This is a genomic window from Ruegeria sp. HKCCA4812, assembly GCF_013034245.1.
GTDB lineage: Bacteria > Pseudomonadota > Alphaproteobacteria > Rhodobacterales > Rhodobacteraceae > Ruegeria.
Genome location: NZ_WQFQ01000012.1, coordinates 1 through 56,853, shown reverse-complemented (window position 1 = coordinate 56,853; position 56,853 = coordinate 1). Strand labels below are relative to the sequence as shown.

Here is a 56,853-nt window from a genome sequence, read left to right as displayed (position 1 = left end):
TGCCCGAGGTGGTGACATTTGCAGCCAAGGCTCTGGCGCATACAGGGCAATATATTCTGTTTGCAGTGCTTCTGCTGTCTTACCTCAAGGCGACCGGCGCAGAGGTGATGGTGGCGCGTGCCTTTGAGGGGCGCGAAACCCGGATGATCTTTCTGGCTGCCTTGTTCGGTGGTCTTGCGCCGTTCTGTTCTTGCGAGGTTATCCCCTTTATTGCGGGTCTTCTGGCCCTTGGTGCGCCGTTGTCCGCAGTCATGGCGTTCTGGCTCAGCTCACCTTTGATCGATCCGCCGACGCTTTTGATTACCGCCGGTGCGCTGGGATGGCCCTTTGCCATCGGCAAGGCTGTTGCGGCGGTTGCGCTTGGCCTGTTCGGCGGGTTCGCGGTTCGGTTGCTGATGCGCAACGGCGCGTTTGCCCAGCCCTTGCGCGAATACAAGCCCGCCGGGTGCTGCGGATGTGGTCCGAAAACGGATGAAAAACCGGTCTGGAAATTCTGGCAGGAGCCCGAGCGCCGCGCCCGGTTCCGTTCGGAATTCGTGCACAACGGTCTGTTCCTGTTGAAATGGCTTGCGCTGGCCTATGTGCTTGAGGCGCTATTGGTCAACTATGTCCCCGCCGACCTGATCGCTGGCTTGGTTGGCGGAGAAGGCGTGCTGCCAATCGTCGTTGCTGCGCTGGTGGGTATGCCGGCATACCTGAACTCCTACGTGGCGCCGCCTTTGCTGGCAGGGTTGATGGAGCAAGGTATGACAGCGGGTGCGGCCATGTCGTTCATGGTTGCCGGTGCCGTCAGTTCCATCCCGGCGATGGCTGCAGTCTGGTCATTGGTCAAACCACGTGTCTTTGCAACCTATCTGACCTTGGGGGTCGGTGGCGCAATCGTGGCTGGTATCATCTTTCAATTGGTTTGAACGCAAAAGCCGCCCGGTGTCACATCGGGCGGCTTTTATCCGTTCGGTTCCGTCGATCAACTACCGTCGCACAGACGTGGCAGTTTGAACCGGTATCGTGCTTCTCCGCTTTCGACGTAAACGCGTTTTTCAATACAGGCCGTCGTGCCCACTGTCTGCGAAATCTGCGCATCTGTGGACGTAATCGATGTGGCGGACCCATCAGGCAAGCGGACCGACGCCACGACGCCGTTCTTCAGATCTCCGTTCACCGGAGTTGCAGACAGAACCGGGACGATCAGAAACGCCTCATGCTCGTGTTCGCCTTCATCCCCCAGTAGAAACAATGTCGTGACGATGGCAATCATGACAACGCCGCCGGCCAGACCAAGCCCCCACGTTTTCAGAAAGGCATAAATCGTGACGGCGCGGTGCGGGCCAAATACCGCAGATAGAACGTTCAGCATGGCAAGTCCGTGAAAAAAGCCCCAGCCGTCATGGCCGAGGCTGTTTGCGCGTTACGGACGAAGATCGTCTTCGTCTTCGTCATCCGCCCCACCCTTGGGCAGGTTGAAAAAGCTGTCTGCGTCGATGATCGGCTCGTCTTCTTTCTCTTCCGACGGCTCGTCGGACAGCGAGAAGGTTTCCAGACCTTCAATTGCGGTCGGGATTTTCGGCGCAGCGTCCATTTCCAGCGACTGCTCGGTCGAGACCAGCTTGCGACGTTCGTCATCGCTCATCACGCCGCCTTCAGCCGCTTTCTTGGCCGCCGCTTTCTGCACGGCCGTGTCCAGTTCGGACTGTTTGCACAGACCCAGAGCAACAGGATCAATCGGCTGCATGTTGGCGATGTTCCAGTGCGTGCGTTCGCGGATCGACTGGATGGTGGGTTTGGTGGTTCCGACCAGCTTGGCAATCTGGCCGTCGCTGAGTTCCGGGTGGAACTTGACCAGCCACAGGATCGAGTTGGGACGGTCCTGACGTTTCGAAAGCGGCGTATAACGCGGGCCACGGCGCTTTTCCTCGCCGGCGGCCGATGGGTTGAACTTGAGCTTCAGCTTGTGAAGCGGGTTGTTCTGTGCCGCGTCGATTTCTTCCTGGGTCAACTGGTTGTTGGCGATCGGGTCAAAGCCCTTGACGCCGGCGGCGACGTCGCCATCAGCGATACCCTGCACTTCCAACTCGTGCATTCCTACGAAATCCGCGATCTGCTTGAAGCTGATCGTGGTGTTGTCCACCAGCCATACGGCGGTTGCCTTGGCCATAAGCGGTTTTGCCATCAGCCCGTCTCCTATACATACATCTGTCCCGTCGCCGGAATTCGGCGGCCCCTTGGTTTTGGGGCAGGTTTCCGTTGTCGGGGAACTTGGCCCGTATATAGTCGCGCAAAGGCAAGAAGGGAAGAGGCGAATGCGCCAAGGGATTACGGGGCTGGTTTTGTGGGTCTTGAGCGCAGTCGCTGCGCTGGCCGAGGGTGAAAAGGCGGGCGAGTTCGATTACTACGTGCTGTCGCTCAGCTGGTCGCCCAACTGGTGCGCCCGCGAAGGTGACGCGCGCGGCTCGGATCAATGTGACGATCGGCATGATCACGGCTGGATACTGCACGGGTTATGGCCACAGTTCCATCAGGGCTGGCCGTCCTACTGCCGCACCCCCGAAAGCCCACCTTCGCGACGCATGACGCGGGAAATGGAGGATATACAGGGCAGTTCCGGCCTTGCTTGGCATCAATGGAAGAAACACGGCACATGCTCGGGATTGTCGGCATCCGACTACTTTGCCTTGTCCCGGCGGGCTTATGAAGCGGTCAAGCGCCCTGAGGTGTTCCGCAAGCTGGATTCATCCGTCAAACTGCCGGCTTCGGTGGTCGAGGAGGCATTCCTGAAGGCCAACCCTGAGTTGAAGCGCGACATGATCACGATCACCTGCAAACAGGGCTATATCGAAGAAGTCCGCCTGTGCCTGTCCCGCGATCTTGATCCCGTACCCTGTGGCCGCGACGTGATCCGTGACTGCACGGCAAAGGACGCCCTGTTCGATCCGATTCGTTAAAGCTTTTTGTTCTGGCAGTCCCGCGCATAGTCCAGCGCCTTGGCGGTGCCTTTCAGATCGATGGCCATCACCACTTCACCTGCCGGATTGTAGACTGTCATCGTTTTATTCTGGGCGATGGCGTTCACAAAGCTCCGGTCGGTGAAAAACACGGTTGCGCCCGGCACGTCGCGTTCGTTGAACCCGATGGCCGTCGCATCATAGCTTTTGCCGTCCAGATCAAAGCGGATCGGATAACTCTCACCCTGTTTAATGTCGCCCCATGCCTTGTTGTACACGGCGAAATACCCACGATTGCCCAGCGCGTCATAGCCCAGCCGCACCACCGAGAGATCCTGATACACCGTCTGGATCAGGCACCCGTTGCCAAGCGCTGGGTCCATCATGATGTTCCAACCTTCGACAAAGCCCTTGTCGATGAGGTCTTGGGCTAGGGCGGAGGTGGCTGTCAAAGCGGCGAAAGTGAGGGCGAGAAGGCGGGTCATAGCACATCCACAAATCAGACAATCTATTCATGTCATTGTAAAGTGTTGTAGAAGTTAGACAATCCATTAATTTCCCGCGGGCCGTGTCAGGTCTCCTCGCCGTTGGAACAAATCTCAAGTCTCAGGTTAACAATTGCCTGGTTTGGAACGTCTTCTGAATTCAGCGATCCTCCGACAGCTAACCATTCGGAGTATTCAGGGTTAATGCAATCAACGTATAGAACGCCAAAAAAATCGCCATACTTACTTTCACCGCGAACATAGACGTGCCTGTGTGTTTGTTCATCATACTTTTTGTCTTCTGGAATTGCGCTCCACCATTGTTTGTATGGCGGCGGTAAATCGTGCGTGTCTTCGTATAAGTAGAGAGTTTCAGCGGCCAAGGGCGAGGCGAAAGCACCAACAATTGCATAAAACGCTAAGTGTTTCATCGTGTTTGATAATCCGTGGAATTAACAGAAAGAAACTCATCCAATAACAGTACAGCTGTCAAGCTAGTTACCGCGATATTTGAGCGTGCATCGCGCGCTGCGCTGGCGCCGCCTAGCGCAAAGGCCTCGCGAAAAATGAACCGGGAATTAGAGCTACAGTTCCTTCCGCGCCCGCAGCGCGGCCGTGATCGTCCCGTCGTCCAGATAATCTAGTTCTCCGCCAATAGGCACACCCTGCGCCAGCGAAGTCAGGCGGACCTGCCCCTCAAGCTGATCGGCGATGTAGTGGGCGGTGGTCTGGCCATCGACGGTGGCGTTCAGCGCCAGGATGACCTCGGTAATCCCTTCGGCCACAATCCGGTCCTTGAGGCGGGGAATGCGCAACTCGTCGGGGCCGATCCCGTCCAGCGCCGACAGCGTGCCGCCCAGAACGTGATAACGGCCTTTGAACACTCCGGCACGCTCCATCGCCCACAGATCGGCGACGTCTTCGACCACGCAGAGCTCGCCGGTTGCGCGGGCTTCATCGTTGCAGATGTCGCAGATGTCAGTGGTGCCCACGTTGCCGCAATTCAGGCACTCGCGGGCAGTCACGGCGACCTGCTGCATGGCATCAGACAGGGGCGTCAGCAGCAGGGTGCGTTTTCGGATCAGGTGCAGAACCGCGCGGCGGGCCGAGCGCGGGCCCAGGCCCGGCAGTTTGGCCATCAGGTCGATCAGGTTGTCGATGTCGCTGTTCGAACTCATGGCCAGTCCTGTCTTGCGCCGGAGGGAGCCTCCGGCGGGAGTATTTTAGAAAAGATGAAGCTCAGAACGGCAGCTTGATGTCTGCGGGCAAGCCCATGCTTTCGGTCAGCTTGGCCATTTCTTCCTGTGAACGTTCAGCGGCTTTGGTCTGCGCATCCTTAATGGCGGCCAAGATCAGGTCTTCGACCACTTCCTTGTCATCGCCGTTGAAGATCGACGGGTCGATATCCAGACCTTTGAGTTCACCCTTGGCTGTCGCCGTTGCCTTAACCAGGCCTGCACCGGATTCGCCGACAACCATCATGTTGTTCAGCTCTTCCTGCATTTCGGTCATCTTGGTTTGCAGGTCCTGCGCGGATTTCATCATCTTGGCCATGTCGCCCAGACCGCCAAGCCCGCCGAGTCCTTTCAGCATAGTATTCTCCTGTGTCTCCGTTTGCGCTCTAGATACGGGCAGCAGCCACATGGCACAAGGGTTCTCCCGCCGGTCGGAGGCTCTATCGTTCCGCCCGGCATGTTGATCGGCGCAGGCGTCAGCAGGATCGTGCCGCCCATCTGCGACGCCATATTCGCCTGCAGGCCCGACACGCGCGGATTGCCCTTGGCGCGCATATGGTCTTCTGCCGAGACTGATCACACAGGGCAAAGAAAATCTGGGCGTGGTTCGAATGGCTACGCGGCATCCGGATCAGAATTGTCACGGGCCGCCTACCGCTGGCCGGTGTCGCAACAAACGATCTGAGACATGCAGGCGGATGTGTTCGATTGAAACTTCGTTCAGCTTCGTTTGAAACAGGGGGTGACGGGCGGCGGGGTTAGTCTTCCTCGAACGGGTCCCACTCGTCTTCCACCTCGGGAAGCGCTTCGGTCTCGACCTTGGCGGCGCGTTGCTCCGGCGTTTCGATCCTGGTGATTTTCGCCTTTGGAAATTGCGCCAGTACCGCCTGCACCAACGGGTGTTTTTCGGCCTCGGATTTCAGTGCCAGCTCGGCCTCGTCCCGAATTTCTGCAATTGTTGGGGCTTCTCCGTCCGAGACGATCGAGACAGCCCACCGATTTCCTGTCCAGCGTTGCAGGGCAGAGCCCAACCGTGGCGCCAGATCGGCCGGTGCCTGGGCGGCGGGCGTAAATTCGATTCGCCCGGGTTGATAGGAGACGAGGCGCACGCCGTTTTCCACCTCGACCAGCAATTTCACGTCGCGATTTGTCCGGATCAGTTCCACCACGTGGTCGAAGGTCGGGTACCGGGCAAGAGCCGTCTGGGCATCCTGCGCCAGGGCTGCAACCGGTGCGCCACCGGCACCGCGAGGGGACGGCGCATAGGTAGGTGGATGGGCTGCGCCAGCCGGCGCCGGACCGGTGCCCGGTCGGGATATCGAAACGCCGCCATTGGGCCCGCCCGGCGGCGGTGGCGGGGCATCTTGCAATCGTTTGATCAGCTCTTCGGGGCTGGGCAAATCCGCCACATGGGTCAGGCGAATAACGGCCATTTCGGCGGCCATCATGGCGTTGGGGGCTGCCGAGACTTCCTCGAGCGCCTTCAGCAGCATTTGCCACATCCGGGTCAGAACCCGCATCGGCAGAGCCTCGGCCATGTGTTGGCCCCGGGTCCGTTCGTCCGGAGAAACCGTCGGGTCCTGCGCCGCGTCAGGCGTGATCTTGACGACGGACACCCAATGCGTGATCTCGGCCAGATCGCGCAGCACCGCCAGCGGGTCCGCGCCTTCGGCGTATTGGCCGCTCAACTCGGTAAGTGCTTCGGCGGCATCGCCGCGCAGGATCATATCCATAAGGTCCAGAACCCGGCCACGGTCTGCCAGTCCAAGCATTGCACGTACCTGATCGGCGGTCGTCTCACCAGCCCCATGCGAAATCGCCTGATCCAGCAACGAGGTCGCATCCCGCGCCGATCCTTCCGCTGCTCGGGTGATCAGCGCCAGCGCGTCTTCGGCGATCTGGGCGTTTTCCGCTTCGGCGATCTTGCGCAGCAGGCCAATCATGTCTTCGGGTTCGATCCGGCGCAGGTCGAAACGCTGGCAGCGGGACAGCACGGTGACAGGGACTTTGCGGATTTCAGTGGTTGCGAAGATGAACTTCACATGCGCGGGCGGTTCTTCCAACGTCTTGAGCAGCGCGTTGAACGCGCTGGTCGAGAGCATATGAACCTCGTCGATGATATAAATCTTGTAACGCGCGCTGGCGGCGCGATAGCGGACACTGTCAATGATCTCGCGGATATCGTTGACGCCCGTACGGCTGGCGGCGTCCATCTCCATCACGTCGACATGGCGGCCTTCCATGATGGCGACACAATGTTCACACTGACCGCAGGGCTCGGTCGTGGGGCCACCGGTTCCGTCGGGTCCGATGCAGTTCATCCCTTTGGCGATGATCCTTGCGGTCGTGGTTTTGCCGGTGCCGCGAATGCCGGTCATGATGAAGGCCTGCGCGATCCGGTCGGCCGCAAACGCGTTTTTCAGGGTGCGCACCATGGCATCCTGACCCACTAGATCGGCAAAGGTTTCCGGGCGATATTTGCGGGCGAGAACCTGATAGGCGGGGCTGGAGCTGTCTGTCATGTCTTCTCGTTGGGATTCGGTGCTTGGGCACAGCGTAGTGGCCACCGTTGCCCGCGTCCACAGCGGGGCGCGATGATTTTTGATTTAGAAACGAGTCGCTTTCGCACTAAACTGCATCAGCGGATTTAATGGCTCATTTTTGTAAAGAGTTCTTTGGGGAGGACAGGATTCATGTCGCAGTTGGTGATCTACGCCCTGCAAGTCGGTGGCGGAACGCTGGCACTGACCTCGATGCCCGGACGCGGCGGAGATTACTCCAGCGATCTGGATATGATCGCAGCCTGGCAGCCGGGGCTTGTTGTTTCGATGACGACGGATGTCGAAATGCTTCAGGACGGGGCGCAGGAATTTGGCAGCGATATTCAAAGCCGCGCCAGCCGATGGGTTCACCTGCCGATCGAAGATTTCGGAGCGCCGACAAAAGCGATTGATGACGCGTGGCCGTCCGTCAGCGCCGCGGCCCGGCACGCGCTTTCCGGCGGAGGTCGCGTATTGGTACACTGCCGCGGGGGATGTGGCAGGTCAGGTATGGTTGTCCTTCGGCTTATGGTCGAATGCGGCGAACGCACGGACATGGCGCTGCAACGATTGCGGGCGGTGCGCCCTTGCGCCGTCGAAACGGATGCGCAACTGGCCTGGGCCTCTCAGCGTGCGCAGGCACAGGTCAGTCTGGATTCAGATTGAAATCTGCGCGGGCGCGCAAACAGGTTTTCTCGGCTGGATCGTGGAAACTTCGATCATCGCGCAGGGTGGGGGATTCACGACGCCGGATGGCATCGCACTGAACGTGTTTCCGAAGATCAGGTCGGCATAGCCGTTCAGCGGCTCAATCGCGGTTTCGGGCTGCGTCCCGCAAAAGACACGAATACTGTCTGATCGCGCGCGGAAAATTGCATGACATCCTTCGGTGCAATGTGACAGCTCACTGCTGCCCTCAATTTCGAAATCGTCACTGGTGGCCGAGGTCGCCTGGGCCATAGCTTCGGAAATCGAGCGCGCCAGCCGCGCCAAAGCGGGGCAGGTTTTGCCCGTCCGCTGACATACCGTTGCACTGAATTCATGTGTTTTTGTCTTCCAGATCATCCTGCGCCCTCCGCGCTTGGTGGACAGGATATTTTGGACAGGTGGAACAGCGTGATGCCGTCAGGACCTGCCCGGACACCCCGCCCGAGTTTCGGTTTCGTTTCCGATGGCAGGTCTCCTGACTTGCGGGTCATCGCTTTGCCGACCTTCCCAGCCTTCGGGGCCAGTGGTGTTTCGGCATCGCTTACCGCTTACAGTTGCGGGGGCAGTCGCGGATTTGGTTGTTGCCTGCATGACCAGACATCACCGCACCGTGTTCCCTTTTCATCCCGACCCCTTGTGGAGGCCGGAAACCATCACACAACCGCTAGCGTTTGAGCACGCATCGAGTCAAGCCGATCTTTTGACCGGACGCTTGGTCATGCTGGATACGGTGTCGGTTCATGCATAGTGTCGAGGGCGTTGAGGTTCGGAAACCGGATTTACCAAGCGCAAAGCCAGAGATCATGTTGGACACAGAGCAAACGGTATTGACCGAAGAGTTTCGCTTTCCGTCCGGGCAGAAAACACTGTCTGCCCGGTTGTACAGCCCGCTGACCTCGCCCGAAATCGTCGTCGTGCTGAACAGTGCAACGGGTGTGCCGCGCGATTATTACCGTCATTTCGCACGATGGCTTGCTGCCGAGCAGGGTATGGCCTGCCTGACCTATGACTATCGCGACTACGGGCATTCCTTGACCGGCCGCCTGAAAGACTCGCGTGCGACCATGGCGGATTGGGCCTTGATCGACATGCCCGCGGCAAGGGCGGAAATGCGCAGACGGTTTCCCGATTCGCAGCATTGGACCATCGGCCATTCGATCGGCGCGATGTTGGGGCCTGTGCAGCCGGATGTCGATCTGATTGACCGGATGATCTGTGTGTGTTCGGGGCTGGTAACCGTAAGCGACCATCCATGGCCCTATCGTGGTTTGGCAGGATTGTTCTGGTATGGTCATGCCCCGCTTTTGGCCCGAGCCCTTGGCTACCTTCCCGGAAAGGCGATCGGGTTCGGCTCGGATCTGCCGGCATCGGTCTATTGGCAGTGGCGCAAATGGTGTACCGCGCCTTTGAATTATGTGCCTGAAATCGGGCATGAGTTACCTGCGGCGCAGTGGAAGGATTCTGGAACGCCCGTGGATTTGTTCACCTTCGAGGACGACCAGATGGTGCCGCCGGAAGCGGTTTGGCGGCTTGCGGATCTTTACGGCCCCGATGCCAACCGCCACCTGCTGAACCCCGCCGATTTCGGGTTGCCCGAGGTTGGTCATATCGGAGCATTTGCCCGGCGCAATGCAGCGGTTTGGCCGCGACTGATCGCTTGATCAGACGCGGCGTAGGACGGGCCGGGCACCGTCCAACAATCACCGGTTGCGAAGTTTCTTTTCCTTCATGACGCCACGGACCATCTTGCCGAACGCTTTGTCCCGCGCCCGGGACTGCGCGACGGTTTCAGAATTGCGCTGATCTTCGCGCCGAAGCTTGCGCCACCGGTCCAATCGAGCCGGATCAAGCATGCCGTGGCTTATTGCCTTTTGCACGGCACATCCGGGCTCGGAGCTGTGCTGGCAATCCGAAAAACGGCAGTCCCGGCTCAACTCGGCAAGGTCCGAGAAAACGTCGTCGATCCCATCCTGAGCGTCCACCAGGCGCAATGCGCGCATTCCGGGTGTATCGATCAACCAGCCGCCGTTGCGCATCCGGTGCAATGCGCGTGCGGTCGTCGTGTGTCGGCCCCGCGCGTCATCCTCGCGAATGTCCGAGGTGGCAAGATCCTGATCGGTCATGGTATTGGCAAGTGTCGTCTTGCCAACGCCCGACGAACCAACCAGCGCTCCGGTCTGGCTTTTTGGGCACCAGGACAGCACCTTTTCAACCTCTGCCGGGTCCAGCGCGTTGATCGCCAGAACCGTCAGGAACGGGTCCAGTGATTGCACCTGTCCCGAGAAACTGTCAGGGTCCGCCGATTTGTCGGCCTTTGTCAGAACAACGACCGGGTAACACCCGGCCTGATACGCAAGCGCCAAATACCGTTCCAGCCGGGGCAGGTTGAAATCGGCATTGCACGAGCTGACGATGAACAGCACATCGACATTGGCTGCGATCAGTTGCGTCGCGGCGCCTGTACCGGCGGCGCGTCGGTGCAGCAGGCTGCGCCGGTCGAGCAAATGGCGCACGCGTTTGTCGTCATCGGTGAGAACCCAATCGCCAACGGCATAGCTGCCGGTCGTTTGATCGGGGGTCAGCAACGGGACTTCGCCGTTAGGGTTCAGCCCGATCAGGCGGTCCCGATGAACGGAAGTGATGCGAAAAGGTGTGCAGGTAGGATAAGCCGCGTGTTGCGCAGCAAAGTGAGAGGACCATCCCAGGTCCGAAAGTGCAAGAAACATTGGTTTGCCTGTCGTCAGAAACAGCACTCCCGACGGATGGCGATCGCTCATCCCCGGGTCATGTGTTCAGGCAGTCAGTCGATACCGTGAGGTCAGAACCGTGCTGCCCGAAGGGTCTTTGCTACAATCATAAAGCCCTCCTGCGGCTAAGGTTCGTAAAGTGAGAGGTTGGACATCGACCCAAGCGGGGCTCGTTGTGGCTGCTTCCTTCCGGACCTGACCAGGTTGGCGAGGCGCTCGCCCGCGCCAACCTCTCGACTCTGGATATAGGGAAGGCTTCGGCAAAAGACAACCCGTCAGAGCGTCAGCCGAATGCGTGCAAAACCGTTTTCGTCAGGTTCCAGAATCTTGGGGGCAAACCTGTTCAATTCGTCGACATACTTCAAAGCACCGGGGCCGGTCCGAAGAATGGTCGTCCCCCCCGATTTCGGCATCAGAGAGAAGGGGTAAGGTTGCCGGGCCAATGGGTCGGGTGGCAGGCGGTGCGTCATGTAGTCCCGCAAAATGTCCCGGATATCCAGCGGGGACAGATCGATGGCCGGGGCCGATGACACATGCGGGAAATGTCCGCCCCCGCTTGCGCGATAATTATCGAGCGCAACGACAAATGCCTGATCGGGTTGCACGGCCTGGCCTGCGCAAGTCAGATGATGCACCCGCCTGTGGCCGGGATGGATCATTTGCCCCCCGACATCGTAACGCGCCGGTTGCGACGGGTCGATCTGATAGGACAGGCCAAAGATGACATCGAAATTGTATCCCGCCCGATCCCGGTCGAACAGCTCTGCCTCGGCGTCGGGGAATTGTTGGTTGAAGGCGCTGGCTGACATCTCCAACCACTCCAGCAGCTGCGCGCCCGTGATCTGAACCGCGCGCAACTCGTTGGGAAAGACATGCAGGTCCGCCACGTGACGCAGACAGATTTCACCGGGCGGCACGTCCGTATAGTGCCTGGGGCCAGAGCGTCCGCCGCATTTGGCCGGCGACGCGGCTGACAACAGCGGCAGCTCTGCAAGCGTGGTGCCGTGTAAAAAAGGGCGCAACGCGGCTGCCTGTGCGGCTGCCACAAGCGTCAATCCACGATCCGGCGCACAGAAACTGAAATAGCTGTGCAATGTGTCCGAGACGCGCGCAACGGGCGCGGCCATGTCCTGACGGGTCTGCTGATGTGCGGGTTCAACCAGATGCGCGATTTCCAAATCTTCGCCAATCGCGGTGCCGCCCACCGAAACCGGGCGCAATTCGGCGTGGCTGTCGGCAACACGCAGCCCCGACTGGGGCTGTAGGGTAACGGCCAGATCGATTACTCCAAGATATGCGCCTGCCGAGCCGGGCATGACAACCGGCGTTCCATGCACCAGCCCTTTCACGTAATCCACATTCGGGGTTTGCGCGCCGATGCGTGCGGGAAGGGTCAGGTGAGTGTGCCCGGCGACAACAGCGTCGATGCCCTCGATCGCGGCCAGGGGAATAACGGCATTTTCAGTGTCGGTCGCTGCGTCCGGGTGTCCAAGCCCGGAATGAGCGAGCGCCACGATCAGATCGCACCCCTTTTCGCGCAAGATACGCGTCAGGGACCGTGCCGCGACAACGATGTCGTCCGCCGCTACGGTTTCGTTCAGATTGTGTTCTTCCCAACGCGTCGTCTGCGGCGGCAGAACCGAAAACACGCCGACGCGAATGGGCACATCCTTGTTTCCCACTCTCACGACACGGTCAAGGATCGTAAAACGCTGCCATGATTGTTGTTCTCCGGACCGATGAAGATTGCCGCACAGAACCGGGCACGGGGCTTGTGCAAGGGTCTTGTCCAATGTCGGCAGCCCGAACCCGAAATCATGGTTGCCCAGACCAATCGCATCATAGTCCAGCGCCTTGAATGCCTGCATCATCGGGTGGGGATTGTCGTTCCGAACGGCCCATTCGCCCATCGGCGTTCCCTGAAGCGAATCCCCGTTGTCGAACATCAGCACCAGCGCGTCTGTGGCCTCGTGTCGGGCCTTGCGGATCAGGCTGGCGGTGCGTGTCAGCCCAAGCGTCGGGTCCGGTGTGTCCGCGTAATAGTCAAAACCGGTCAGATGCATGTGCAGGTCGGAGGTGGCAAGAATACGAATACGCCCACGGTCTTTTGTGGGTTGAACCTGCGTCGATGGGTTTTGCTTCACTTTTTTTGTTCTGCTTTTGAATGTGGTATTGGGCTAAAATCATCAAAGCGCAGTCTAGATGATTTTTCCGAGGCCGCCATGCGGCTTTTCGGCGGCGCGTCTCTGCGTTTTGCGTCTTGAATTGCCATTGCAACAGGGCCTGAGACATGGCAGCCCTGTGCGCAAGACCAGAAGGAATTCCAATGAAAAACGCAGAGCAGGTGACTTTCGGTGGCTCGGGCCTGAATCGGGCAGCGCATCTTCGTGGGGATTCAGAGAAGCTGGCCGAGATGGCGCGCGACCCTGCTGCGCGATGCATATTGCTGTGGCGAGGCAAGCTTTTGGTCGTGGGCGCGGCGCTGGATCAGCTTGCCCTGACGCAGATGACTCACCCGCTGGTATGCGATGGCCCCGGCGGCGTGATCGAAGCACCGGTTTTTCTGGGCCTGAACGCAGAGGGCGCACCCCTGTTTGCCGCGGATATCTCGGCCTGGGGGGCAGAGGGATTGGATCTGACCGGCCTGGGAGAGTTCGTGGACAGATCCGAACAGCAGCACCCGGATTTGCCTGAAGGGCATGTTTTCGCCGAGCTTCGCCGGATCATGGCGCGATTGTCGCCTCGTGATGCCGAACTGGCCGCATCGGCCAAGGCGGTTGTCGGTTGGCACGAAACACATCGCTTCTGCGCCCGCTGCGGCGCTGCCAGCGATATGTCGCAAGGGGGGTGGCAGCGCAGTTGCCCGTCATGCGGCGGGCAACATTTTCCGCGCACGGATCCGGTTGTGATCATGCTGATTACGCGTGGGGACAATGTGCTTATGGGGCGGTCTCCGGGTTGGCCCGAGGGAATGTTTTCCTTGCTGGCGGGATTTGTCGAACCCGGCGAAACGCTCGAAGCGGCGGTGCGCCGCGAGGTGATGGAAGAGGCAGGCGTACCTGTTGGCGCGGTGTCTTACCTGTCCAGCCAGCCCTGGCCGTTCCCGGCATCCCTGATGTTCGGATGCGCCGGCGAGGCCCTGTCGCGTGACATCGTTATCGATCCGGTCGAGATCGAGGAGGCGATGTGGGTCAGCAAATCCGAAATGATGCAGGCATTTGCCGGCGAACATCCCCGGTTGTTGCCGGCTCGCAAGGGAGCTATCGCTCATTTTCTGCTTCAGAACTGGCTTGCGGATACGCTGGACTGAGGAAAAACTGGTGAAGCCATAAACAGCAAAGGTCATTATGCAGTTTTCAGCGCGCGAAGATATCGAAGCCCCGATCAATTCGGTGTTCGACATGGTGTCGGATTTCGAAAGGTTCGAACGTATGGCGATGCGTCGTGGTATCGACGTGCGGCGTCTGGAGGCTGATGCAACGGTGGTTGCCGGCACTGAATGGAAAACCGAATTCAAGTTGCGTGGAAAGCCGCGCCAGATGTCGGTGGTGATGACGGATTACGACAAGCCGTCGCAAATGCGGTTCGAGGCGGCCAGCAAAGGGATGACCGGCCTGACGACAGTTGATTTTCTGGCCCTGTCTCCGCGCCGGACACGCCTGAGCATCGAGATGTCCTTGGCCGCAAAATCCTTGCCCGCGCGGTTGCTGTTGCAGTCCATGAAGCTTGGACAGTCAAAGTTCCGCAAGCAATTCCAGCTGCGGTTCAGCGAGTTTGCGCGTGAACTGGAGCAGCGTCACCTGCACGGGACGTAAACGGCGTCTGCTGGGCTGATCGGGGCAAGGATTGGAAAAAACCTCGGATGTCGCACATTATTTTTCTGCATGGTGCATCAAGCAGCGGAAAATCGACGATCGCGCAGGCTTTGCAACAGAAGATAGCGAAGCCATTCTGGCATATCTCGATCGACCACCTGCGCGATTGTGGTGTTCTGCCGCTGGATCGCTATCGCCGTGGCGAGTTCGATTGGTCCGACGACCGATCGGCTGTCTTTGATGGGTTTCATCAGTCGGTGGCTGCCTACGCGGCCTCGGGCAACAATCTGATTTTGGAACATATTCTGGATACGCCGGGGTGGGACAAAGATTTGCGCGACCTTTTCCGCCCGTTTGATGTTCTGTTCGTAGCTGTCCATTGCCCGGTTCCCGAGTTGAACGCGCGCGAACGATTGCGCGGCGACCGTCCGGTGGGAAGCGCCCAACGGGACCAAACCATGATCCACGCTGGCAGAGTTTACGATATCGAAATTGATTCCATGGACGGCATTGAAGCCAACGTACAGACAATTCTTCAGGCATGGCGCAGTGACCTGCGCAAATCGGAATTCAGCCAGTCTTTCGCGTGACCTGTCAGCTGCGAGGATGGGCCGCAGGGTAGACGCCAAGAACCTCGACATTGGTCGTGAAATGTTCCAGCTCGTCCATTGCCAGCTGCACGTTGCGGTCTTCGGGATGTCCAACGATATCCGCATAAAACTGCGTTGCCGTAAAGGATCCGTCGACCATATAGCTTTCCAGCTTGGTCATGTTGACCCCGTTGGTGGCAAAGCCACCCATGGCCTTGTACAGCGCGGCCGGGATGTTGCGGACCTGAAACACGAAGCTGGTGATCATGTCATACTCACCCCGACGCGACAGATCCGCCTCTCGTGACATGACAAGAAAACGGGTCGTGTTGTCGTCATTGTCCTCGATATGGCGGGCCAGCACGTTCAGGTCGTAGATTTCAGCCGCAAGCTCGCTGGCCAGAGCGGCGGAATGCAAATCCCCGATTTCGGCCACTTCGCGCGCGGCGCGGGCATTGTCGGGACTGACACGGCCGCGAATACCGTGTTCTTTCAGAAAGCCGGAACATTGCGGCAGCAGCACCAGATGCGAATGCGCTTCGGTGATGTCTTCCAGTTTTGCGCCGGGTACACCAAGTAGGTTGATGTGAACACGCACGAACGCTTCATCGATGATGTGAAGCCCGCTATGGGGCAACAGCCGGTGAATATCGGCAACCCGACCATAGGTCGTATTTTCGACCGGCAGCATCGCCAGATCGGCCGCGCCCGAGCGAACTGATTCGATCACATCCTCGAATGTGCGGCAGGGCAGGGCCTCCATTTCGGGTCGTGCGTTGCGGCAGGCCTCGTGACTGTAGGCGCCGGGTTCGCCCTGAAAAGCAATGCGATTGGTCATTTGGTCGATTCCATGCAACAAGTTCGCGATTTGGTCGTTTCGTCGCGGTGTCTATACCTTGCCTCTCGCAAGTGGAAGCCTTAGACACCTGCGCAGACAGCTGAAATGGACACGCGATCAATGTTCGACACGATGACAGTTACGAAGGCCGCCGCAGGCCTGTTCGGCACTTTCCTGGTGCTGCTTCTGGCCAAATGGGGGGCTGACATCCTCTATTCTTCCGGTGGCCATGGCTCGGCTGAGGCCGCCTACATTATCGAAACCGAAAGCTCGGGCGAAAGCGCCGACGGCGAAGAAGTGGTCTTTGAAGATCTGCTGGCCGCCGCTGACGTTGAGAAGGGCGCGAAAGTATTCCGCAAGTGCACCGCGTGCCACAAGCTGGAAGACGGGGCGAATGGAACCGGCCCTTACCTATATGGCGTAGTTGATCGCCCGGTTGCCTCGGCAAAAGGTTTCACCGGTTACTCAGCCAGCATGCAGGCCCATGGCGGCAACTGGACGCCCGAAGCGCTGGATGCCTTCCTGGAACGCCCAAGCGCCTATATCTCGGGAACATCGATGAGTTTTGCTGGCTTGAAAAAACCTCAGGACCGCGCGGACTTGATTGCTTATCTGCAGACAATTGGCAACTGATTGCCTGAGAGACCATTGAAGTTCAGAGCCGCTGCCCCGCGCAGCGGCTTTTTTTGTCTGAAGGGAACTTCACAAAGCGCTCACGCATTCTAAACTTGAAACTGTCAGCGTTGGCACTTTAGCTAGCGTATGCGACATAAAAGATTACAATAACCCAGAGGATGAGCCCCATGATATCCCTAATGCCTGCTGCACGTGATCTTAAGGTCAGGCCATTGGCTGGCATATTCGGGCTTTGTGCTGTTCTGCTTTCACCGCAAGCTGCTTTGGCATTGGATGAGGGGGTTACCCACAGTCATGGATACTCGTATTTCGGCAATCTGGATTACCCTGCTGACTATCCGCATCTGAATTACGTGAATCCAGATGCGCCCAAAGGTGGTGAGTTGTCCTTGGCGGCTTCGGGGACGTTCGATTCCCTGAATCCCTATTCCCGCAAGGGGCGCGCAGGCGCCTTGACGACGCTGCAATATGACCGCCTGTTCGAAAGCTCTGATGACGGTGTCGGACAGTATTACGGCGTGCTGGCGGAAAGTCTGGAATATGATGAAGGGCGCAACTACGTCATTTTCCATTTGCGACCCGAAGCAACCTTTTGGGATGGCACGCCGGTGACGGCCGAGGATGTTGTCTACAGCCACCGCTTGTTCATCGAACAGGGCCTGCCTTCGTACGCCCAGGCCGTGGGCCGCATGGTGACGGGGGCCGAAGCGTTGGATGATCACACGGTCAAGTTCACGTTCAATCCGGAAGTCACACGCCGCAGTTTGATCGAGACCGTTGGGTCGACCCCCGTCTTTTCGAAAGCATGGTTCGAGGCGGATGAATCCAGACGTCTGGATGAGCCGCGTCTGGAAGTTGCGGTCGGCTCGGGCCCCTACAAACTCGACAGCTATGACATTAATCGCCGTATCGTTTACAAGCGACGCGACGACTATTGGGGTAAAGATCTGCCATTCAATGTCGGTCGCAACAATTTCGATACCATTCGCGTCGAGTATTTCGCCGATCAGACAGCGGCGTTCGAGGGGTTCAAGGCCGGTGAATACACGCTGCGGATTGAAAGCGATCCCAAGCTTTGGGCGACGGCGTATGATTTTCCGAAGCTGAACGAAGGTGTGATCGTACGGGACGAGATACCGGATGGCAGCCCGCCAACACCGTCAGGCTTCGTCTTCAACCTCGGAAAACCGCAGTTTTCCGACAAGAACGTACGCAAGGCCCTTGCACTGGCCTTCAATTTCGAATGGGCAAATGAATCCCTGCTGTTTGGTCTGAATTCACCGCGCAACTCCTTTACACAAGGCACCCCGCTGGAAGCGCAAGGCCTGCCCGAGGGCGATGAACTGGCGTTTCTTCAAGCGCTGGGTGAGGTTGTGCCCGAGGACCTTCTTTCAGAACCTGCCGTGACGGTTCACGAGTCAAACCCCGCGCGCCTGAATGATCGCAGAAATCTGCGAAAAGCCGCGAAATTGCTGGACGAGGCCGGGTGGCCTGTCGGCGATGGCAACGTGCGGCGCAACGCGGAAGGACAGACGCTCAAGGTGGATTTCCCCTATCCTTCAAATCTGCCGACTTCGACGGCCACGATGATTGAAACCTATGTCCAGAACCTGCAAGCCATTGGCGTGGATGCGTCGGCGGAAAAGGTTGACCCGGCGCAATACACGCTGCGCAGCCGCGAGCGGGACTATGACATGGTCTATTCCACACGTTACGGGTCTTTTTTGTCGACCGGTGGCGGGTTGAGTCAGATGTACGGCTCGGAAGAGGCCGCATTCAGTCTTTTCAACCCGGCCGGATTGGCCAGCCCATTGGTTGACGCAATCATCGAAGCATCCTTTGATACCGACAATCAGGCGGATCAGGACATGGCGTTGAAGGCGTTGGATCGCGCTTTGCGGTACGAGTTCTTCGTGATCCCCGTAGGATACATCGCTGACCACTGGGTGGCATATTACGATATGTATGAATACCCGGAAAACCTGCCGCCTTATTCGCTGGGCTATCTGGATCTGTGGTGGATCAATCCGGAAAAAGAGGCCGCACTGAAAGCGAAAGGCGCGCTGCGATAACATGGGCGCCTATATTCTAAGACGTTTGTTGCTGATCATTCCGACCCTTCTGGGCATCATGATCGTCAACTTCACGCTGGTACAATTCGTGCCTGGCGGACCGGTTGAGCAGATCATTGCCCAGATCGAAGGTCAGGGGGATGTTTTCGCCGGTTTTGCGGGTGCGGGAGATGCCGGCGCGGGGTCAGAGCCGGCGGGCGGCGTTTTCGACGACAAATATGTCGGTGCGCGGGGCCTGCCGCCCGAGTTCATTGCTGAACTTGAAAAGGAATTCGGCTTCGACAAACCGCCCCTGGAACGTTTTCTGATCATGATGGGCAACTATCTGACGCTGGACTTCGGCGAGAGCTATTTCCGCTCGATCAGCGTGATTGATCTGGTGCTCGAGAAAATGCCGGTCTCGATCTCGCTGGGCCTGTGGTCAACGCTTATCGCCTATCTGGTTTCGATCCCTCTAGGCATTCGCAAGGCGATCAGGGACGGTTCGCAGTTCGATACGTGGACCAGCGCAGCGATCATCGTGGCCTATGCGATCCCTGGTTTCCTGTTTGCCATTTTGCTGCTGGTGCTTTTCGCCGGTGGATCTTATTGGCAGATCTTCCCGTTGCGGGGGCTGACATCCGACAACTGGGACAGCCTGAGTCTTTTTGGCAAGATCGCAGATTATTTCTGGCATATCGCGTTGCCGACCATTGCGCTGACGATCTCGGCCTTTGCGACATTGACGCTGCTGACCAAGAACTCTTTTCTTGATGAAATCAAAAAGCAATATGTCATGACCGCCCGCGCCAAAGGCCTGAGCGAACGCAAGGTGCTGTATGGCCATGTGTTCCGCAACGCGATGCTGATCGTCATAGCCGGATTTCCGGCTGTGTTCATCGGCGTGTTCTTCGGAGGTTCGATCATCATCGAAACGATCTTCTCACTTGATGGTCTGGGACGTCTGGGTTTTGAAGCCGCCGTGGCACGGGATTACCCGGTGATTTTCGGCACGTTGTTCATCTTTGGCCTGATGGGTCTGGTGGTCGGTATCATCAGCGATCTGATGTATGTGCTGGTCGACCCGCGCATCGATTTTGAAAAGCGGGAGGGGTAAATGGCATTGTCCCCCCTGAACCAGCGCCGCTGGAGCAATTTTCGCCGAAACAAGCGCGCTTTCTGGTCGTTGATCATCTTCGCCGTGTTGTTCGGCCTGTCGCTGTTTGCCGAGTTCATCGCCAATGACAAACCGATTCTGGTGAAATACCGGGGCGAGTTTTACATGCCGGTCTTCAACTTCTACGCGGAAACCGAATTTGGCGGAGACTTCCAGACAGAGGCGATCTATCGCGACCCCGAGGTTCAGTGCCTGATAGACAGCGGCGGCCTAGAAGAATGTTTTGACGATCCCGAAGGCATTATCGAACAGATCGACGCCGGCAGGTTCCAGGCGGAGGGGTTCGAGCGTGGCTGGTCGCTTTGGCCGCTGATCCCTTATTCCTACAACACGTCTGTGGATCGCCCCGGGGCTGCACCTTTGCCGCCCAACGGCCAGAACCTGCTGGGCACCGATGACACCAAGCGCGATGTGCTGGCGCGGGTGATTTACGGCTTCCGCCTGTCGATCCTGTTCACACTGCTGGTGACGGGCGCTGCCAGCCTGATCGGTGTTTTTGCCGGTGCCATACAGGGTTTCTTCGGCGGTTGGCTGGATCTGATCTTTCAGCGGATCATCGAGATCTGGTCAGCGACACCATCGCTTTACGTCATCATCATCATGTTCGCGGTATTGGGGCGAAGTTTCTGGCTGCTGGTAGCGTTGATGATCCTGTTCAGCTGGACCGGGCTGGTTGGCGTGGTGCGCGCAGAATTCCTGCGGGCGCGAAACCTTGAATATGTGCGCGCTGCACGGGCATTGGGGGTGGGCAACATGACCATTATGTTCCGCCACATGCTGCCCAACGCAATGGTGGCCACGCTGACCTTCATGCCCTTCATCGTTACGGGCACCATAGGCGGGCTGGCTTCGCTGGATTATCTGGGTTTTGGTCTTCCGTCTTCGGCCCCCTCGCTGGGGGAGCTCACCTTGCAGGCAAAACAGAACCTTCAGGCCCCATGGCTGGCTTTCACGGCCTTTTTCACCTTTGCCATCATGCTGTCCCTGCTGGTCTTCATCTTTGAAGGCGTGCGGGATGCGTTCGATCCCAGAAAGACTTTCTCATGAGCCTGCTGGATGTAAACAACCTGAAGGTCTCGTTCCGGCAGGACGGTCAGATCAGTGCTGCGGTTCGGGGTGTGTCGTTCCATGTCGATCGCGGGGAAACCGTGGCGCTGGTGGGCGAATCCGGATCCGGCAAATCTGTCACCGCGCTCAGCACCGTATCTTTGCTGGGCGACAGCGCGATCGTCGAAGGGTCCGTCACCTATGACGGGCAGGAGATGATCGGCGCCTCGGAGCAACGCCTGATGGAGGTGCGCGGCAATGACATCAGCTTTATTTTCCAGGAGCCGATGACATCGTTGAACCCGCTGCACACGATCCAGAAGCAGATGGCGGAATCGCTGGCCCTGCATCAGGGGGTCACGGGTGATGTCGCGCGCGAACGGATTCTTGAACTGTTGAACAAGGTCGGTATCCGCGACCCCGAAGACCGGCTGGACAGTTATCCGCACCAGTTGTCGGGCGGACAGCGGCAGCGCGTGATGATCGCCATGGCGCTGGCGAACAAGCCGGACATCCTGATCGCCGATGAACCGACGACGGCGTTGGATGTAACCATTCAGGCACAGATCCTCGAGTTGCTGGCCAGTTTGCAGAAATCCGAAAACATGGGGATGCTGTTCATCACCCATGATCTGGGCATCGTGCGGCGCATCGCCGACCGGGTCTGTGTGATGAAGGATGGTGAGATCGTCGAGACCGGTGCGACCGCCGAGATCTTCGACAACCCGCAGCACCCCTATACCCGCAAGCTCTTGGCCGCGGAACCTTCGGGTCAGCCAGACGCCGTTGCGACAGATGCCGAGGAAGTCGCGCGCACCGATCACCTGAAAGTCTGGTTCCCGATCCAGCGCGGGTTTCTGAAACGCACGGTCGGCTATGTGAAGGCGGTGAATGACGCCACGCTGAGCGTGCGCGCGGGTGAGACCTTGGGAATCGTGGGCGAAAGCGGGTCGGGAAAGACCACGCTGGCGCTGGCGATCATGCGTCTGATCGCGTCCGAAGGCGGCATCACCTTCCGCGATCAGGATGTTCGAAAATGGTCCACGCGAGAGCTGCGCCGGCTGCGCAAGGATATGCAGATCGTGTTTCAGGACCCGTTCGGCAGCCTCAGCCCACGCATGACCTGTCAGCAGATCATTGCGGAAGGTCTGGCCATTCACAACATTGATCCTCATCGCGCGCCGCGTGAACTGGTCGCTGAAGTGATGACCGAGGTGGGCTTGGATCCTGCGGCGATGGACCGGTATCCGCACGAGTTTTCGGGCGGTCAGCGTCAGCGCATCGCGATTGCGCGCGCGATGGTCTTGCGCCCCAAGCTGCTGGTTCTGGACGAACCGACCAGCGCGCTGGACATGACGGTTCAGGTTCAGATCGTCGATCTGCTGCGCGATCTGCAAAAGAAATACGGGCTGGCTTATCTGTTCATCAGCCATGACCTGAAAGTTGTGCGGGCGATGTCGCACAAGGTGATCGTCATGCGAAACGGAGATGTGGTCGAAATGGGCACGGCCGAGGATTTGTTCGAAAATGCCCAGACCGACTATACCCGCGAATTGATTGCTGCGGCGGGCTGAGATCAGCCCGCCACCGTCAGGCTATCAGGCGCTGGCTTTTTCTTTGTCTGCCGCTTTCGGCACCGGGCCGCGCAGTTCTTCATAGTGATCAAAGCTCAGCTTGACCCACCCGGTTCCGCGCGTGGCACTGGCAAGAGTGCGATGCAGTTCATCCTCGGCCACGGCGGGAATCAGGGCGTTGAAAATCTCCCAGCCTGATGCGTTTGGGTTGCCCTCAAATCCCAGAACCTGCCCTTGCAGAGAGCTGATCGTCGGCACGAGGTCGCCGACAAAATCAGAAGGCAGGTGGATTTCGGCGTTCAGGATTGGCTGCAAAACAACGGGCTTGGCCTGTGGCAGCGCTTCGCGCACGGCGTTCTTGCCCGCGGTGCGGAAGGCATAATCCGAACTGTCCACGTTGTGATGTTTGCCGTCATGCAGCGTGACCTTCACATCCACCACCGGAAAGCCCTCGGGGCCTTGCTCCAGCGCGTCTCTGGCGCCCTGTTCCACGGATGGGATGTAATTCTTGGGCACCGCGCCGCCCTTGACCACCTCTTCGAACTGGAACCCAGATCCGCGCGGCAGCGGCGCGACCGAGATCACGACATCCGCGAACTGCCCGGCCCCGCCGGATTGTTTGCGGTGTCTGTGGCGGTGTTCGACAGGTGTTCGGATGGTTTCGCGATAGGCGGTTTCGACCGGGTCGGCTTCAATCTCGATACCGAAATCCTCGGCCAGCTTGGCGGTCACGCGCCGCATGTGCTGCGGACCTTGAGACCCAAGAACGGCGTGGCCGGTCAGCTCATCCTGTTGCAGGTGAAGGCCGGGGTCGATTTCGGCCAGACGGCTCAGGGCGTTTGACAGGCGCACATCGTCCCGCTCATGCGCGGGCGAGACGATCTGACGATGCGCCACCGGATGCGAGGCCGCCCATTCCGGCAGTTCCGTCGCCGAATTGCTGTCGTAGATATAGCCGGGGTTGAGGTGATCGGATTTCACCGCCAGACCAATCTGCCCGGCCTCCAGCGTGGCGATCTGGGTTTTGGCATCCAGCGTTGTCAGATTGCCGACGGTCTCACCCCCCAAGGCTTCATGGGCTTGCACGCCGTCCCCCAGGCCGCGCAGAACGACGATTTTTCCGATGTGCTTTTTGACATCCGCAAAACCGGCAATGGCGCGGGCGCTGTCTGCGGCCTCGTCGCGCCCGGCGGCGATGTCAAATTCGGGGGCTTCGTGCCGCAGCGCCTTCATCAGGCGCGTCAGCCCGTTGCCGTGACTTGCGGCACCCAGGCAGGCGGGAATCAACTGATGGTTCTGCAAAACCTGTGCTGCCAGATCATAGACCTCGTCACTTGGCGGCTGTTTGTCTTCGATCAGCTGTTCCAGCAGGTTGTCATCGAAATCGGACAGGGTTTCGAGCAGCTCGGTTCGCGCTTCCTGCTCGCGGTCTTCGACGGATTGAGGCAGTTCGATCAGCGCCGAGGGCTGGCCCTCCTGATATTTCCAGGCCCGTTCCGAGATCAGATCAACCGCCCCGATGATCGTATCCCCTTCGCGGATCGGCACCTGACGCAGGGCAATGTGGTGGGTGCAGTATGTTTGCAGAGCGGCGATGATATCGCGGACGCGGCCATTGGGGTTGTCCATCCGGTTGATGAACAGAAAACAGGGGATGCCGGCCTCTTCGACCAATCGCAGGTAGGGCGCGCACAGAACGGCGGCATTCGGGTCGGGGGGCACCACGACCACGGCGGCGTCCGAAATCGCCATTGCAGGGCCGACATAGGCCAGTGCATCGCCGCCCCCATCGACGTCGATTGCGCACCAGGGCTCGTCCAGGTAAGAAAAACCGTGCAAATGCACGGTTCCGGAAACATCGAATGTGGTGGGGCGCCCGTCGAGGCGGCTGATGGCCTCGACAAGCGTAGATTTGCCCGATTGGCTGGGCCCGAGGACGGTGAAAACGCGCATGAGTGTTGTCCCTCTTTCAGGTTGCAGATTGGCTACACGAAAGGGACCGACCGACGCGTTGGCGCCGACAAGGATTGTCTGTATTTTGCCCGCCTCAGACCGCAGAGCGAGATGCCGCCCTACAACATGAGTGTGGGAAAAACCGCAGGCGTGCGTCAAGCCCCTGATGTGTTTTGCGCGTCACGGGCCGAATGTTGCCCGCCGAAAAAGGGTCAGATGGCCGAGCTGTGCCCGGCTTTGCTGAGGTCATAGGCGTCAAAGCTGCGGGCGATCATCCGGGTCAGCGCCCGCGCTTCGGGCGGTATGAAAAGCCCGGCTTCGGTGATTTGCAGCATTCCGTCGAAAGATGCGTTGGCTGCGCGGTACATCTCGTCCAAGTCAGAGGCCGAAATATCGTGATCCCGCAGGATTTCCGCCGAGTCGATCTTGAAATCGCACATCAATGCCTCGATCAGACGGGCACGCAGAATGTCCTGACCTTTGAAGAGGTGCCCTCGGGAAGTCGAAAACTGCCCATCGCGAATGGCTTTGGTATGGGCAGAGGTGGCCGGAGCGTTCTGCGCGTAACCTTGCGGGAAACGAGAGATCGAGCTGGCCCCGACACCAATCAGAACATCGGCCTGATCGTCGGTGTAACCCTGGAAGTTCCGCTTGAGGCGGCCCGCGCGCAAAGCGTGGGTCAGACCGTCATCCTGAGTGGCGAAATGGTCGATACCGATCTCGGCATAATTGTCCCAAAGGAACAAACGCCGGGCCGTGTCGAACAGTTCAAGGCGCTGTTCCGGTGTGGGCAGGGCGTCCGACGGAATCAGCTGCTGCCGCTTGGCCATCCAAGGCACGTGGGCATAACCGTAAAGTGCCACGCGATCCGGGTTGAGCGACAGGAGTTTCTGCACGCTTTCCGTCATGCGCGCCTTGGTCTGATGTGGCAGACCGTAAAGGATATCCGCATTCAGGCTGGTGATGCCACGTTCACGGATCATGTCGATTGCGTCGCGTGTTGTGTCATAGCTTTGAATACGGCCTATGGTTTTCTGGATTTCGTCATCGAAATCCTGCACCCCAATCGAGGCGCGGTTCATGCCCGCGTCTGCCAGCGCGTCCAAACGCGCCTCGTCAATCTCGTTCGGATCGATCTCGACCGAGAATTCGGCATTCGGCCCCATGGGCACGATACCCAGGATGTGTTGTGCCAATTCGCGCATCAATTGGGCGTTCAGCAATGTTGGTGTGCCGCCGCCCCAGTGCAGGCGCGACAGAACCACACCTTCAGGCAGACGGGCCGCCAGAAGGTCCAGTTCGGCCTTCAGAACATCGACATAGGCGATTACCGGATTGTCGGTTTGTGTCCCTTGTGTCCTGCAGGCGCAGAACCAGCATAGCCTGCGGCAGAATGGGACATGAATGTACAGCGAAATTGCACTGCCGGGTTTGATCCCGGAAATCCAGTCGCCGAACATATCTGATCCCACGTCGTTGCTGAAGTGGGGGGCGGTGGGGTAGCTTGTGTAACGCGGTACTTTCGCGTCAAAAAGTCCAAGCTTTGCCAATTGTGGTTTCACTATCATGGCGATACCCTTATGCGACAGGCGACACAGGTGCTTTGATGGAGATCAAGTGGGAACGCGCATGACAGTAAAAGCACAATTTGACCATTCAAATTGCGGAGATTGCCCGATTCGTCATCGCGCCGTCTGTGCCCGTTGTGATGCCGATGAGCTGGAAGAGCTTGAAAGCATTAAATATTACCGCAGTTTTGAGGCGGGTCAGACGATCATCTGGTCTGGGGATCAGATGAGTTTTGTCGGCTCGGTTGTGGCTGGTATCGCGTCGTTGACTCAGACAATGGAAGATGGCCGCACCCAAATGGTTGGTCTGCTGCTGCCAAGCGACTTCGTTGGCCGCCCGGGTCGCGATACTGCGCCCTATGATGTTCAGGCCACGACGGATGTCGTGATGTGCTGTTTCCGCAAGAAACCGTTCGAAGAGTTGATGGACCACACCCCGCATATCGCCCATCGTCTTTTGCAGATGACTTTGGACGAGCTTGATGCCGCCCGCGAGTGGATGCTGGTTCTGGGGCGCAAGACGGCGCGTGAGAAGATTGCCAGCCTGCTGTCGATCATTGCGCGCCGGGACGCTTCGGTCAGCCAAAAGGGTCTGACTGGATCTATCGTGTTCGACCTGCCCCTGACCCGAGAAGCAATGGCGGATTACCTGGGTTTGACATTGGAAACGGTCAGTCGCCAGATATCAGCTTTGAAAAAAGACGGGGTGATCACACTTGAGGGAAAGCGACACGTGACCATCCCCGATCTGGGCCGCCTGATGGAAGAGGCAGGTGACGATTCGGATGGCGGCTTTCCGGTCTGACGTAATCGGCTTTTGACCACGAACAGCCGCCGCAGTCTTTTTCGCGGGATATCTAATTCAGGAGCTCGGCATGGAATTTACCAGTTTGTTGGCAATGCTTTTGGTCGGCGCAATCGCCGGTTGGCTTTCCGGAAAGATCATGGAGGGCCGGGGTTTTGGTCTTTTCGGAAACATAGTTGTCGGAGTATTAGGTGCGTTTCTGGCGGGGTTGATTTTTCCGGCGCTTGGATTCGCCGTTGGCGGCGGCTTGCTGTCATCTATCCTCTTCGCAACAGCAGGTGCCGTAATCTTGTTGTTCCTGATAGGCCTGATCCGCAGAGGATGACAAAAGAGAGGATGACAAAAGCCGCCACGTCGGGCGGCTTTTGAAGGGCGAATCAATGAGCCAGGAATACCGGTACGGTAGACTGCTCCAGCATGTTGCGTGTTGCGCCGCCCAGAATGGCCTCGCGAAAACGGGAATGACCGTAAGCGCCCATGACGATCAGATCCGATTCTGTATCGGATGCGTGACGGTTGAGAATATCCGACACGCGCGTCATGCTTTTGCTCAGCACATCAATCTCACATTTGACCCCGTGTCGGGCCAGCATCTGTGACAGCATTCCGCCCGGATCAGACCGGTCCGGCCCATGGCGGGGCGGATCGATGACCACGATTCGGACCAGCTCGGCCTGTTTCAGGAAGGGCAGGGCGTGACGAATGGCGCACATGGCCTCTACGCTTTCGTTCCAACCTATCATGATATTGCGCGGCACCGACAGCGGCTCGACGTCGTCCGGTACGACCAGAACCGGGCAATGCCCTTCGAACATGGCGGCTTCGATGATGGGTTCGGCCTCGGCACCGCGGTCTTTGCCATAAGGGTGCGGCAGGACCACCAGATCGGAAAACCGTGCCCTATGCGCAACATGGCGTCCGATATCGGCGATCTGCGCGACGCCGTGCTCGGCGGACCAGCGAACGCCGGACTTGCCAAGGTAGTCATTGGCAAAGTTCAACAGCTCCTGGGCCTCGGCATTGGCCCGGCTCAGTGTTTCCTGAACGATAAGCGCGTTGGCACCCGCATAGTAATAACCTGTCTGACTGCGATCGACGCCAAGGCACAGGGCTTCGGCATGTGCATCCTGCGATTCTGCCAGGGCCACCATCTGCGCCAGAGCGGCGGGTGCCGTCTGTGTTTCGGTCATGACAGTGAGTAGTGATTTGTAAGTCATTGCGACCTCATGATTCGGGCATTTGGTCTCATGTGACCAGTCGGCCTATTTCCTCTACAATGCGTGTCACAGAAAACGCTGAACTGTCTTGATACAGATCAAAGCAGTAACAGCTGCCGTGCTTCAGAACGGCAGCCAGTCAAATGGGTTTCGCGCGTACAAGAATCAAAAACGCGCGGGGCATGGCAAAGGGACGCAATATGTCGAATTACATCAAGCTGATCGTGCTTGGTCTGATCGCGCTGTTTGCAGCGATCGGAACCAATTATGCACGCGATTTGGCGTATCAGGTACATGCACTGCTGGTGATGCTTATCGCCGGTGGCCTGTTTATCTGGACGCTTCGAAACACTGACGAGCCAGATATTCTAGTCGATCGCTCGGGCGAATACATGGATGACGTGATCCGCTATGGCGTGATCGCTACCGCCTTCTGGGGCGTGGTCGGGTTTCTGGCCGGGACCTTCATCGCGTTTCAGCTCGCCTTTCCGGTGCTGAACTTTGAATGGGCACAGGGGTATCTGAATTTCGGTCGTTTGCGTCCGCTGCACACGTCGGCAGTGATTTTTGCCTTTGGTGGCAACGCGCTGATCGCAACGTCGTTCTACGTCGTTCAACGTACCAGCGCCGCGCGTCTTTGGGGCGGCAATCTGGCCTGGTTCGTTTTCTGGGGCTATCAGCTCTTCATCGTGCTGGCGGCGACGGGCTATGTTCTGGGCGGAACGCAGTCCAAGGAATATGCCGAGCCTGAATGGTATGTCGATCTGTGGCTGACCATTGTCTGGGTCGCCTACCTGGCCGTGTTCCTGGGCACGATCGTCAAGCGGAAAGAGCCGCATATCTATGTGGCCAACTGGTTCTACCTGGCCTTTATCGTCACCGTTGCGATGCTGCACCTGGTCAACAACATGACCGTTCCCGTCAGCATCTGGGGTTCGAAATCGGTCATCGTCTGGTCGGGCGTACAAGACGCCATGATCCAGTGGTGGTACGGCCACAACGCGGTGGGATTCTTCCTGACTGCCGGCTTCCTGGGCATGATGTACTATTTCATCCCGAAACAGGCCGAACGCCCTGTATTCTCGTACAAGCTGTCGATCATCCACTTCTGGGCACTGATCTTCCTGTATATCTGGGCTGGTCCGCACCACCTGCACTATACCGCGCTGCCTGACTGGGCTTCGACGCTGGGCATGGTGTTCTCGGTGGTCCTGTGGATGCCGTCCTGGGGTGGTATGATCAACGGTCTGATGACCCTGTCGGGCGCATGGGACAAGCTGCGCACTGACCCGGTGATCCGGATGATGGTGATCTCGGTCGGCTTCTACGGCATGTCCACCTTCGAAGGCCCGATGATGTCGATCCGCGCGGTGAACTCGCTGTCGCACTACACAGACTGGACCATTGGTCACGTGCACTCGGGCGCGCTGGGCTGGAACGGCATGATCACCTTCGGTGCGCTGTACTTCCTGGTGCCCGTCCTGTGGAAGCGTGAGCGTCTGTATTCGCTGCAAATGGTCAGCTGGCACTTCTGGCTCGCCACCATCGGTATCGTGCTTTACGCCGCCTCGATGTGGGTCACCGGTATCATGGAAGGCCTGATGTGGCGCGAAGTGGATGCCAACGGCTTCCTGGTGAACTCGTTCGCCGACACCGTGGCTGCCAAGTTCCCGATGTATGTGGTGCGTGCTCTGGGTGGCGTGATGTTCGTCGCCGGTTCGCTGATCATGTGCTACAACCTGTGGATGACTGTGCGGAAAGCGCCGGCCAAAGAGGCCAGCCTGACCGTCGCGGTCCCGGCTGAATAAGGAGGGCCGGAGCAATGGCAATTCTCGACAAACACAAGATCCTCGAGACCAACGCGACCCTCCTGCTGATCTTCAGCTTTCTGGTCGTGACCATCGGCGGCATCGTTCAGATCACCCCGCTGTTCTATCTTGAGAACACAATCGAAAAGGTGGAGGGCATGCGGCCCTACACCCCCTTGGAAATGGCGGGGCGCGAGATCTACATCCGCGAAGGCTGCTATGTCTGCCACAGCCAGATGATCCGCCCGATGCGGGATGAGGTCGAACGCTATGGCCACTACTCGCTGGCGGCGGAATCGATGTACGATCACCCGTTCCAGTGGGGGTCCAAACGTACCGGACCCGATCTGGCGCGTGTCGGTGGCCGCTATTCTGACCAATGGCATGTCGACCACCTGCGGGATCCGCAATCCGTTGTGCCGGAATCGGTGATGCCGAAATACGGCTTCCTCGAACATCGCAAAATTGACGGAAAGTACATCGGTGATGTGATGGCCGCCAATGCTCTGGTCGGTACGCCCTATTCCGAAGAGATGCTGGAAAACGCACAAGCCGACTTCCTCGCTCAGGCTGACCCGGACAGCGACTATGACGGGCTGCTGGAGCGCTACGGCGACAAGGTCAACGTGCGCAACTTCGACGGCCAGCCCGAGTTGACCGAAGCTGATGCGTTGGTTGCCTATCTTCAGATGCTGGGCACGTTGGTCGATTTCTCGACCTTCACCCCGGACGCAAGCCGCTAAAGGAGGATCGTGATGGAAGAATACACAATTCTCAGGCAGTTCGCGGATAGCTGGATGCTGCTGCTGTTGTTCGCCTTCTTCGTTGGTATCGTCATCTGGGTTTTCCGCCCCGGTGCCAGCAAGGAATACAAGGACACCGCCAACATCCCCTTCCGGCATCAAGACAAACCCGCCACATCCAAGGAGGCGCGGCAATGAGCAAGACACCTGAAAAACAGCCGGGTGATCCGAACACAACCGGGCACAGCTGGGACGGGATCGAAGAGTTCGACAACCCGATGCCGCGCTGGTGGCTATGGACCTTCTACGCCACTATCTTCTGGGGCGTGATCTACACGATCATGTATCCAGCATGGCCCCTGGTGCAGTCGGCAACCGCCGGCGTCATGGGCTGGTCTTCACGGGCTTTGGTCCAGCAGGAGATGGTCGCATTCGAAGAGGCAAACGCACCCTGGAACGCCAAACTGGTGGAAACACCGTTGGAAGACATCGCGAAGGACGCTGAGCTTCAGCAATATGCCGTGAACTCTGGCGGTGCCGTGTTCCGTACCTGGTGTGCACAGTGCCACGGTTCCGGTGCGCAGGGCGCGCCGGGTTTCCCGAACCTGCTGGATGACGCCTGGCTGTGGGGTGGTACGATGGAAGATATCGTCTACACCGTCAGCTATGGTATCCGGAACGAAGAAAGCGACGATGCGCGCTATTCCGAGATGCCTGCCTTCGGTGAAATCCTGGAGCATGACGAAATCACGCAGGTGGTTCAGTATGTCATGTCGCTGAGCAACGCTCAGACCGATGACGCGGCGGCACAGGCGGGCAAGGTTGTCTTCGAAGACAACTGCGCGGCCTGCCATGGTGAAGATGGCAAAGGTGACATCTTCCAGGGGGCGCCGAACCTGACCGACGCGATCTGGCTTTATGGCGGTAGCGAAGAAGCTCTGACCGAAACAGTGACTTACAGCCGCTTTGGTGTCATGCCGCCCTGGGATACCCGACTGACCGAGGCGCAGATCCGTGCGGTATCCGCCTATGTCCACCAGTTGGGTGGTGGCCAGTAAGACCTAGAGGGCACCTTCGGGCGGCTGGCCGCCCGAAGGCTGTAGCACCGGCTGTTCCATCTGTTCGCGCGTTTCCTGAACAGCCGGTGCTTTTTTACACTGAATTCCTGTTGTTTTGCCATTCCGTTCTTTGCAACGACGGCTGATCACCCGCGTTCGGGCAGGGCTGACCCGGGGCTGCGACAATTGGTCGGCACTTGGAAAACTGCATGTACCACGTGCAGCTGGTATCGCGCCACAAGTAGATTTTCCGCCAAAATAGGCTGAAAATCGGCTAAAATACCTGATCTCCGGTGCCGGCAAGATGGGCTGATCTTCAAAAGATGTTTGCTCGATGCGCTTTTTGACCCATGTCAAAGTTCGCCTAGGCATGATCTGGAACAAGACGTCCTCAGAAGACCCATTTGTGGAGCCAGCCAGTGAGCGATTCCGATCCCGCCCCCAGCCTTTACGCCGCGCGTGAGCCGATTTTTCCAAGACGTGTTTCGGGGCCGTTTCGAAACCTGAAATGGATCATCCTCATCGTGACACTGGGCATCTACTATGTGACACCGTGGATCAGATGGGATCGCGGCCCCAGCCTGCCTGATCAGGCTGTCCTGCTGGATCTTGCAAATCGACGTTTTTATTTCTTCTGGATCGAGATCTGGCCGCACGAATTCTACTTTGTCGCTGGTCTGCTGATCATGGCAGGTTTGGGTCTGTTCCTGTTTACGTCCGCTCTGGGTCGCGTTTGGTGCGGATACGCATGCCCGCAAACCGTCTGGACGGACCTGTTCATTCTGGTCGAGCGGTGGATAGAAGGCGACAGAAACGCCCGCCTGCGCCTGCACCGTCAGGAAAAGCTTGATTTCCGAAAGGCTCGCTTGCGGATCACCAAATGGGCGGTCTGGTTTCTGATCGGTTTGGCGACAGGTGGTGCCTGGGTGTTCTATTTCGCGGATGCACCTACGCTGGCCCGTGATCTTGTGACGGGCAACGCGCATCCCATTGCCTACACGACGATGTTGATCCTGACGGGTACAACCTTCTTCTTCGGCGGGTTCGCCCGCGAGCAGATCTGTATCTATGCCTGCCCATGGCCGCGCATTCAGGCGGCGATGATGGATGAGGACACGCTGGTTGTCGGCTATCGCGAATGGCGGGGTGAACCGCGCGGCAAAGGCAAGCGGACGGCCGATTCTGAATTGGGGGATTGCATCGACTGTATGGCCTGCGTGAATGTCTGCCCTGTCGGAATCGATATTCGGGATGGCCAGCAGCTGGAATGCATCACCTGTGCCCTTTGCATCGACGCGTGTGATGACATGATGGCCAAGATCGGAAAGCCACGAGGGCTGATCGACTACATGGCGCTGAGCGATGAAGAGCATGAGCGATCCGGCGAGCCCGCCAAGAATGTCTGGAAGCACATTCTGAGGCCGCGTACGATCATGTACACCGCATTGTGGGCGCTGGTCGGGTTCGGGCTGTTGTTTGCACTCTTCATCCGTTCTGACATCGATCTGACTGTTGCACCGGTCCGCAACCCCACTTTCGTCACCCTGTCGGACGGTACAATCCGCAACACCTATGACGTTCGACTGCGCAATAAGCACGGTGAGGACCGTCTGTTCAAACTGTCTTTGGCGGGCGATCCGGCGATGCGACTGGAAATCGAGGGAACCAAAATCGATACTGTGAATGTCACGGCGGATACGGCACAATTGACCCGTGTATATATCGTGGCCTCCCGCGATAGCGATCCGGCCGCAGCAGAGGCGACGCCAGTACGGATCTGGGTCGAAGACCTCAGCAGCGGCGAACGCGCCTACAAGGACACCACGTTTAACGGACGAGGGAACTGATCATGGCCGAACGTAAATTCACCGGAAAGCACGCTTTGGCCGTGTTTGTCGGCGCTTTTGGCGTGATCATCGCGGTGAACCTCGTGCTGGCGTATAATGCGGTGAAAACCTTTCCCGGGCTGGAGGTCAAGAACTCCTACGTCGCCAGTCAGGAGTTCAACGAGCGCCTGAAAGAGCAGAAGGCGCTGGGCTGGACAGTTCGGGCGGAAACCAAAGGCGGCCTTCTGATCCTGCACATCACCGACGAAAGCGGTGCGCCGGTTGAGGTGAGCGAATTGCAGGCCGTGGTCGGCCGGGCAACCCATGTGCGCGACGACTTCGTGCCGGATTTTACGTTCGACGGGACAGCCTATGCCACGCCTGCTACACTGGGCAAGGGAAACTGGAACATCCGATTGGTGGCGCGTGACGGAAACGGTGCCGAATTCTCGCAGCGCGTCCCGCTTTACGTGAAGGGGTAAGCATGACGGCTCAGCTTTCATCCGGCACAGCAGCCTGCCCGGGCTGCCTTGCGGCCCCGGCAGAACCGGCCCGGCCCATACCGGAAGATGTGCAGATCGCCTTGTCGCTGCCGGGCATTCATTGCTCGGCCTGTATCGCGACGGTCGAGCGTGAACTGAACGCGCATCCCTGCGTCGAAGACGCCCGGGTGAACCTGACGCTCAAACGCGCGATGATCAAAGCCACGCCGGAGACGCGTGCAAGCGATCTGATCCCTGTGCTTGAACAGGCAGGATTCGAAGCACATGAGCTTGATCCGGGGGCTTTGTCCGCAACGCAGACAGACAAGGCCGGGCGTGATCTTCTGATGCGGCTGGCCGTGGCCGGGTTTGCATCCATGAACGTGATGTTGCTGTCGGTGTCGGTATGGTCCGGTGCGACGGATGCAACGCGGGACATGTTCCACTGGATTTCAGCGGCCATTGCGCTGCCGGCCATTGCGTTCTCGGCCCAGCCGTTCTTTGCCAATGCCTGGAGCGCCCTGCGCGTGCGACGGCTGAATATGGATGTGCCGATTGTGCTGGCGATCCTGTTGGCGCTGGTCACGTCGCTGTGGGAAACCGCGTTGAGCGGCGAGCATGCCTATTTCGACGCAGCCCTGACATTGACCTTCTTTCTGCTGGCCGGACGGTATCTTGATTACCGCACCCGTGCCGCGGCGCGATCTGCGGCCGAGGAATTGACCGCGTTGGAAGTTCCCCGCGCCATTCGTGTCGCCGATGGGGTTGAAGATGAAGTTCCCGTTGCCGAGTTGCGCGTCGGAGACCTGATCCTTGTGCGACCGGGTGGGCGCATGCCCGTGGACGGCCAGATCGTGTCGGGTCAGTCAGAACTGGATCGATCCCTTCTGACGGGTGAGACGGTGCCAGTCTTTGCCGAAGCCGGGCAGACTGTGAGCGCGGGTGAAGTCAACCTGACGGGTCCGTTGACAATCCGGGCAACGGCGGTGGGTGAAGACACGTCGCTCCATCGTATGGCTGATCTGGTCGCCATCGCCGAGTCTGGCCGGTCCCGTTATACCTCGTTGGCCGACAAGGCCGCCAAGCTGTATGCGCCGGGTGTTCACATTCTGTCGGCGCTCAGCTTTGTTGGGTGGTACATCTATTCCGGTGACTTGCGCACGGCGCTGAATATCGCGGCGGCTGTTCTGATTATTACCTGCCCCTGTGCGTTGGGTCTGGCCGTGCCAGCGGTAACCACGGCCGCGTCGGGCCGGTTGTTCCGCAAGGGAATGCTGATCAAGCACGCCACAGCACTGGAGCGGCTGTCCGAAGCCGACACGGTTGTATTCGACAAGACGGGCACGCTGACATCCGGCGCACCCGAACTGGTCAATCTGGCAGACCATGCACGCGCCAAGGTCGAGGTCGCTCTGGCGCTGGCCGAGGCTTCTGCACATCCTTTGTCCGTATCACTGGCAAAAGCGGCACGTGCAGCAGGGATCAAACCAGCAAATGTGCGGGGAATAGCCGAGGTTCCCGGCTATGGCACCGAGGGCGAATTCCGTGGTCAACGTGTTCGTCTGGGGCGGGCGGCCTGGGTCAGCGCGGATCAGGGCACCGATACTTCGGCCTGGCTTGCAATCGGCGAGGACGCACCCGTGGCCTTCCGATTCTCGGACGCGTTGCGCCCGGGCGCCGCTGAGGCGGTGGATGCCCTGCGTGCTTCGGGCAAACGTGTACTTTTGATTTCAGGGGATTCGCAGGGGGCGGTGCGCGCCTTGGCCGAAAAACTGGGAATCACGGATTGGATCGCCGAGGCTTTGCCGCAGGACAAGGCAAGACGCATTCAGGATCTCAGCGATGAAGGCCACAAAGTTCTGATGGTTGGCGACGGGCTGAACGATACCGCCGCTTTGGCCGCGGCGCATGTGTCGATCTCTCCGGCCTCTGCGCTGGATGCGGCGCGGGTCGCGTCGGATATCGTGCTGTTGGGCAATGATCTTTCGCCCATTGCGGATGCGTGTGACACGGCCGTCAAAGCCACCAGACGCATTCGCGAAAACTTCCAGATCGCAACCGTTTACAACGTGATCGCCGTTCCTCTGGCCGTGATCGGATTGGCGACACCGCTGATCGCGGCCTTGGCGATGTCGACCTCGTCCATTACCGTGTCCCTGAACGCCCTGCGGCTGAGGTAACCTGAATGGAAGTGCTTGCTTATCTGATCCCGATTTCCCTGTTCCTGGGGGGCGTTGGTCTGGCTGCCTTCGTATATACCGTTCGTACGAACCAGTACGAAGACCCCGAAGGTGATGCGCGCCGGATCCTGAGCGACGAATGGGATGACAAACCCAAACCCTGAACGAATGCCCTATAGAGGCAGAGTTGAACCAACTGCCCTTGAAATTGCCGCAATGCCCGGCTATGTCCGGCCCATCCGCTAGCAGAGAGAACACGCCAAATGGCCACCACCAATCCGATCCAGTTCATTCAGCAAGTCCGTGCCGAAGTCTCCAAGGTCGTCTGGCCGACCCGGCGCGAGGTGCTGTTGACCACGGTAATGGTCTTCATCATGGCGGCGCTGACGGCTGTATTTTTCGCTTTGGTCGATTTGGGTATTCGGGGTGGTCTTCAACTGATCCTGGGTGCTTTCAGCTAGACGGGATCAGCGCGCTGAAACGTCTCTGCCCCCTTGCGCTGCGGGCAATGTCAGAGTAGGTGACGCGGTACTATTCGGAATGGGCGTGTGGCGATTCGGGCTGCGCGCCGCTTTTTTTCCGGATGGCGTGACAAGATTTTAATGACGGGTGTGTCCGGTACGCTTGATGCCCCGAAGACAAACAAGGACGACAGGTTCATGGCGAAACGGTGGTACTCGGTCAGCGTTCTTTCGAATTTCGAAAAGAAGATCGCAGAACAGATCCGCACGTCGGTGGCTGAACAGGGCCTTGAGGACGATATCGACGAAGTTCTGGTGCCCACCGAAGAGGTGATCGAAGTGCGCCGGGGCAAGAAGGTCACGACCGAACGCCGCTTTATGCCTGGTTACGTTCTGGTGCATATGGAAATGTCGGATCAGGGGTATCACCTGATCAACTCGATCAACCGCGTCACCGGTTTCCTGGGCCCGCAAGGCCGCCCGATGCCGATGCGCGACGCCGAAGTGAACCAGATCCTGAACCGTGTTCAGGAAGGTGAAGAAGCACCCAAGCTGATGATCAGCTTCGAGGTCGGTGAGAAGGTCAAAGTCAACGACGGCCCGTTCGAAGATTTCGACGGCATGGTCGAAGGTGTGGACGACGAGAACCAGAAGCTGAAGGTTTCGGTTTCGATCTTCGGCCGGGAAACTCCGGTCGAGCTGGATTTCACGCAGGTCACCAAGCAGAGCTGAGGAAACATTCCTCGAGAATTGAAACGCCGCGATGCCAAGGGCAACGCGGCGTTTTTTGTTTGGGTATTCGCTGAAAACGGATCGACCTATTGCGCCTGAACCATGGCCGCGCGCAAGAGTTGCGGGCGGTCGGTCTGCGAGGGCAGGAACACAGCCTGCGATCCGGCATCCAGTGCCGACAGGCTCGCGTCATACCACTGCATCGCAAGATCGCGACGTTTCTGTACACCGAAGCCTTCGCGCAGATGGTGGCCAATCAGCTCGCCATAGGCGGGCTCACCCATTGCGACCAGCATCAGGGCAGACCCAAGTGCGGCATCCATGTTGTCCTGACGATAGCCAATCGCCAGGCAGACCTTGCTTGTCGCGGCAAGATCTTGGGGGCTGAGGCCCGAGTCCAGCGCCAGCTTGCGCATCTGGGTTTCAGCCTCGGTTTTCGAGTTGATAGACAGAGCATCAACCTGAGGCGCCACCATTTCACCATACGAGTCGCATTGGGCACTCACCTGATCCGGCGTCAGCCCCTGGATATCCTGAATCAAATCTTCACCGCGCGCCATCGCGTAGCTGCGGGCAAGACAGAACTGTTCGCTGAGCGCAAAGTCGGGATCCGACATGTTCGCCAGGGTCGTATAGCCGCCATTGGTAGATGTTTGCAGCATGACCCCGCTACAGCGATTGGCCAGCGACGGGCCTCCGGTGCCGCCGGAAAACAGGCTCGGCAGGCTGGCAGACGTTGTTTCGGTTGTCTCCGGCTCAGGTTCTTGCGGTGTCGCAACCGGAACAGGTTGTGCCGGGGCGGCTTGTGCCGGAGCTTGCGGGGCAGTAGCCAAAGCAGATCCCGTCTGCACCTGACGGCGATACGCCATCAGAAGCGGTTGGCCCGCAAGTTGAGTCGTCGCCTGTCCACCGCTTGTGGCCCAATAGTAGGCTTGCATCAGAAAGTCATACTGATATGGCTGAAAATCATAGCCGTTTACAGGATAACCCATCGAGGCCTGATAGCGTTCGATTGCGGACCGGGTGCCGCGACCCACCTGACCATCGACCCGTCCTGCATTGTACCCGAAGTAATTGAGCGCGGTCTGAGTTTGCGCGCCTTGCGTGGTCGATGGAATACCTGACCGATAGGTGCGGTTCGATGTAGTTGTTCTCTGAGATTTTTTCTTTTGTTGGTCCTTGCCGATTGCGTAACCAACGATCCCGCCGACGACCGCACCACCAAGAAACTCTCCAGCGTCGGCCCGCGCCGTTTGAGGGATGGCAGCAGCAAGAGAAAAGGCGATGCCAAGAGTTAAAGCTAAACGAAGTATCATAATTAACCTCCACCAATAATCACAATTTTTTAGGAGTATAGCACGGTCATCTGCGTTGTGGCGAAGCAAGCGCCAATGTCGCGTTCAATTGCCGGCAAACTGGCGGTTTTACATGTCTTTGCAGATTGTTAGAGGAATTCGAAACTGTACGGACATTCGCGTGTAATCACGCAGACAGCAAGAATCCTCTCAGGGTTTGATTCGGTACAACCAGAATGGTGCGCCAACCACTTGTCATCTCTCCTGATCCCATGTAAACGCCGCCTCTATCGTCTTCGGGCGAGATTCTCTCGTGGGAGGTTGCCGGGGTCGCGATCCCGGACCGGACCACGCAACATAATCTGGGTGGGACGCGTTTCACCCAAGTTGAAAGGAAAACCAAATGGCCAAGAAGCTTGCTGGTACAATGAAACTGCAGGTTCCTGCAGGTCAGGCGAACCCGTCGCCGCCAGTTGGTCCGGCGCTGGGTCAGCGCGGTATCAACATCATGGAATTCTGCAAGGCGTTCAACGCCAAGACCGCAGACATGGAGCCCGGCGCTCCGTGCCCGACCGTGATCACCTATTATCAGGACAAGTCCTTCACCATGGACATCAAGACGCCGCCCGCGTCTTATTACCTGAAAAAAGCAGCTGGTCTGAAGCCGGTCGGCAAGCGTAACCGTCCCCGCGGCGCGGAAAACCCAGGTCGTGAGACCGTGGCAACCGTGACCTCGAAGCAGGTTCGCGAAATCGCCGAAGCCAAAATGAAAGATCTTAACGCCAACGACGTCGAAGGCGCAATGCAGATCATCCTGGGCTCGGCCCGCTCCATGGGCATCGAGGTGAAGTAAGATGGCAAAACTCGGTAAACGTACCCGCGCTGCGCGCGAAGCTGTCGCTGGCAAGGAAAACCTGTCGGTCGAAGAAGCAGTTGCCCTGGTCAAAGCCAACGCAACCTCGAAATTCGACGAGACCATCGAAATCGCGATGAACCTGGGCGTTGACACTCGTCACGCAGACCAGATGGTTCGTGGCGTTGTCGGTCTGCCGAACGGCACCGGTAAAGCGATGCGCGTTGCTGTATTCGCTCGTGGCCCCAAGGCAGACGAAGCAAAAGAAGCAGGCGCCGATATCGTTGGTGCAGAAGACCTGATGGAAACCATTCAGGGCGGCACCATCGAATTTGATCGCTGCATCGCAACCCCGGACATGATGCCGATCGTCGGTCGGCTGGGTAAGGTTCTGGGCCCCCGCAACCTGATGCCGAACCCCAAGGTTGGCACCGTGACCATGGACGTGAAAGCGGCCGTGGAAGCAGCCAAGGGTGGTGAAGTTCAGTTCAAGGCGGAAAAAGGCGGCGTTGTGCATGCGGGTGTTGGCAAAGCGTCGTTCGACGAAGCCAAACTGGCTGAAAACGTCCGCGCGTTTGTCTCAGCTGTTGCCAAGGCGAAACCGTCGGGCGCCAAAGGCACCTACATGAAGAAAATCGCGCTGAGCTCGACCATGGGCCCCGGTGTGACCGTTGATGTAGCAGAGGCCTCGGGCGAGTAAGTCAGACAAATCTGATGAAAAGAATTGATCCCGGGTGGTGCAAACTGCCCGGGATTTTCATTTTTCCGGGTTCGGTGCGAAGATAAATCGCATGCATTTCAGTTCTGGCAATCGAACGGACCATGGCTATGGAAACTAAGCGCGAACTCCTCCAAAGATTTCTTAAGGGATTGGAAACCGGTGACGCCATGGCGGCAGCGGTTGTGAATGAAGAGAAGTACATCCAGCACAACCCTCAAACTCACGAAGGCAGCGAAGGTATTGCCGACCTGTTCGCAAGGCTGTCCAAAACCTCACCCAAGGTTACATTCAAAAGGGTTTTCGAGGATGGCGACTTTGCCTTTGCGCATATTGAGTACGATTTCAGTAGCCTGCGCGCCGCGTTTGAGGTGTTTCGGTTCGAAGATGGCAAAGCCGTAGAGCATTGGGACAACATTCAGCCCTTGCGCGGTCCAAACCTTTCTGGGCGTGGAATGCTGGATGGTCACACCGAAGTAACGGACCTGGAGAAGACGGAAGAAAACCGGGCCGCTAGCAGCATGTTTGTCACAGACGTTCTGATAAAGCGCAGGTTTGACAGATTGGCGGACTTTGTTGCAGAGGATCTAAAACAGCACAATCCGGACATGGCCGACGGAATCGTAGCGCTCAAGAACGTGTTGGAAGGAACGAGCGAAAGCGGGACAAAATTTGTCTACAAGCATTTGCATCGGGTTTTGGCAGAGGGAAATTTCGTCCTTTGCGTGTGTGAAGGGGAAAGAAATGGGGTGCATTCCAGCTTTTATGATTTGTATCGCTGGGACGCTGATCAGATCGTCGAAAATTGGAGCACCATCGAAGCGGTTCCGCCGCGCGAGGAATGGAAAAACGACAACGGGAAGTTCTGAAAACATGCCCTTGGAATTTGGGTGCTGTATGATCTGAATTGGGTGCAATTTACCCCTTGGAAACCCCCTCCATCTGCCCTAAGAAGACCTGCGGAACAAAGCGTGCGATTCGTCGTGCGCTTTGTTTCGTTTCGTCCAAGACGGTGGGTGGGCCCATTCGGTCCCTTAATTCCCTGCCTGAGACGGGTAAGACCAAAGAATTCTGGGGGTCCCACCCTCGGGCGCATTTTGGCCAATCCCGTAACAAGGACCTGAACGCCGGAGCGAAAGCTGCGGCAAATATGAGCCGGGGTGAGATTTCGCCCCTAACTTGGAGAGAACTGTGGATAGAGCCCAGAAAGAGAAAGTGGTCGAGGAACTCGGCCAAATCTTCGAAAGCTCTGGCGTCGTAGTGGTTGCCCACTACGCCGGTCTGACAGTTGCCGAGATGCAGGACCTGCGCGCGCGTGCACGCGAAGCGGGCGGTTCCGTGCGTGTTGCCAAAAACAGGCTCGCCAAAATCGCCCTTGAGGGTAAGCCGTGTGCAAACATGGCCGACCTGCTGACAGGGATGACCGTTCTGACCTATTCCGAGGACCCCGTGGCAGCAGCCAAGGTGGCCGAGGACTTCGCCAAGGAGAACAAAAAGTTCGAAATCCTTGGCGGTGCAATGGGCGAGAACGCTCTGGACCGCAAAGGCGTCGAAGCTGTTTCGAAAATGCCGTCTCGCGAGGAGCTTATTGCTTCGATCGTGGGCTGCATTGGCGCACCTGCTTCGAACATCGCCGGCGCGATTGGCGCACCTGCAAGCAATATCGCAAGCATCCTTTCCACCATCGAAGAGAAGGCGGAAGCTGCGTAAGCGGTTGGCACTGAATGATCTGCGTGGGGCATGTGCCCTGACGTTGGAACACACACTGTAAACGGAAAGAGCTGATAAAATGGCTGATCTGAAAGCACTCGCAGAAAGCATCGTGGGTCTGACCCTGCTGGAAGCACAAGAACTGAAAACCATCCTCAAAGACGAATACGGCATCGAGCCCGCAGCTGGCGGCGCCGTAATGGTCGCAGGTGCAGCTGGCGACGCCGGCGGCGCGGCTGAGGAAGAAAAAACCGAATTCGACGTCGTTCTGAAGAACGCCGGCGCATCGAAAATCAACGTCATCAAAGAAGTTCGCGGCATCACCGGCCTGGGCCTGAAAGAAGCCAAGGAACTGGTCGAAGCCGGCGGCAAGATCAAAGAAGGCGTGGACAAAGCAGAAGCAGAAGACGTCAAAGCCAAGCTGGAAGCAGCTGGCGCCGAAGTCGAACTGGCCTAAGCTTGGTCTCAGGTGCATCGCTGATGTGCCGAAAAATTTGGCTGGGTCCGGAGGAATCCGGGTCCAGCCGAACCTGTCTTAGAAAGGGCCTCAAGACGCGAGGCGTTTTCTAAGACACGGTTTTCGGATCGGGAGGCCGCCTTCGGGACGGTGGCCATGAATTGATCCGGACGTGTTGTCTCGATTGCGCAAGATGCCGGGGCCCGACGGTGTCTTTGCCCGCTGAGAACATCGAAAGGTGACATCTGACATGGCTCAAACGTTCCTTGGCCAGAAACGTCTTCGTAAATATTACGGCAAAATCCGCGAAGTGCTGGAGATGCCGAACCTTATTGAGGTCCAGAAATCTTCTTATGATCTTTTCCTGCGCTCCGGCGATGCAGAGCAGCCCACCGACGGCGAAGGCATCAAGGGCGTGTTCCAATCGGTTTTCCCGATCAAGGATTTCAACGAAACCTCCGTTCTGGAATTCGTGAAATACGATCTGGAAAAACCCAAATACGACGTTGAAGAATGTATGCAACGCGACATGACCTACAGCGCGCCGCTGAAGGTAACACTGCGTTTGATCGTTTTTGATGTCGATGAGGACACCGGCGCAAAATCGGTAAAGGACATCAAGGAACAGGATGTCTTCATGGGCGATATGCCTTTGATGACACCGAACGGCACCTTTGTCGTGAACGGGACCGAGCGTGTGATCGTATCCCAGATGCACCGTTCGCCCGGCGTGTTCTTTGACCACGACAAAGGCAAGACTCATTCCTCGGGCAAGCTGCTGTTTGCCTGCCGCATCATCCCGTATCGCGGCAGCTGGCTGGACTTCGAGTTTGACGCCAAGGACATCGTGTTCGCCCGGATCGACCGTCGCCGCAAACTGCCGGTGACAACCCTGCTCTATGCGCTGGGTCTGGATCAGGAAGCTATCATGGACGCGTATTACAATACCGTGTCCTACAAGCTGGACAAGAACAAGGGTTGGGTCACACCGTTCTTCCCCGAGCGCGTGCGCGGCACCCGCCCGACCTATGATCTGGTTGACGCCAAGTCCGGTGAAGTGATTGCCGAAGCGGGCAAGAAAGTTACCCCGCGCGCGGTCAAGAAGCTGATCGACGAAGGAACCGTCACCGATCTGCTGGTTCCTTTTGATCACATCGTCGGCAAATTTGTCGCAAAGGACATCATCAACGAAGAAAACGGCGCGATCTATGTCGAAGCCGGTGATGAACTGACCCTGGAATATGACAAAGACGGCGACCTGATTGGCGGCACCGTGAAAGAGCTGATCGATGCGGGTATCACCGACATCCCGGTTCTGGACATCGACAACGTCAATGTCGGCCCATACATGCGCAACACCATGGCTCAGGACAAGAACCTGAACCGTGAAAGCGCGCTGATGGACATCTACCGCGTCATGCGTCCGGGTGAGCCGCCCACCGTCGAGGCTGCGTCGGCTCTGTTTGACACGTTGTTCTTCGACAGCGAGCGGTATGACCTGTCCGCTGTTGGCCGCGTGAAGATGAACATGCGCCTGGCTCTGGATGCGCCAGACACCCTGCGCACTCTGCGCCGCGAAGACATCGTGGCCTGTATCAAGGCGCTGGTGGAACTGCGTGACGGCAAAGGCGATGTGGACGATATCGACCACCTCGGCAACCGTCGTGTGCGTTCGGTCGGCGAACTGATGGAAAACCAGTACCGCGTCGGTCTGCTGCGCATGGAGCGCGCGATCAAAGAGCGTATGTCGTCGGTTGAAATCGACACCGTCATGCCTCAGGACCTGATCAACGCGAAACCGGCGGCGGCCGCTGTTCGTGAATTCTTCGGCAGCTCGCAGCTGTCGCAGTTCATGGACCAAACCAACCCGCTGTCCGAGGTTACCCACAAACGCCGTCTTTCGGCGCTTGGCCCCGGTGGTCTGACTCGTGAACGTGCGGGCTTTGAGGTGCGCGACGTGCACCCGACCCACTATGGCCGGATGTGCCCGATCGAAACGCCCGAAGGTCCGAACATCGGTCTGATCAACTCGCTGGCCACCTTTGCCCGCGTGAACAAGTACGGCTTCATCGAAACCCCTTATCGCGTCGTAAAAGACGGGCAGGTGACCGACGAGGTCCACTACATGTCCGCGACCGAAGAAATGCGTCACACCGTGGCACAGGCCAACGCGACGTTGGATACGGATGGCAAGTTCATCAACGATCTGGTTTCGACCCGTCAGGCTGGTGACTACACGCTTGCCCCGCGCGAGAATGTGGACCTGATCGACGTGTCGCCGAAACAGCTGGTCTCGGTCGCTGCATCGCTGATCCCGTTCCTTGAAAACGACGACGCCAACCGCGCGCTGATGGGCTCGAACATGCAACGTCAGGCGGTTCCGCTGCTGCGCGCCGAAGCGCCGCTGGTCGGTACCGGCATCGAGGAAAAGGTAGCGATCGACTCAGGTGCTGCGATCCAGGCGAAACGCGCCGGTATCATCGACCAGGTCGATGCCCAGCGTATCGTGATCCGCGCCACCGAGGATTTGGAACTGGGCGATGCTGGCGTTGACATCTATCGTCTGCGCAAATTCCAGCGTTCGAACCAGAATACCTGCATCAACCAGCGTCCGCTGATCAAGGTGGGTGACACCGTCCAGAAGGGCGAAGTCATTGCCGACGGTCCGTCGACCGATATGGGTGAACTGGCTTTGGGTAAGAACGTGGTCGTCGCGTTCATGCCGTGGAACGGTTACAACTACGAAGACTCGATCCTGATCAGCGAACGTATCGCGCGCGATGACGTATTTACCTCGGTCCATATCGAGGAATTCGAAGTCGCCGCCCGTGACACCAAGCTGGGCCCGGAAGAGATCACCCGCGACATCCCGAATGTCGGTGAAGAAGCGCTGCGCAACCTCGACGAGGCGGGCATCGTTTACATCGGTGCGGACGTCGAGCCGGGCGATATCCTGGTCGGCAAGATCACTCCGAAGGGCGAAAGCCCGATGACCCCGGAAGAAAAGCTGCTGCGCGCCATCTTCGGTGAAAAAGCATCTGACGTGCGCGACACCTCGCTGCGCGTGAAGCCGGGCGATTACGGTACGGTCGTGGAAGTCCGCGTCTTCAACCGTCACGGCGTCGAGAAAGATGAGCGTGCGCTGCAGATCGAGCGTGAGGAAGTCGAACGTCTGGCCCGTGACCGGGACGATGAGCTGGCGATCCTGGACCGCAACATCTATGCGCGTCTGCAAGGCTTGATCCTGGGTAAAACCGCTGTCAAAGGCCCGAAAGGCGTCAAGGCAGGGTCGGTGATCACCGAGGAACTGCTGGAAACCCTGACCCGTGGTCAGTGGTGGCAGCTGGCGCTGGAAGACGAGCAGGACGCACAAATCGTTGAGGCTCTGAACGAGCAGTACGAAGTGCAAAAGCGCGCTCTGGACGCCCGTTTCGAGGACAAGGTCGAGAAAGTCCGTCGTGGCGACGATCTGCCGCCGGGTGTGATGAAGATGGTCAAAGTCTTCATCGCCGTGAAGCGCAAGTTGCAGCCGGGCGACAAGATGGCCGGTCGTCACGGGAACAAAGGTGTGATTTCCAAGGTTGTTCCGATGGAAGACATGCCGTTCCTGGCCGATGGTACACCGGTTGACTTCTGTCTGAACCCGCTGGGTGTGCCGTCGCGTATGAACGTCGGTCAGATCCTTGAAACCCATATGGGTTGGGCCGCACGCGGTCTGGGTCTGAACATCGATGAGGCGCTGCAGGAATACCGCCGTTCAGGCGATCTGACGCCGGTACGCGACGCGATGAAACACGCCTATGGCGAGGATGTCTATGAAGAGGGCATCAGCGGCATGGACGAGGACCAGCTGATCGAAGCGGCCAGCAACGTCACCCGCGGTGTTCCGATTGCTACCCCGGTCTTTGACGGTGCCAAAGAGGCAGACGTCAACGACGCGCTGGTGCGTGCGGGCTTCTCGGAAAGCGGTCAGTCGATCCTGTTCGACGGTCGTACCGGTGAGCAATTCGCGCGTCCGGTGACCGTGGGCATCAAGTACCTGCTGAAACTGCATCACCTGGTGGACGACAAAATCCACGCGCGTTCGACCGGGCCGTACAGCCTGGTGACCCAGCAGCCGCTGGGTGGTAAGGCGCAGTTCGGTGGTCAGCGCTTTGGTGAGATGGAAGTCTGGGCTCTGGAAGCTTACGGCGCCGCCTACACCCTGCAGGAGATGCTCACCGTGAAATCGGATGACGTCGCCGGCCGGACCAAGGTCTATGAGTCGATCGTCAAGGGCGAGGATAACTTTGAAGCGGGCGTACCGGAATCGTTCAACGTTCTGGTGAAAGAAGTCCGCGGCCTCGGCCTGAATATGGAACTCCTGGATGCGGAGGTTGAGGAGTAAGGGCGCTGCCCTTTCTCCCGTCCCCCCTTCCGCAAGATTTGAGGTAACAAATGAACCAGGAAATCACCAACAACCCGTTCAACCCGCTGACGCCGCCTAAGGTCTTTGACGAGATCAAAGTCTCGCTGGCGTCGCCCGAGCGGATCCTGTCTTGGTCCTATGGTGAGATCAAGAAACCCGAAACCATCAACTACCGGACGTTCAAGCCCGAACGTGACGGTCTGTTCTGCGCGCGTATCTTTGGCCCGATCAAAGATTACGAATGTCTGTGCGGCAAATATAAGCGGATGAAGTATCGCGGCGTTGTCTGCGAGAAATGCGGTGTGGAAGTCACCCTGCAGAAAGTCCGCCGCGAGCGTATGGGCCACATCGAACTGGCCGCGCCCGTCGCACATATCTGGTTCCTGAAATCGCTGCCGTCCCGCATCGGTCTGATGCTGGACATGACGTTGCGCGATCTGGAACGCGTTCTGTACTTTGAAAACTATGTCGTCATCGAGCCCGGTCTGACCGACCTGACCTACGGCCAGATGTTGACCGAAGAAGAGTACATGGATGCGCAGGATGCCTATGGCATGGATGCGTTCACAGCGAATATCGGTGCTGAAGCCATTCGTGAGATGCTGGCGCAGATCGATTTGGAAGCCGAAGCCGAGCAGCTGCGCGCTGATTTGGCCGAAGCAACCGGCGAACTGAAGCCCAAGAAGATCATCAAGCGTCTGAAGGTTGTCGAAAGCTTCCTCGAGTCGGGCAACCGGCCCGAGTGGATGGTGATGACCGTAATCCCGGTCATTCCGCCGGAACTGCGTCCGCTGGTTCCGCTGGACGGTGGCCGGTTCGCGACTTCGGATCTGAACGATCTGTATCGCCGCGTCATCAACCGGAACAACCGTCTGAAGCGTCTGATCGAACTGCGTGCACCTGACATCATCGTCCGCAACGAAAAGCGGATGCTGCAGGAATCCGTTGACGCTCTGTTTGACAACGGCCGTCGTGGCCGCGTGATTACCGGTGCCAACAAGCGTCCGCTGAAATCGCTGTCGGACATGCTGAAAGGTAAGCAGGGTCGCTTCCGTCAGAACCTTTTGGGTAAGCGCGTCGACTTCTCGGGCCGTTCGGTCATCGTGACCGGTCCGGAACTCAAGCTGCACCAGTGTGGTCTGCCCAAGAAGATGGCGCTGGAACTGTTCAAGCCGTTCATCTACTCGCGCCTTGAAGCCAAGGGTCTGTCTTCGACCGTGAAGCAGGCGAAGAAACTGGTCGAGAAAGAGCGTCCCGAAGTGTGGGATATCCTCGACGAGGTGATCCGCGAACACCCTGTCATGCTGAACCGTGCGCCGACGCTGCACCGTTTGGGCATTCAAGCGTTCGAGCCGGTCCTGATCGAAGGTAAAGCCATCCAGCTGCACCCGCTGGTCTGTTCGGCCTTTAACGCCGACTTCGACGGTGACCAGATGGCTGTGCACGTCCCGCTGAGCCTTGAGGCGCAGTTGGAAGCCCGTGTTCTGATGATGTCGACGAACAACGTTCTGTCGCCTGCAAACGGTGCGCCGATCATCGTTCCGTCGCAGGATATGATCCTGGGTCTGTACTATGTGACCCTGGAACGCGAAGGCATGCCGGGCGAAGGCAAGGTCTTTGGATCGATCGAAGAAGTTCAGCACGCGCTGGATTCGGGCGAGGTGCATCTGCACTCGAAAATCACGGCCCGGATCACGCAGATCGACGAGGAAGGCAACGAAGTTCAGAAGCGCTATGAAACCACCCCGGGCCGTCTGCGTCTGGGTGCGTTGCTGCCGATGAACAACAAGGCGCCGTTCGATCTGGTCAACCGTCTGCTGCGGAAGAAAGAAGTGCAGCAGGTGATCGACACCGTCTACCGTTACTGCGGTCAGAAAGAGTCGGTGATCTTCTGTGACCAGATCATGTCGATGGGCTTCAAGGAAGCGTTCAAGGCGGGCATCTCGTTCGGCAAGGATGACATGGTCATTCCGACGGACAAGTGGAGCATCGTCGATGACACCCGCAGCCAGGTGAAAGACTTTGAGCAGCAGTACATGGACGGCCTGATCACTCAGGGCGAAAAGTACAACAAGGTTGTCGATGCTTGGTCGAAGTGTAACGACCGCGTGACCGAGGCGATGATGAGCACGATCTCGGACGTTGCCAAGGCCGAAGACGGGTCGGACATGGAGCCGAACTCGGTCTACATGATGGCCCACTCGGGTGCGCGTGGCTCGGTCACTCAGATGAAACAGCTGGGCGGTATGCGGGGCCTGATGGCCAAACCGAACGGTGACATCATCGAGACGCCGATCATCTCGAACTTTAAAGAAGGTCTGACCGTTCTCGAGTACTTCAACTCGACCCACGGTGCCCGTAAGGGTCTGTCGGATACCGCTCTGAAGACTGCGAACTCGGGTTACCTGACCCGTCGTCTGGTGGACGTGGCGCAAGACTGTATCGTTCGTGAGATCGACTGCGGCACCGAGCGTGCGATCACAGCCGAAGCAGCCGTGAACGACGGTGAGGTTGTCGCCTCGCTGGCCGAACGCGTGCTGGGCCGTGTGGCCGCTGACGATGTTCTGCGTCCGGGCACCGATGAGGTGATCGTCGCAGCCGGTCAGCTGATCGACGAACGTATGGCCGACACCATCGACGAAGCCGGCGTTCAGTCGATGCGCATCCGCTCGCCTCTGACCTGTGAGTCCGAGGAAGGCGTTTGTGCGACCTGCTATGGTCGTGACCTTGCACGCGGTACGATGGTGAACACAGGTGAAGCTGTCGGCATCATCGCGGCTCAGTCGATCGGTGAACCCGGTACACAGCTGACCATGCGGACCTTCCACATCGGTGGTGTTGCGCAAGGTGGTCAGCAGTCGTTCCAGGAAGCCAGCCAGGAAGGTATCGTTTCCTTCGAGAACCCGCAGATCCTGGTCAACGCAGCCGGCGAAAGCCTGGTCATGGGCCGGAACATGAAGCTGGTGATCAAGGACGAACACGGCGAAGAGCGTGCCAGCCACAAGCTGGGCTACGGCTCCAAGCTGTTCGTCAAGGACGGCACCAAGGTGGCCCGTGGCGACAAGCTGTTCGAGTGGGACCCGTACACCTTGCCGATCATCGCCGAGAAAGCCGGTACTGCGAAATATGTCGATCTGGTTTCGGGCCTCGCTGTCCGCGACGAGACCGACGAAGCAACCGGCATGACCCAGAAGATCGTGATCGACTGGCGCGCCGCCCCCAAAGGCAGCGACCTCAAGCCCGAGATCATTCTGGTTGGCGAAGATGGCGAACCGGTCCGCAACGATGCGGGCAACCCGGTTCACTATCCGATGTCGGTGGATGCGATCCTGTCGGTCGAAGACGGTCAGAAGGTCGAAGCCGGTGACGTCGTCGCGCGTATCCCGCGCGAAGGTGCCAAGACCAAGGACATCACCGGTGGTCTGCCGCGTGTGGCCGAACTGTTCGAAGCGCGCCGTCCCAAGGATCACGCGATCATCGCCGAGGCCGATGGTTACGTGCGCTTTGGCCGCGACTACAAGAACAAGCGCCGCATCAGCATCGAACCGGCGGACGAGTCCATGGAGACTATCGAGTACATGGTGCCCAAGGGCAAGCACATCCCGGTCGCCGAAGGGGACTTCATCCAGAAGGGTGAATACCTGATGGACGGTAACCCTGCGCCGCATGACATCCTGTCCATCATGGGTGTCGAAGCGCTGGCCGATTACATGATCGACGAGGTGCAAGACGTGTATCGTCTGCAGGGCGTGAAGATCAACGACAAGCACATCGAGGTCATCGTGCGCCAGATGCTGCAGAAGTGGGAGATCTTGGATTCGGGCGACACCACCCTGCTGAAGGGCGAACATGTCGACAAGCAGGAGTTCGACGCGGCCAACGAGAAGACCATCGCCCGCGGTGGTCGCCCTGCTCAGGGTGAGCCGATCCTGTTGGGGATCACCAAGGCCTCGTTGCAGACGCGCTCGTTCATCTCGGCGGCGTCGTTCCAGGAGACCACCCGCGTGCTGACCGAAGCTTCGGTTCAGGGCAAGAAGGACAAACTGGTCGGCCTGAAAGAGAACGTCATCGTTGGTCGTCTGATCCCCGCCGGTACCGGTGGGGCAACGCAGGCCGTCCGCCACATCGCGCAGTCGCGTGACAACGTGGTCATCGAAGCCCGCCGGGAAGAGGCCGAGGCCGCCGCCGCCCTGGCCGCACCGATCATGGATGATGATATGGTCGGGGATGAGCTGGACGTTCTGGTCGAAACACCGGAAAGCCGCGAATAAACCGCGTCATTCAGAATCAAGTAGAAAAAGGCCCTGCGATTTCGTGGGGCCTTTTTTCGTCGCCTCTCCTGGTACGCAATTGTGAACCGTCGTGACAGAGCACAGCCTTTGACGCGATTGCATCAGGCTTGTGGTCCTGCAATCGGTGGTTTAGCGATATTCTGTGTTTTCGGATTATTTTGAGCTGAACAATGGACACCAAAAGCAACTCTTTCGAGGACCGTGTGGCGCGGATCAAAAAGCGTTCGGCAGAAAACACACACAAGTCGCCTATGCCTCGAACCGAGAGTATCTGGCAACGTCTGGGGTATCCCGCTGCGTTTATGGGGGCTTTTTTACTGGGTGTTTTTGCGGTCTTCCTGTCCCGCCTGATTCAATACCAATCGGTTGGCATTCCGGTGCCCGGAAAGGTGGGAACGCAGGATTTCGTAAGCCTCGGCCTTGCAGGCGGGGCCTGCATCATGGTTATGCTGTTTCTGAAAGGTAAACTGCGAGAGTTCGCCGGGGCGCTCACGGTTGGTGCGTTGGTGACGACCTTTTCCTTTCATAATTTCGTGTGGAAATATCCTGTGTTTTTCGAACTTGTATACGGGGAAGACTGGGTAGAGTTTGTAAAAGACACGACAGAGCCTTCCAGCCTGAACCTGTTCGGGACCATCCTTCCATTCGGTTGATGATCTCTGCACCCCTTGTGCGTTGTTGACATCCAGCCCGTCTCGGCGGCCAATGCGGGGCGATCAATAGCCCCGGAGCCCGAAGCAGCATGACTCCAAACACCAAAGGCGCTTTGCTGATGATGGGCAGCATGGCTGCCTTTACCCTGAACGATACGCTGGTGAAGGTTGCCTTGCAGGATCTGCCATTGTTTCAGTTGGTGGCCATGCGCGGGTTTCTGGCGGTATTTCTGATCTATGTGCTTGCCCGGTCACTGGGCACGTTGCATCTGAATTTTTCGCGCCATGACAAGTGGCTGGTTGCACTGCGCTGCCTTGCAGAGCTTGCGGCGACATTCTTTTTCCTGACGGCGCTGAAGAACATGCCGCTTGCCAATGTTACGGCCATTCTTCAGGCATTGCCTCTTACGGTAACATTGGGTGCTGCTCTGGTTTTTTCCGAACAGGTTGGTTGGCGACGCGCTTTGGCAATCGCCGTGGGTTTCGTCGGAATGCTGCTGATCGTAAGACCCGGGCCAGAGGGGTTCAGCGTGTATTCCATCTATGCGCTGGTTGCAGTGGTTTCGATTACAGTTCGGGACCTCATCACGCGACGCATGTCAGCCGACGTGCCGTCAATGCTGGTTACCCTTGCCACCTCGGTTTCCATAGCGGGGGCTGCGGCAATAGCTTCGGTTTTCGAAGGATGGGTTGCGGTCTCGGCAACGGCGGGTTCCCTGGTCGCGGCGGCGGCCGTGTTTGTGCTGCTTGGCTATTTGTTCAGCGTCATGGTCATGCGTCAGGGAGATGTCGGATTCGTTGCGCCGTTCAGATATTCCAGCCTGATCTGGGCGCTCGGGTTGGGTTGGGTCGTGTTTGACGAATGGCCTGACAGCCTGACGATGCTGGGTGCTGTCCTGATCGTGGGTGCCGGTCTGTTCACCTTGTTCCGGGCACGTGCGCGTCAGGGCTTGGCGTGACGCCGTCTGACCACGTTCGGATCAATGGCGAAACGGGTTTGAAACTCGAGCTCCTGCTGCCGGGTAAGAGGGTCGAGCGCGACATCCATGTTTCTGGTTCGCGGTGAGTCATTGAACCGGTTCAATCCCCGTACCCACATCGGACTATCGGGTCGGGTCACAACGGGCATCGCGCGGTTGATCCTGTTATGGGCAAAATTCATGATCGATTTCCGCTGCCCGCCCCGCACGTACATTCCCAGACCGGCAGTGATCAACGGGCGATGCACGCGCGTGGCCTGTATCCCCTCGGAATTGGCGCGGGCCAGATAACCGCAGTTGAAGTCAACGGCGACCATCGCGTGCCTTTCGAACAAGCCAACGCATTCCCTGACACAGCCCCGGAACCGCTCGACAAAATCCACGGCCACTGCATCATCATCGTCATGGCGAAACTGAAGGCAGGGTTGATCGGGATCGTTCCGCGCCGAATTCAGGACATCCTGCATGATTTTTCTGTGCCGCCCCGGAGGTTTCGCGACAATGCGCACCTGTTTCAGCCCACCGGTCAGATCGTTGAGGCGGTCAAATGCCGGCTTGGGCAGGCAGTCGCCGACCACGATCACCAACTGGAAATCTTCGTCGGACTGTTTTTTGAAACCGGGCAGGGCGACCGTCTCGAACAGGCGAAACCGTTCTTCCAACCTGTCGTGCTGGTACAGGAATTGCCGTCTTTCTTCGACACTTTCGTGCGTTGTCTGAAAGCCGCCAATTGCGGGATAGGAAAACCGGCAAAGACCAATCACTTGCATCTGTAATCCATCAGCAGATATTCGACCCGACTATGCCCTTGTCGCGGTTCAGCCGCAACCGGGACAGCGGCGCGCAGGAATGGCAATCCTACAGGCTGCATTCAACGCGCGCGCCTGGGCGCCGGGATAGGGCTGTTGACACTTGGGACGACTCCCCCTATACGCGCGTCATCTCGGTACCGGGGGCCGCCCCGTAGCCGATTCCAGTAATGAACTGGTCAAGGCCCGGACAATTTTGCAGTTCGCGCCCTCTGAGAATCAACCGCGACGTTCACCTCGGAATGGGAACGCTCGTGGGTTTTGCGCTTGTGGACGCATAAGTGCAGCGAATTTAGCCGCACGCAACGCGCGTGCATGTCATGTGTGTTGCAAAACGGGGAAAGAACCGGAATGCCAACTATTCAACAGCTGATCCGCAAGCCGCGGCAGCCCAAAGTCAAACGCTCGAAGTCCATGCACCTGGAGCAGTGCCCGCAGAAGCGCGGTGTCTGCACACGTGTCTATACCACAACGCCTAAAAAGCCGAACTCGGCGATGCGTAAGGTTGCCAAGGTGCGCCTGACCAACGGGTTCGAGGTCATCTCGTACATCCCCGGTGAAAGCCACAACCTGCAGGAACACTCGGTTGTTCTGATCCGTGGCGGCCGTGTGAAAGACCTTCCCGGTGTGCGTTACCACATCCTGCGCGGTGTTCTGGATACTCAGGGCGTCAAAGACCGTAAGCAACGTCGTTCGAAATACGGCGCGAAGCGTCCCAAGTAAGAAGGAGAGGCTGATATGTCACGTCGTCACGCCGCCGAAAAACGCGAAGTCCTGCCTGACGCCAAATTCGGCGACAAGGTACTGACCAAATTCATGAACAACCTGATGATCGACGGCAAGAAGTCGGTCGCAGAGCGCATCGTCTACAACGCATTTGACCGCGTTGAGAACAAGGTAAAGCGCGCTCCGGTCGAAGTGTTCCACGAAGCGCTCGACAACATCAAACCTTCGGTCGAGGTTCGCTCGCGCCGGGTTGGTGGTGCAACCTACCAGGTTCCGGTCGAAGTGCGCCCCGAGCGCCGCGAAGCACTGGCCATCCGCTGGCTGATCACCGCTGCGCGCGGCCGCAACGAAAACACCATGGAAGAACGCCTCGCCGGCGAACTGCTGGACGCCGTACAGTCCCGCGGTACTGCCGTTAAGAAGCGCGAAGACACCCACAAGATGGCCGAGGCGAACAAAGCCTTCAGCCATTACCGCTGGTAATTCTAGAGGCTTATCCAAATGGCACGCGAATATCCGCTCGAACTATACCGTAACTTCGGTATCATGGCGCACATCGATGCAGGCAAGACGACCTGCTCGGAACGCATCCTGTATTATACTGGCAAATCCCACAACATCGGTGAGGTGCACGATGGTGCCGCCACCATGGACTGGATGGAGCAGGAGCAGGAACGCGGCATCACCATCACTTCGGCTGCGACCACCACGTTCTGGGAACGCACCGAGGACGGTAAAACCGCCGATACCCCCAAGCACCGCCTGAACATCATCGACACCCCCGGCCACGTTGACTTCACCATCGAAGTCGAACGCTCGCTGGCGGTTCTCGACGGTGCCGTCTGCGTTCTGGACGCAAACGCCGGTGTTGAGCCCCAGACCGAAACCGTGTGGCGTCAGGCTGACCGCTACAAGGTTCCGCGTATGGTTTTCGTCAACAAGATGGACAAGATCGGCGCAGATTTCTTCAACTGCGTTCGCATGATCGAAGACCGCACCGGCGCACGTGCTGTTCCGGTTGGTATCCCGATCGGCGCCGAATCCGAGTTGGAAGGTCTGATCGACCTGGTCACCATGGAAGAATGGCTGTGGCAGGGTGAAGACCTGGGCGCAAGCTGGATCAAAGCTCCGATCCGCGACAGCCTGAAAGACATGGCTGAAGAATGGCGCGGCAAGATGATCGAAGCGGCCGTCGAAATGGACGACGACGCGATGATGGAATACCTGGAAGGCAATGAGCCCGACGTTCCGACCCTGCGTAAACTGCTGCGCAAGGGCACGCTGGAAATCGCGTTCGTTCCGGTACTGGGTGGTTCTGCGTTCAAGAACAAAGGCGTTCAGCCGCTGCTCAACGCTGTGATCGACTATCTGCCCAGCCCGCTGGACGTTGTCGATTACATGGGCTTCAAACCCGGTGACGAGGACGAAGTTCGGGACATCGCCCGTCGTGCTGACGACAACATGGCGTTCTCGGGTCTGGCGTTCAAAATCATGAACGACCCCTTCGTCGGTTCGCTGACCTTCACCCGGATTTATTCGGGCGTGCTGAACAAGGGTGACTCGATCCTGAACTCGACCAAAGGCAAGAAAGAGCGCATCGGTCGTATGATGATGATGCACTCGAACAACCGGGAAGAGATCGAAGAAGCGTTTGCAGGCGACATCATCGCGCTGGCGGGTCTGAAAGACACCACCACCGGTGACACCCTGTGTGACGCGAAGGATCCGGTGGTTCTGGAAACCATGACCTTCCCCGATCCGGTGATCGAGATCGCGGTCGAGCCCAAAACCAAGGGCGACCAGGAGAAAATGTCTCAGGGTCTGGCGCGTCTGGCGGCCGAAGACCCGTCCTTCCGTGTGGAAACCGATCTGGAATCGGGTCAGACCATCATGAAGGGTATGGGCGAACTTCACCTGGACATCCTGGTTGACCGCCTCAAGCGCGAGTTCAAGGTCGAGGCCAACATCGGCGCGCCGCAGGTGGCCTATCGTGAAACCATCTCGATGCCGGTCGAGCACACCTACACCCACAAGAAACAGTCGGGTGGTTCGGGTCAGTTCGCCGAGGTCAAGCTTGAGATCACTCCGACCGAGCCGGGCGAAGGTTATTCGTTCGAAAGCCGCATCGTTGGTGGTGCTGTTCCGAAGGAATACATCCCGGGTGTCGAAAAAGGCATCCAGTCTGTCATGGACAGCGGCCCTCTGGCTGGCTTCCCCGTGATCGACTTCAAGGTTGCCCTGCTGGACGGTAAGTTCCACGACGTTGACTCGAGCGTTCTGGCGTTCGAAATCGCAGCCCGTATGTGTATGCGTGAAGGCATGCGCAAAGCTGGCGCGAAGCTGCTGGAACCGATCATGAAGGTCGAAGTGATCACCCCGGAAGAATACACCGGCGGTATCATCGGTGACCTGACCTCGCGTCGTGGCCAGGTGTCTGGTCAGGAACCGCGCGGCAACGCAATTGCGATCGACGCGTTCGTTCCGCTGGCGAACATGTTCGGCTACATCAACACCCTGCGTTCGATGTCGTCGGGCCGTGCCCAGTTCACCATGCAGTTCGACCACTACGATCCGGTTCCGCAGAACATCTCGGACGAGATCCAGGCGAAATACGCATAAGCGAAGATTTGAGGGAGCGTGGGTATCACGCTCCCTTCATTACCGAAAAAGGAGGCCATCATGGCAAAGGAAAAGTTTGAGCGTACAAAACCGCACGTCAACATCGGCACGATTG

At 58.3% G+C, this 56,853-nt stretch carries 53 protein-coding genes, 1 other RNA gene and 1 riboswitch (1 of these 55 only partly in view); of the genes, 36 read left to right on the top strand and 18 right to left on the bottom strand.

The annotated features are described in order from the left end of the window. Positions 1–911: the 3' portion of a permease gene (locus GOW04_RS20840; RefSeq protein ID WP_171233882.1), read on the top strand. 121 nt of this gene lie to the left of the window's left edge; the window shows 911 of its 1,032 coding nt (coding positions 122–1,032); its start codon lies off the left edge, out of view; it ends in the stop codon at positions 909–911. A gap of 56 nt (positions 912–967) precedes the next feature. Here GOW04_RS20840 and GOW04_RS20835 read toward each other — a convergent pair whose 3' ends face one another. Both GOW04_RS20835 and GOW04_RS20830 read right to left on the bottom strand, forming a co-directional pair. After that, a complete protein-coding gene (locus tag GOW04_RS20835) occupies positions 968–1,357 on the bottom strand; it encodes a hypothetical protein (RefSeq protein ID WP_152459212.1) in 390 nt (129 codons plus the stop codon). Positions 1,358–1,408: 51 nt separating this feature from the next. Beyond that, a complete protein-coding gene (locus tag GOW04_RS20830; RefSeq protein ID WP_152459211.1) occupies positions 1,409–2,170 on the bottom strand; it encodes a DUF1013 domain-containing protein in 762 nt (253 codons plus the stop codon). 130 nt (positions 2,171–2,300) lie between these two features. Between GOW04_RS20830 and GOW04_RS20825 the strand changes: the two genes are divergently transcribed. Then, entirely contained in the window at positions 2,301–2,942 is a 642-nt protein-coding gene (locus GOW04_RS20825; protein WP_171233881.1) for a ribonuclease T2, read from the top strand. On the opposite strand, the gene GOW04_RS20820 is transcribed toward GOW04_RS20825, so the two are convergent. From GOW04_RS20820 to GOW04_RS20800, 5 genes are all read right to left on the bottom strand, one after another. Continuing rightward, positions 2,939–3,427: a hypothetical protein gene (locus tag GOW04_RS20820; protein ID WP_171233880.1), complete on the bottom strand. Its 489-nt coding sequence runs from the start codon at positions 3,425–3,427 to the stop codon at positions 2,939–2,941. The genes GOW04_RS20825 and GOW04_RS20820 overlap by 4 nt on opposite strands. A gap of 86 nt (positions 3,428–3,513) precedes the next feature. Next, positions 3,514–3,858, bottom strand: a complete 345-nt coding sequence (locus GOW04_RS20815) for a hypothetical protein (RefSeq protein WP_171233879.1) — start codon at positions 3,856–3,858, stop codon at positions 3,514–3,516. 153 nt (positions 3,859–4,011) lie between these two features. Beyond that, positions 4,012–4,605 (bottom strand): recombination mediator RecR, encoded by a 594-nt coding sequence (gene recR, locus GOW04_RS20810; protein ID WP_171233878.1) that lies wholly within the window; start codon positions 4,603–4,605, stop codon positions 4,012–4,014. A 61-nt stretch (positions 4,606–4,666) separates the two neighbouring features. Next, positions 4,667–5,020 (bottom strand): YbaB/EbfC family nucleoid-associated protein, encoded by a 354-nt coding sequence (locus tag GOW04_RS20805; RefSeq protein WP_170347293.1) that lies wholly within the window; start codon positions 5,018–5,020, stop codon positions 4,667–4,669. 400 nt (positions 5,021–5,420) lie between these two features. Beyond that, a complete protein-coding gene (locus GOW04_RS20800; protein WP_171233877.1) occupies positions 5,421–7,184 on the bottom strand; it encodes a DNA polymerase III subunit gamma/tau in 1,764 nt (587 codons plus the stop codon). Positions 7,185–7,355: 171 nt separating this feature from the next. Between GOW04_RS20800 and GOW04_RS20795 the strand changes: the two genes are divergently transcribed. Then, positions 7,356–7,868: a dual specificity protein phosphatase family protein gene (locus tag GOW04_RS20795; RefSeq protein ID WP_171233876.1), complete on the top strand. Its 513-nt coding sequence runs from the start codon at positions 7,356–7,358 to the stop codon at positions 7,866–7,868. Here GOW04_RS20795 and GOW04_RS20790 read toward each other — a convergent pair. Next, positions 7,860–8,267 carry a hypothetical protein gene (locus GOW04_RS20790; RefSeq protein WP_171233875.1) on the bottom strand — a complete coding sequence of 136 codons (408 nt, stop codon included), beginning with the start codon at positions 8,265–8,267 and terminating at the stop codon, positions 7,860–7,862. The two genes, GOW04_RS20795 and GOW04_RS20790, sit on opposite strands and share 9 nt — an antisense overlap. 90 nt (positions 8,268–8,357) lie before the next feature. Further along, positions 8,358–8,580: riboswitch (cobalamin riboswitch) on the bottom strand. A gap of 70 nt (positions 8,581–8,650) precedes the next feature. Between GOW04_RS20790 and GOW04_RS20785 the strand changes: the two genes are divergently transcribed. Continuing rightward, positions 8,651–9,571 carry a hypothetical protein gene (locus tag GOW04_RS20785; protein WP_371814430.1) on the top strand — a complete coding sequence of 307 codons (921 nt, stop codon included), beginning with the start codon at positions 8,651–8,653 and terminating at the stop codon, positions 9,569–9,571. A 39-nt stretch (positions 9,572–9,610) separates the two neighbouring features. Here the strand turns inward: GOW04_RS20785 and rsgA are convergent, their stop codons facing one another. From rsgA to GOW04_RS20770, 3 genes are all read right to left on the bottom strand, one after another. Beyond that, complete coding sequence (rsgA, locus tag GOW04_RS20780; RefSeq protein ID WP_171233873.1) at positions 9,611–10,636, bottom strand: ribosome small subunit-dependent GTPase A; 1,026 nt, start codon at positions 10,634–10,636, stop codon at positions 9,611–9,613. Positions 10,637–10,794: 158 nt separating this feature from the next. Then, an RNA gene (ffs, locus tag GOW04_RS20775) (signal recognition particle sRNA small type) lies at positions 10,795–10,893 on the bottom strand. Between the two features lie 39 nt (positions 10,894–10,932). Continuing rightward, positions 10,933–12,801 (bottom strand): bifunctional 2',3'-cyclic-nucleotide 2'-phosphodiesterase/3'-nucleotidase, encoded by a 1,869-nt coding sequence (locus GOW04_RS20770; protein ID WP_371814429.1) that lies wholly within the window; start codon positions 12,799–12,801, stop codon positions 10,933–10,935. A 182-nt stretch (positions 12,802–12,983) separates the two neighbouring features. Between GOW04_RS20770 and nudC the strand changes: the two genes are divergently transcribed. From nudC to GOW04_RS20755, 3 genes are read left to right on the top strand one after another with little or no spacing between them, the layout of a single operon-like run. Further along, the gene (gene nudC / locus GOW04_RS20765) at positions 12,984–13,967 is read left to right on the top strand and encodes an NAD(+) diphosphatase (RefSeq protein WP_171233872.1); all 984 of its coding nucleotides are present in this window, start codon (positions 12,984–12,986) and stop codon (positions 13,965–13,967) included. A 37-nt stretch (positions 13,968–14,004) separates the two neighbouring features. After that, complete coding sequence (locus GOW04_RS20760) at positions 14,005–14,472, top strand: SRPBCC family protein (protein WP_171233871.1); 468 nt, start codon at positions 14,005–14,007, stop codon at positions 14,470–14,472. 47 nt (positions 14,473–14,519) lie between these two features. Beyond that, complete coding sequence (locus GOW04_RS20755; RefSeq protein ID WP_171233870.1) at positions 14,520–15,062, top strand: chloramphenicol phosphotransferase CPT family protein; 543 nt, start codon at positions 14,520–14,522, stop codon at positions 15,060–15,062. Positions 15,063–15,066: 4 nt separating this feature from the next. Here the strand turns inward: GOW04_RS20755 and GOW04_RS20750 are convergent, their stop codons facing one another. Next, on the bottom strand, positions 15,067–15,900 hold the full coding sequence (locus tag GOW04_RS20750) for a prephenate dehydratase (RefSeq protein WP_171233869.1): 834 nt from the start codon (positions 15,898–15,900) through the stop codon (positions 15,067–15,069). Positions 15,901–16,020: 120 nt separating this feature from the next. Between GOW04_RS20750 and GOW04_RS20745 the strand changes: the two genes are divergently transcribed. The 5 genes from GOW04_RS20745 to GOW04_RS20725 all read left to right on the top strand — a co-directional run bounded on the left by GOW04_RS20745 (position 16,021) and on the right by GOW04_RS20725 (position 22,385). Next, positions 16,021–16,533 (top strand): cytochrome c family protein, encoded by a 513-nt coding sequence (locus tag GOW04_RS20745; protein WP_152459925.1) that lies wholly within the window; start codon positions 16,021–16,023, stop codon positions 16,531–16,533. Positions 16,534–16,703: 170 nt separating this feature from the next. Beyond that, complete coding sequence (locus GOW04_RS20740) at positions 16,704–18,608, top strand: extracellular solute-binding protein (RefSeq protein WP_171233868.1); 1,905 nt, start codon at positions 16,704–16,706, stop codon at positions 18,606–18,608. 1 nt (position 18,609) lies between these two features. Then, the gene (locus tag GOW04_RS20735; RefSeq protein WP_152459198.1) at positions 18,610–19,704 is read left to right on the top strand and encodes a microcin C ABC transporter permease YejB; all 1,095 of its coding nucleotides are present in this window, start codon (positions 18,610–18,612) and stop codon (positions 19,702–19,704) included. Beyond that, complete coding sequence (locus GOW04_RS20730; protein ID WP_171233867.1) at positions 19,705–20,811, top strand: ABC transporter permease; 1,107 nt, start codon at positions 19,705–19,707, stop codon at positions 20,809–20,811. Further along, entirely contained in the window at positions 20,808–22,385 is a 1,578-nt protein-coding gene (locus GOW04_RS20725) for an ABC transporter ATP-binding protein (protein WP_171233866.1), read from the top strand. Before GOW04_RS20730 ends, GOW04_RS20725 begins: the two co-directional genes overlap by 4 nt. A gap of 24 nt (positions 22,386–22,409) precedes the next feature. Here the strand turns inward: GOW04_RS20725 and GOW04_RS20720 are convergent, their stop codons facing one another. Together GOW04_RS20720 and hemN are read right to left on the bottom strand one after the other, a co-directional pair. Next, entirely contained in the window at positions 22,410–24,338 is a 1,929-nt protein-coding gene (locus GOW04_RS20720) for an elongation factor G (RefSeq protein WP_171233865.1), read from the bottom strand. A gap of 212 nt (positions 24,339–24,550) precedes the next feature. Then, on the bottom strand, positions 24,551–25,906 hold the full coding sequence (gene hemN, locus GOW04_RS20715; protein WP_171233864.1) for an oxygen-independent coproporphyrinogen III oxidase: 1,356 nt from the start codon (positions 25,904–25,906) through the stop codon (positions 24,551–24,553). A 61-nt stretch (positions 25,907–25,967) separates the two neighbouring features. Between hemN and fnrL the strand changes: the two genes are divergently transcribed. Further along, entirely contained in the window at positions 25,968–26,711 is a 744-nt protein-coding gene (gene fnrL, locus GOW04_RS20710; RefSeq protein ID WP_152459193.1) for a transcriptional regulator FnrL, read from the top strand. Between the two features lie 70 nt (positions 26,712–26,781). Then, positions 26,782–27,036 carry a GlsB/YeaQ/YmgE family stress response membrane protein gene (locus tag GOW04_RS20705; RefSeq protein ID WP_171233863.1) on the top strand — a complete coding sequence of 85 codons (255 nt, stop codon included), beginning with the start codon at positions 26,782–26,784 and terminating at the stop codon, positions 27,034–27,036. A 52-nt stretch (positions 27,037–27,088) separates the two neighbouring features. On the opposite strand, the gene GOW04_RS20700 is transcribed toward GOW04_RS20705, so the two are convergent. Then, positions 27,089–27,928 (bottom strand): universal stress protein, encoded by an 840-nt coding sequence (locus GOW04_RS20700; RefSeq protein ID WP_171233862.1) that lies wholly within the window; start codon positions 27,926–27,928, stop codon positions 27,089–27,091. A gap of 200 nt (positions 27,929–28,128) precedes the next feature. Between GOW04_RS20700 and ccoN the strand changes: the two genes are divergently transcribed. From ccoN to ccoP, 4 genes are read left to right on the top strand one after another with little or no spacing between them, the layout of a single operon-like run. Further along, positions 28,129–29,736, top strand: a complete 1,608-nt coding sequence (ccoN, locus tag GOW04_RS20695) for a cytochrome-c oxidase, cbb3-type subunit I (RefSeq protein WP_152459190.1) — start codon at positions 28,129–28,131, stop codon at positions 29,734–29,736. Positions 29,737–29,750: 14 nt separating this feature from the next. Continuing rightward, on the top strand, positions 29,751–30,479 hold the full coding sequence (gene ccoO, locus GOW04_RS20690; RefSeq protein WP_152459189.1) for a cytochrome-c oxidase, cbb3-type subunit II: 729 nt from the start codon (positions 29,751–29,753) through the stop codon (positions 30,477–30,479). 12 nt (positions 30,480–30,491) lie between these two features. After that, the gene (locus GOW04_RS20685) at positions 30,492–30,677 is read left to right on the top strand and encodes a CcoQ/FixQ family Cbb3-type cytochrome c oxidase assembly chaperone (RefSeq protein ID WP_050605006.1); all 186 of its coding nucleotides are present in this window, start codon (positions 30,492–30,494) and stop codon (positions 30,675–30,677) included. Next, complete coding sequence (gene ccoP / locus GOW04_RS20680) at positions 30,674–31,537, top strand: cytochrome-c oxidase, cbb3-type subunit III (protein WP_171119849.1); 864 nt, start codon at positions 30,674–30,676, stop codon at positions 31,535–31,537. The genes GOW04_RS20685 and ccoP overlap by 4 nt, the downstream gene beginning before the upstream one ends. A gap of 3 nt (positions 31,538–31,540) precedes the next feature. On the opposite strand, the gene GOW04_RS20675 is transcribed toward ccoP, so the two are convergent. Continuing rightward, positions 31,541–31,921 carry a hypothetical protein gene (locus GOW04_RS20675; protein ID WP_171233861.1) on the bottom strand — a complete coding sequence of 127 codons (381 nt, stop codon included), beginning with the start codon at positions 31,919–31,921 and terminating at the stop codon, positions 31,541–31,543. 35 nt (positions 31,922–31,956) lie between these two features. Between GOW04_RS20675 and ccoG the strand changes: the two genes are divergently transcribed. The 6 genes from ccoG to nusG all read left to right on the top strand — a co-directional run bounded on the left by ccoG (position 31,957) and on the right by nusG (position 37,218). Then, positions 31,957–33,384 carry a cytochrome c oxidase accessory protein CcoG gene (gene ccoG, locus GOW04_RS20670; RefSeq protein ID WP_171233860.1) on the top strand — a complete coding sequence of 476 codons (1,428 nt, stop codon included), beginning with the start codon at positions 31,957–31,959 and terminating at the stop codon, positions 33,382–33,384. A 2-nt stretch (positions 33,385–33,386) separates the two neighbouring features. After that, positions 33,387–33,845 carry a FixH family protein gene (locus tag GOW04_RS20665; RefSeq protein ID WP_171233859.1) on the top strand — a complete coding sequence of 153 codons (459 nt, stop codon included), beginning with the start codon at positions 33,387–33,389 and terminating at the stop codon, positions 33,843–33,845. Between the two features lie 2 nt (positions 33,846–33,847). After that, entirely contained in the window at positions 33,848–36,025 is a 2,178-nt protein-coding gene (locus GOW04_RS20660) for a heavy metal translocating P-type ATPase (protein WP_171233858.1), read from the top strand. A gap of 5 nt (positions 36,026–36,030) precedes the next feature. Next, positions 36,031–36,189 (top strand): cbb3-type cytochrome oxidase assembly protein CcoS, encoded by a 159-nt coding sequence (gene ccoS / locus GOW04_RS20655; protein WP_152459183.1) that lies wholly within the window; start codon positions 36,031–36,033, stop codon positions 36,187–36,189. 99 nt (positions 36,190–36,288) lie between these two features. Beyond that, a complete protein-coding gene (secE, locus tag GOW04_RS20650; protein WP_050605011.1) occupies positions 36,289–36,486 on the top strand; it encodes a preprotein translocase subunit SecE in 198 nt (65 codons plus the stop codon). A gap of 198 nt (positions 36,487–36,684) precedes the next feature. Further along, positions 36,685–37,218, top strand: coding sequence for a transcription termination/antitermination protein NusG (nusG, locus tag GOW04_RS20645; protein ID WP_152459924.1), 534 nt, complete (start codon positions 36,685–36,687; stop codon positions 37,216–37,218). An 86-nt stretch (positions 37,219–37,304) separates the two neighbouring features. Here the strand turns inward: nusG and GOW04_RS20640 are convergent, their stop codons facing one another. After that, a complete protein-coding gene (locus GOW04_RS20640) occupies positions 37,305–38,534 on the bottom strand; it encodes a peptidoglycan-binding domain-containing protein (RefSeq protein WP_171172544.1) in 1,230 nt (409 codons plus the stop codon). Positions 38,535–38,916: 382 nt separating this feature from the next. Between GOW04_RS20640 and rplK the strand changes: the two genes are divergently transcribed. From rplK to GOW04_RS20595, 9 genes are all read left to right on the top strand, one after another. Next, entirely contained in the window at positions 38,917–39,366 is a 450-nt protein-coding gene (gene rplK, locus GOW04_RS20635) for a 50S ribosomal protein L11 (protein WP_010440985.1), read from the top strand. Between the two features lies 1 nt (position 39,367). Continuing rightward, positions 39,368–40,066, top strand: coding sequence for a 50S ribosomal protein L1 (rplA, locus tag GOW04_RS20630; RefSeq protein WP_171233857.1), 699 nt, complete (start codon positions 39,368–39,370; stop codon positions 40,064–40,066). Between the two features lie 122 nt (positions 40,067–40,188). Beyond that, positions 40,189–40,953, top strand: coding sequence for a nuclear transport factor 2 family protein (locus GOW04_RS20625; protein ID WP_254430223.1), 765 nt, complete (start codon positions 40,189–40,191; stop codon positions 40,951–40,953). 322 nt (positions 40,954–41,275) lie between these two features. Next, positions 41,276–41,794, top strand: coding sequence for a 50S ribosomal protein L10 (gene rplJ / locus GOW04_RS20620; protein ID WP_152459179.1), 519 nt, complete (start codon positions 41,276–41,278; stop codon positions 41,792–41,794). A gap of 79 nt (positions 41,795–41,873) precedes the next feature. Beyond that, entirely contained in the window at positions 41,874–42,251 is a 378-nt protein-coding gene (gene rplL / locus GOW04_RS20615) for a 50S ribosomal protein L7/L12 (RefSeq protein WP_152459178.1), read from the top strand. Between the two features lie 250 nt (positions 42,252–42,501). After that, positions 42,502–46,638, top strand: a complete 4,137-nt coding sequence (rpoB, locus tag GOW04_RS20610) for a DNA-directed RNA polymerase subunit beta (RefSeq protein WP_171233856.1) — start codon at positions 42,502–42,504, stop codon at positions 46,636–46,638. 50 nt (positions 46,639–46,688) lie between these two features. Next, entirely contained in the window at positions 46,689–50,930 is a 4,242-nt protein-coding gene (rpoC, locus tag GOW04_RS20605; protein ID WP_171233855.1) for a DNA-directed RNA polymerase subunit beta', read from the top strand. Between the two features lie 191 nt (positions 50,931–51,121). Beyond that, a complete protein-coding gene (locus tag GOW04_RS20600) occupies positions 51,122–51,604 on the top strand; it encodes a hypothetical protein (protein ID WP_171172539.1) in 483 nt (160 codons plus the stop codon). A gap of 89 nt (positions 51,605–51,693) precedes the next feature. After that, complete coding sequence (locus GOW04_RS20595) at positions 51,694–52,563, top strand: DMT family transporter (RefSeq protein ID WP_152459174.1); 870 nt, start codon at positions 51,694–51,696, stop codon at positions 52,561–52,563. Here GOW04_RS20595 and GOW04_RS20590 read toward each other — a convergent pair. Continuing rightward, a complete protein-coding gene (locus tag GOW04_RS20590) occupies positions 52,548–53,354 on the bottom strand; it encodes a putative rhamnosyl transferase (RefSeq protein ID WP_171233854.1) in 807 nt (268 codons plus the stop codon). The two genes, GOW04_RS20595 and GOW04_RS20590, sit on opposite strands and share 16 nt — an antisense overlap. Before the next feature lie 390 nt (positions 53,355–53,744). On the opposite strand from GOW04_RS20590, the gene rpsL reads away from it, so the two are divergent. The 3 genes from rpsL to fusA are packed head-to-tail and all read left to right on the top strand — an operon-like array spanning position 53,745 to position 56,738. Beyond that, positions 53,745–54,116 carry a 30S ribosomal protein S12 gene (gene rpsL, locus GOW04_RS20585; protein ID WP_005621086.1) on the top strand — a complete coding sequence of 124 codons (372 nt, stop codon included), beginning with the start codon at positions 53,745–53,747 and terminating at the stop codon, positions 54,114–54,116. Between the two features lie 15 nt (positions 54,117–54,131). Beyond that, complete coding sequence (rpsG, locus tag GOW04_RS20580) at positions 54,132–54,602, top strand: 30S ribosomal protein S7 (RefSeq protein ID WP_010441203.1); 471 nt, start codon at positions 54,132–54,134, stop codon at positions 54,600–54,602. An 18-nt stretch (positions 54,603–54,620) separates the two neighbouring features. Then, a complete protein-coding gene (fusA, locus tag GOW04_RS20575) occupies positions 54,621–56,738 on the top strand; it encodes an elongation factor G (RefSeq protein WP_152459172.1) in 2,118 nt (705 codons plus the stop codon). Positions 56,739–56,853 lie beyond the last annotated feature (115 nt).

Excerpts from the sequence above, each read along its gene's own strand:
- GOW04_RS20835 (WP_152459212.1), bottom strand. The coding sequence starts at position 1,357 with ATGCTGAACGTTCTATCTGCGGTATTTGGCCCGCACCGCGCCGTCACG.
- GOW04_RS20830 (WP_152459211.1), bottom strand. The coding sequence starts at position 2,170 with ATGGCAAAACCGCTTATGGCCAAGGCAACCGCCGTATGGCTGGTGGAC.
- GOW04_RS20825 (WP_171233881.1), top strand. The coding sequence starts at position 2,301 with ATGCGCCAAGGGATTACGGGGCTGGTTTTGTGGGTCTTGAGCGCAGTC.
- GOW04_RS20820 (WP_171233880.1), bottom strand. The coding sequence starts at position 3,427 with ATGACCCGCCTTCTCGCCCTCACTTTCGCCGCTTTGACAGCCACCTCC.
- GOW04_RS20815 (WP_171233879.1), bottom strand. The coding sequence starts at position 3,858 with ATGAAACACTTAGCGTTTTATGCAATTGTTGGTGCTTTCGCCTCGCCC.
- recR (WP_171233878.1), bottom strand. The coding sequence starts at position 4,605 with ATGAGTTCGAACAGCGACATCGACAACCTGATCGACCTGATGGCCAAA.
- GOW04_RS20805 (WP_170347293.1), bottom strand. The coding sequence starts at position 5,020 with ATGCTGAAAGGACTCGGCGGGCTTGGCGGTCTGGGCGACATGGCCAAG.
- GOW04_RS20800 (WP_171233877.1), bottom strand. The coding sequence starts at position 7,184 with ATGACAGACAGCTCCAGCCCCGCCTATCAGGTTCTCGCCCGCAAATAT.
- GOW04_RS20795 (WP_171233876.1), top strand. The coding sequence starts at position 7,356 with ATGTCGCAGTTGGTGATCTACGCCCTGCAAGTCGGTGGCGGAACGCTG.
- GOW04_RS20790 (WP_171233875.1), bottom strand. The coding sequence starts at position 8,267 with ATGATCTGGAAGACAAAAACACATGAATTCAGTGCAACGGTATGTCAG.
- GOW04_RS20785 (WP_371814430.1), top strand. The coding sequence starts at position 8,651 with ATGCATAGTGTCGAGGGCGTTGAGGTTCGGAAACCGGATTTACCAAGC.
- rsgA (WP_171233873.1), bottom strand. The coding sequence starts at position 10,636 with ATGTTTCTTGCACTTTCGGACCTGGGATGGTCCTCTCACTTTGCTGCG.
- nudC (WP_171233872.1), top strand. The coding sequence starts at position 12,984 with ATGAAAAACGCAGAGCAGGTGACTTTCGGTGGCTCGGGCCTGAATCGG.
- GOW04_RS20760 (WP_171233871.1), top strand. The coding sequence starts at position 14,005 with ATGCAGTTTTCAGCGCGCGAAGATATCGAAGCCCCGATCAATTCGGTG.
- GOW04_RS20755 (WP_171233870.1), top strand. The coding sequence starts at position 14,520 with ATGTCGCACATTATTTTTCTGCATGGTGCATCAAGCAGCGGAAAATCG.
- GOW04_RS20750 (WP_171233869.1), bottom strand. The coding sequence starts at position 15,900 with ATGACCAATCGCATTGCTTTTCAGGGCGAACCCGGCGCCTACAGTCAC.
- GOW04_RS20745 (WP_152459925.1), top strand. The coding sequence starts at position 16,021 with ATGTTCGACACGATGACAGTTACGAAGGCCGCCGCAGGCCTGTTCGGC.
- GOW04_RS20740 (WP_171233868.1), top strand. The coding sequence starts at position 16,704 with ATGATATCCCTAATGCCTGCTGCACGTGATCTTAAGGTCAGGCCATTG.
- GOW04_RS20735 (WP_152459198.1), top strand. The coding sequence starts at position 18,610 with ATGGGCGCCTATATTCTAAGACGTTTGTTGCTGATCATTCCGACCCTT.
- GOW04_RS20730 (WP_171233867.1), top strand. The coding sequence starts at position 19,705 with ATGGCATTGTCCCCCCTGAACCAGCGCCGCTGGAGCAATTTTCGCCGA.
- GOW04_RS20725 (WP_171233866.1), top strand. The coding sequence starts at position 20,808 with ATGAGCCTGCTGGATGTAAACAACCTGAAGGTCTCGTTCCGGCAGGAC.
- GOW04_RS20720 (WP_171233865.1), bottom strand. The coding sequence starts at position 24,338 with ATGCGCGTTTTCACCGTCCTCGGGCCCAGCCAATCGGGCAAATCTACG.
- hemN (WP_171233864.1), bottom strand. The coding sequence starts at position 25,906 with ATGATAGTGAAACCACAATTGGCAAAGCTTGGACTTTTTGACGCGAAA.
- fnrL (WP_152459193.1), top strand. The coding sequence starts at position 25,968 with ATGACAGTAAAAGCACAATTTGACCATTCAAATTGCGGAGATTGCCCG.
- GOW04_RS20705 (WP_171233863.1), top strand. The coding sequence starts at position 26,782 with ATGGAATTTACCAGTTTGTTGGCAATGCTTTTGGTCGGCGCAATCGCC.
- GOW04_RS20700 (WP_171233862.1), bottom strand. The coding sequence starts at position 27,928 with ATGACTTACAAATCACTACTCACTGTCATGACCGAAACACAGACGGCA.
- ccoN (WP_152459190.1), top strand. The coding sequence starts at position 28,129 with ATGTCGAATTACATCAAGCTGATCGTGCTTGGTCTGATCGCGCTGTTT.
- ccoO (WP_152459189.1), top strand. The coding sequence starts at position 29,751 with ATGGCAATTCTCGACAAACACAAGATCCTCGAGACCAACGCGACCCTC.
- GOW04_RS20685 (WP_050605006.1), top strand. The coding sequence starts at position 30,492 with ATGGAAGAATACACAATTCTCAGGCAGTTCGCGGATAGCTGGATGCTG.
- ccoP (WP_171119849.1), top strand. The coding sequence starts at position 30,674 with ATGAGCAAGACACCTGAAAAACAGCCGGGTGATCCGAACACAACCGGG.
- GOW04_RS20665 (WP_171233859.1), top strand. The coding sequence starts at position 33,387 with ATGGCCGAACGTAAATTCACCGGAAAGCACGCTTTGGCCGTGTTTGTC.
- GOW04_RS20660 (WP_171233858.1), top strand. The coding sequence starts at position 33,848 with ATGACGGCTCAGCTTTCATCCGGCACAGCAGCCTGCCCGGGCTGCCTT.
- ccoS (WP_152459183.1), top strand. The coding sequence starts at position 36,031 with ATGGAAGTGCTTGCTTATCTGATCCCGATTTCCCTGTTCCTGGGGGGC.
- secE (WP_050605011.1), top strand. The coding sequence starts at position 36,289 with ATGGCCACCACCAATCCGATCCAGTTCATTCAGCAAGTCCGTGCCGAA.
- nusG (WP_152459924.1), top strand. The coding sequence starts at position 36,685 with ATGGCGAAACGGTGGTACTCGGTCAGCGTTCTTTCGAATTTCGAAAAG.
- GOW04_RS20640 (WP_171172544.1), bottom strand. The coding sequence starts at position 38,534 with ATGATACTTCGTTTAGCTTTAACTCTTGGCATCGCCTTTTCTCTTGCT.
- rplK (WP_010440985.1), top strand. The coding sequence starts at position 38,917 with ATGGCCAAGAAGCTTGCTGGTACAATGAAACTGCAGGTTCCTGCAGGT.
- rplA (WP_171233857.1), top strand. The coding sequence starts at position 39,368 with ATGGCAAAACTCGGTAAACGTACCCGCGCTGCGCGCGAAGCTGTCGCT.
- GOW04_RS20625 (WP_254430223.1), top strand. The coding sequence starts at position 40,189 with ATGGCTATGGAAACTAAGCGCGAACTCCTCCAAAGATTTCTTAAGGGA.
- rplL (WP_152459178.1), top strand. The coding sequence starts at position 41,874 with ATGGCTGATCTGAAAGCACTCGCAGAAAGCATCGTGGGTCTGACCCTG.
- rpoB (WP_171233856.1), top strand. The coding sequence starts at position 42,502 with ATGGCTCAAACGTTCCTTGGCCAGAAACGTCTTCGTAAATATTACGGC.
- rpoC (WP_171233855.1), top strand. The coding sequence starts at position 46,689 with ATGAACCAGGAAATCACCAACAACCCGTTCAACCCGCTGACGCCGCCT.
- GOW04_RS20600 (WP_171172539.1), top strand. The coding sequence starts at position 51,122 with ATGGACACCAAAAGCAACTCTTTCGAGGACCGTGTGGCGCGGATCAAA.
- GOW04_RS20595 (WP_152459174.1), top strand. The coding sequence starts at position 51,694 with ATGACTCCAAACACCAAAGGCGCTTTGCTGATGATGGGCAGCATGGCT.
- GOW04_RS20590 (WP_171233854.1), bottom strand. The coding sequence starts at position 53,354 with ATGCAAGTGATTGGTCTTTGCCGGTTTTCCTATCCCGCAATTGGCGGC.
- rpsL (WP_005621086.1), top strand. The coding sequence starts at position 53,745 with ATGCCAACTATTCAACAGCTGATCCGCAAGCCGCGGCAGCCCAAAGTC.
- rpsG (WP_010441203.1), top strand. The coding sequence starts at position 54,132 with ATGTCACGTCGTCACGCCGCCGAAAAACGCGAAGTCCTGCCTGACGCC.
- fusA (WP_152459172.1), top strand. The coding sequence starts at position 54,621 with ATGGCACGCGAATATCCGCTCGAACTATACCGTAACTTCGGTATCATG.